This window comes from Candidatus Tisiphia endosymbiont of Ditula angustiorana (assembly GCF_964026425.1).
Taxonomy (GTDB): domain Bacteria; phylum Pseudomonadota; class Alphaproteobacteria; order Rickettsiales; family Rickettsiaceae; genus Tisiphia.
The window spans coordinates 115,343-173,013 of sequence record NZ_OZ032143.1 but is presented as its reverse complement, the minus strand read 5'-3'; the positions used below and the strand labels follow the sequence as shown (position 1 = coordinate 173,013).

At 32.2% G+C, this 57,671-nt stretch carries 52 protein-coding genes, 1 tRNA gene and 10 pseudogenes (2 of these 63 running past the window's edge); 36 read left to right on the top strand and 27 right to left on the bottom strand.

Annotated features, from left to right (window positions below; translation table 11 throughout):
* Positions 1-120: the 5' portion of a helix-turn-helix transcriptional regulator gene (locus tag AAGD29_RS00610; protein ID WP_341758120.1), read on the bottom strand. It extends 294 nt beyond the left edge of the window; 120 of the gene's 414 nt are visible here — the first part of the coding sequence; the start codon lies at positions 118-120; the stop codon falls past the left edge of the window.
* Positions 121-333: 213 nt separating this feature from the next.
* Between AAGD29_RS00610 and AAGD29_RS00605 the strand changes: the two genes are divergently transcribed.
* Positions 334-423: transfer RNA gene (locus AAGD29_RS00605), tRNA-Ser, on the top strand.
* 714 nt (positions 424-1,137) lie between these two features.
* On the opposite strand, the pseudogene AAGD29_RS10175 reads toward AAGD29_RS00605, so the two are convergent.
* Both AAGD29_RS10175 and AAGD29_RS00600 read right to left on the bottom strand, forming a co-directional pair.
* Positions 1,138-1,920, bottom strand: a pseudogene (locus tag AAGD29_RS10175) (recombinase family protein); the annotation flags it as partial.
* A 325-nt stretch (positions 1,921-2,245) separates the two neighbouring features.
* Positions 2,246-2,494 (bottom strand): hypothetical protein, encoded by a 249-nt coding sequence (locus AAGD29_RS00600; RefSeq protein ID WP_341758119.1) that lies wholly within the window; start codon positions 2,492-2,494, stop codon positions 2,246-2,248.
* Positions 2,495-2,855: 361 nt separating this feature from the next.
* Here AAGD29_RS00600 and AAGD29_RS00595 point away from each other — a divergent pair, with 361 nt between their 5' ends.
* The 6 genes from AAGD29_RS00595 (at position 2,856) to AAGD29_RS00570 (ending at position 5,457) form a co-directional block, all read left to right on the top strand.
* Positions 2,856-2,990, top strand: a complete 135-nt coding sequence (locus AAGD29_RS00595) for a hypothetical protein (protein WP_341758118.1) — start codon at positions 2,856-2,858, stop codon at positions 2,988-2,990.
* A gap of 489 nt (positions 2,991-3,479) precedes the next feature.
* A complete protein-coding gene (locus AAGD29_RS00590) occupies positions 3,480-3,713 on the top strand; it encodes a DUF1376 domain-containing protein (protein WP_341758117.1) in 234 nt (77 codons plus the stop codon).
* A 224-nt stretch (positions 3,714-3,937) separates the two neighbouring features.
* On the top strand, positions 3,938-4,198 hold the full coding sequence (locus tag AAGD29_RS00585) for a hypothetical protein (RefSeq protein ID WP_341758116.1): 261 nt from the start codon (positions 3,938-3,940) through the stop codon (positions 4,196-4,198).
* Positions 4,199-4,391: 193 nt separating this feature from the next.
* On the top strand, positions 4,392-4,634 hold the full coding sequence (locus AAGD29_RS00580; RefSeq protein WP_341758115.1) for a hypothetical protein: 243 nt from the start codon (positions 4,392-4,394) through the stop codon (positions 4,632-4,634).
* Between the two features lie 12 nt (positions 4,635-4,646).
* Entirely contained in the window at positions 4,647-5,207 is a 561-nt protein-coding gene (locus AAGD29_RS00575) for a hypothetical protein (protein ID WP_341758114.1), read from the top strand.
* Between the two features lie 16 nt (positions 5,208-5,223).
* Positions 5,224-5,457 (top strand): helix-turn-helix transcriptional regulator, encoded by a 234-nt coding sequence (locus AAGD29_RS00570; RefSeq protein WP_341757684.1) that lies wholly within the window; start codon positions 5,224-5,226, stop codon positions 5,455-5,457.
* Positions 5,458-5,507: 50 nt separating this feature from the next.
* Here the strand turns inward: AAGD29_RS00570 and AAGD29_RS00565 are convergent, their stop codons facing one another.
* Both AAGD29_RS00565 and AAGD29_RS00560 read right to left on the bottom strand, forming a co-directional pair.
* On the bottom strand, positions 5,508-5,765 hold the full coding sequence (locus AAGD29_RS00565) for a type II toxin-antitoxin system RelE/ParE family toxin (RefSeq protein ID WP_341758113.1): 258 nt from the start codon (positions 5,763-5,765) through the stop codon (positions 5,508-5,510).
* Positions 5,755-6,006: a ribbon-helix-helix domain-containing protein gene (locus AAGD29_RS00560; protein ID WP_341754024.1), complete on the bottom strand. Its 252-nt coding sequence runs from the start codon at positions 6,004-6,006 to the stop codon at positions 5,755-5,757. The genes AAGD29_RS00565 and AAGD29_RS00560 overlap by 11 nt, the downstream gene beginning before the upstream one ends.
* A 219-nt stretch (positions 6,007-6,225) precedes the next feature.
* Here AAGD29_RS00560 and AAGD29_RS00555 point away from each other — a divergent pair.
* The 3 pseudogenes from AAGD29_RS00555 to AAGD29_RS00540 all read left to right on the top strand — a co-directional run.
* A pseudogene (locus AAGD29_RS00555) lies at positions 6,226-6,537 on the top strand (DNA adenine methylase); the annotation flags it as partial.
* Between the two features lie 66 nt (positions 6,538-6,603).
* Positions 6,604-7,596, top strand: a pseudogene (locus AAGD29_RS10170) (IS5 family transposase).
* Positions 7,580-8,092: pseudogene (locus AAGD29_RS00540) on the top strand (DNA adenine methylase); the annotation flags it as partial. The pseudogenes AAGD29_RS10170 and AAGD29_RS00540, both read left to right, overlap by 17 nt.
* A 141-nt stretch (positions 8,093-8,233) precedes the next feature.
* Here the strand turns inward: AAGD29_RS00540 and AAGD29_RS00535 are convergent.
* The 3 genes from AAGD29_RS00535 to AAGD29_RS00525 all read right to left on the bottom strand — a co-directional run bounded on the left by AAGD29_RS00535 (position 8,234) and on the right by AAGD29_RS00525 (position 10,315).
* On the bottom strand, positions 8,234-8,368 hold the full coding sequence (locus tag AAGD29_RS00535; RefSeq protein ID WP_341758112.1) for a hypothetical protein: 135 nt from the start codon (positions 8,366-8,368) through the stop codon (positions 8,234-8,236).
* 51 nt (positions 8,369-8,419) lie between these two features.
* Positions 8,420-9,183 (bottom strand): IS5 family transposase gene (locus AAGD29_RS00530; protein ID WP_341757317.1). Its coding sequence is split into 2 segments (ribosomal slippage): positions 8,420-8,848 and positions 8,851-9,183, totalling 762 coding nucleotides; the frame shifts between segments, so codons are not numbered across the junction.
* Positions 9,184-9,673: 490 nt separating this feature from the next.
* Positions 9,674-10,315 carry a recombinase family protein gene (locus AAGD29_RS00525; RefSeq protein ID WP_341757363.1) on the bottom strand — a complete coding sequence of 214 codons (642 nt, stop codon included), beginning with the start codon at positions 10,313-10,315 and terminating at the stop codon, positions 9,674-9,676.
* 32 nt (positions 10,316-10,347) lie between these two features.
* Between AAGD29_RS00525 and AAGD29_RS00520 the strand changes: the two genes are divergently transcribed.
* Positions 10,348-13,662, top strand: a complete 3,315-nt coding sequence (locus tag AAGD29_RS00520) for a Tn3 family transposase (RefSeq protein ID WP_341757362.1) — start codon at positions 10,348-10,350, stop codon at positions 13,660-13,662.
* Positions 13,663-13,996: 334 nt separating this feature from the next.
* On the opposite strand, the gene AAGD29_RS00515 is transcribed toward AAGD29_RS00520, so the two are convergent.
* The 4 genes and pseudogenes from AAGD29_RS00515 to AAGD29_RS00500 form a co-directional block, all read right to left on the bottom strand.
* Entirely contained in the window at positions 13,997-14,632 is a 636-nt protein-coding gene (locus AAGD29_RS00515; RefSeq protein WP_341758111.1) for a hypothetical protein, read from the bottom strand.
* A gap of 192 nt (positions 14,633-14,824) precedes the next feature.
* Entirely contained in the window at positions 14,825-16,033 is a 1,209-nt protein-coding gene (locus AAGD29_RS00510; RefSeq protein WP_341757410.1) for an ISNCY family transposase, read from the bottom strand.
* Between the two features lie 609 nt (positions 16,034-16,642).
* Positions 16,643-17,149 (bottom strand): annotated as a pseudogene (locus AAGD29_RS00505) (integrase core domain-containing protein); the annotation flags it as partial.
* Between the two features lie 43 nt (positions 17,150-17,192).
* Positions 17,193-18,128, bottom strand: a complete 936-nt coding sequence (locus AAGD29_RS00500; RefSeq protein WP_341757706.1) for an IS110 family transposase — start codon at positions 18,126-18,128, stop codon at positions 17,193-17,195.
* A gap of 904 nt (positions 18,129-19,032) precedes the next feature.
* Here AAGD29_RS00500 and AAGD29_RS00495 point away from each other — a divergent pair.
* Entirely contained in the window at positions 19,033-21,348 is a 2,316-nt protein-coding gene (locus tag AAGD29_RS00495) for a hypothetical protein (protein ID WP_341758110.1), read from the top strand.
* A gap of 164 nt (positions 21,349-21,512) precedes the next feature.
* On the opposite strand, the gene cyoE is transcribed toward AAGD29_RS00495, so the two are convergent.
* The 4 genes from cyoE to lgt all read right to left on the bottom strand — a co-directional run bounded on the left by cyoE (position 21,513) and on the right by lgt (position 26,650).
* Positions 21,513-22,388, bottom strand: a complete 876-nt coding sequence (cyoE, locus tag AAGD29_RS00490) for a heme o synthase (protein ID WP_341758805.1) — start codon at positions 22,386-22,388, stop codon at positions 21,513-21,515.
* A 59-nt stretch (positions 22,389-22,447) separates the two neighbouring features.
* The gene (gene parC / locus AAGD29_RS00485) at positions 22,448-24,658 is read right to left on the bottom strand and encodes a DNA topoisomerase IV subunit A (RefSeq protein WP_341758804.1); all 2,211 of its coding nucleotides are present in this window, start codon (positions 24,656-24,658) and stop codon (positions 22,448-22,450) included.
* A 142-nt stretch (positions 24,659-24,800) separates the two neighbouring features.
* Positions 24,801-25,880, bottom strand: a complete 1,080-nt coding sequence (locus tag AAGD29_RS00480) for a class I SAM-dependent methyltransferase (protein ID WP_341758109.1) — start codon at positions 25,878-25,880, stop codon at positions 24,801-24,803.
* Positions 25,859-26,650: a prolipoprotein diacylglyceryl transferase gene (gene lgt / locus AAGD29_RS00475; protein WP_341758108.1), complete on the bottom strand. Its 792-nt coding sequence runs from the start codon at positions 26,648-26,650 to the stop codon at positions 25,859-25,861. The genes AAGD29_RS00480 and lgt overlap by 22 nt, the downstream gene beginning before the upstream one ends.
* A gap of 385 nt (positions 26,651-27,035) precedes the next feature.
* On the opposite strand from lgt, the gene AAGD29_RS00470 reads away from it, so the two are divergent.
* Positions 27,036-28,199: a mechanosensitive ion channel family protein gene (locus tag AAGD29_RS00470; protein WP_341758107.1), complete on the top strand. Its 1,164-nt coding sequence runs from the start codon at positions 27,036-27,038 to the stop codon at positions 28,197-28,199.
* Positions 28,200-28,207: 8 nt separating this feature from the next.
* Positions 28,208-28,927 (top strand): class II aldolase/adducin family protein, encoded by a 720-nt coding sequence (locus AAGD29_RS00465; protein WP_341758106.1) that lies wholly within the window; start codon positions 28,208-28,210, stop codon positions 28,925-28,927.
* A gap of 137 nt (positions 28,928-29,064) precedes the next feature.
* Here AAGD29_RS00465 and erpA read toward each other — a convergent pair whose 3' ends face one another.
* Positions 29,065-29,397, bottom strand: a complete 333-nt coding sequence (erpA, locus tag AAGD29_RS00460; RefSeq protein ID WP_341758105.1) for an iron-sulfur cluster insertion protein ErpA — start codon at positions 29,395-29,397, stop codon at positions 29,065-29,067.
* Positions 29,398-29,746: 349 nt separating this feature from the next.
* Between erpA and AAGD29_RS00455 the strand changes: the two genes are divergently transcribed.
* The 10 genes and pseudogenes from AAGD29_RS00455 to AAGD29_RS00410 all read left to right on the top strand — a co-directional run bounded on the left by AAGD29_RS00455 (position 29,747) and on the right by AAGD29_RS00410 (position 38,411).
* Positions 29,747-30,898 (top strand): deoxyguanosinetriphosphate triphosphohydrolase, encoded by a 1,152-nt coding sequence (locus AAGD29_RS00455; RefSeq protein WP_341758104.1) that lies wholly within the window; start codon positions 29,747-29,749, stop codon positions 30,896-30,898.
* 3 nt (positions 30,899-30,901) lie between these two features.
* The gene (gene argS / locus AAGD29_RS00450; protein ID WP_341758103.1) at positions 30,902-32,641 is read left to right on the top strand and encodes an arginine--tRNA ligase; all 1,740 of its coding nucleotides are present in this window, start codon (positions 30,902-30,904) and stop codon (positions 32,639-32,641) included.
* Positions 32,642-32,665: 24 nt separating this feature from the next.
* Positions 32,666-33,475: an SPOR domain-containing protein gene (locus AAGD29_RS00445; protein WP_341758102.1), complete on the top strand. Its 810-nt coding sequence runs from the start codon at positions 32,666-32,668 to the stop codon at positions 33,473-33,475.
* Positions 33,476-33,842: 367 nt separating this feature from the next.
* A complete protein-coding gene (locus tag AAGD29_RS00440) occupies positions 33,843-35,027 on the top strand; it encodes an IS256 family transposase (RefSeq protein WP_341758803.1) in 1,185 nt (394 codons plus the stop codon).
* A 288-nt stretch (positions 35,028-35,315) separates the two neighbouring features.
* Positions 35,316-36,206, top strand: a complete 891-nt coding sequence (locus AAGD29_RS00435; RefSeq protein WP_341757373.1) for an IS982 family transposase — start codon at positions 35,316-35,318, stop codon at positions 36,204-36,206.
* A gap of 6 nt (positions 36,207-36,212) precedes the next feature.
* A complete protein-coding gene (locus AAGD29_RS00430; RefSeq protein WP_341758101.1) occupies positions 36,213-36,731 on the top strand; it encodes an IS630 family transposase in 519 nt (172 codons plus the stop codon).
* A 23-nt stretch (positions 36,732-36,754) separates the two neighbouring features.
* A pseudogene (locus tag AAGD29_RS00425) lies at positions 36,755-37,261 on the top strand (IS982 family transposase); the annotation flags it as partial.
* A gap of 115 nt (positions 37,262-37,376) precedes the next feature.
* Positions 37,377-37,532, top strand: a pseudogene (locus AAGD29_RS00420) (transposase); the annotation flags it as partial.
* A gap of 81 nt (positions 37,533-37,613) precedes the next feature.
* Complete coding sequence (locus tag AAGD29_RS00415) at positions 37,614-37,910, top strand: DUF1778 domain-containing protein (protein ID WP_341758100.1); 297 nt, start codon at positions 37,614-37,616, stop codon at positions 37,908-37,910.
* Positions 37,911-37,913: 3 nt separating this feature from the next.
* The gene (locus AAGD29_RS00410; RefSeq protein WP_341758099.1) at positions 37,914-38,411 is read left to right on the top strand and encodes a GNAT family N-acetyltransferase; all 498 of its coding nucleotides are present in this window, start codon (positions 37,914-37,916) and stop codon (positions 38,409-38,411) included.
* 415 nt (positions 38,412-38,826) lie between these two features.
* Here AAGD29_RS00410 and AAGD29_RS00405 read toward each other — a convergent pair whose 3' ends face one another.
* The gene (locus AAGD29_RS00405; RefSeq protein ID WP_341757979.1) at positions 38,827-39,867 is read right to left on the bottom strand and encodes an IS630 family transposase; all 1,041 of its coding nucleotides are present in this window, start codon (positions 39,865-39,867) and stop codon (positions 38,827-38,829) included.
* Between the two features lie 43 nt (positions 39,868-39,910).
* Positions 39,911-40,093: a hypothetical protein gene (locus tag AAGD29_RS00400; RefSeq protein ID WP_341758098.1), complete on the bottom strand. Its 183-nt coding sequence runs from the start codon at positions 40,091-40,093 to the stop codon at positions 39,911-39,913.
* A gap of 138 nt (positions 40,094-40,231) precedes the next feature.
* Between AAGD29_RS00400 and AAGD29_RS00395 the strand changes: the two genes are divergently transcribed.
* The 5 genes from AAGD29_RS00395 (at position 40,232) to AAGD29_RS00375 (ending at position 41,784) form a co-directional block, all read left to right on the top strand.
* Entirely contained in the window at positions 40,232-40,462 is a 231-nt protein-coding gene (locus AAGD29_RS00395) for a transposase (RefSeq protein ID WP_341758097.1), read from the top strand.
* Positions 40,463-40,479: 17 nt separating this feature from the next.
* On the top strand, positions 40,480-40,809 hold the full coding sequence (locus tag AAGD29_RS00390; protein ID WP_341758096.1) for a helix-turn-helix domain-containing protein: 330 nt from the start codon (positions 40,480-40,482) through the stop codon (positions 40,807-40,809).
* Positions 40,810-40,813: 4 nt separating this feature from the next.
* Positions 40,814-41,332: an IS630 family transposase gene (locus AAGD29_RS00385; RefSeq protein WP_341757328.1), complete on the top strand. Its 519-nt coding sequence runs from the start codon at positions 40,814-40,816 to the stop codon at positions 41,330-41,332.
* 72 nt (positions 41,333-41,404) lie between these two features.
* Positions 41,405-41,536, top strand: coding sequence for a hypothetical protein (locus AAGD29_RS00380; RefSeq protein WP_341758095.1), 132 nt, complete (start codon positions 41,405-41,407; stop codon positions 41,534-41,536).
* Between the two features lie 20 nt (positions 41,537-41,556).
* A complete protein-coding gene (locus AAGD29_RS00375) occupies positions 41,557-41,784 on the top strand; it encodes a hypothetical protein (protein WP_341758094.1) in 228 nt (75 codons plus the stop codon).
* A gap of 845 nt (positions 41,785-42,629) precedes the next feature.
* Here AAGD29_RS00375 and AAGD29_RS00370 read toward each other — a convergent pair.
* The 5 genes and pseudogenes from AAGD29_RS00370 to AAGD29_RS00350 all read right to left on the bottom strand — a co-directional run bounded on the left by AAGD29_RS00370 (position 42,630) and on the right by AAGD29_RS00350 (position 46,548).
* A complete protein-coding gene (locus AAGD29_RS00370; RefSeq protein WP_341758093.1) occupies positions 42,630-42,995 on the bottom strand; it encodes an IS630 family transposase in 366 nt (121 codons plus the stop codon).
* A 165-nt stretch (positions 42,996-43,160) separates the two neighbouring features.
* A complete protein-coding gene (locus AAGD29_RS00365) occupies positions 43,161-43,775 on the bottom strand; it encodes a group II intron maturase-specific domain-containing protein (RefSeq protein ID WP_341757326.1) in 615 nt (204 codons plus the stop codon).
* A 231-nt stretch (positions 43,776-44,006) separates the two neighbouring features.
* Positions 44,007-45,005: pseudogene (locus AAGD29_RS00360) on the bottom strand (reverse transcriptase domain-containing protein); the annotation flags it as partial.
* Between the two features lie 570 nt (positions 45,006-45,575).
* Positions 45,576-45,800, bottom strand: a pseudogene (locus AAGD29_RS00355) (transposase); the annotation flags it as partial.
* Positions 45,794-46,548 (bottom strand): IS5 family transposase gene (locus AAGD29_RS00350; protein WP_341758802.1). Its coding sequence is split into 2 segments (ribosomal slippage): positions 45,794-46,222 and positions 46,225-46,548, totalling 753 coding nucleotides; the frame shifts between segments, so codons are not numbered across the junction. The gene AAGD29_RS00350 and the pseudogene AAGD29_RS00355, both read right to left, overlap by 7 nt.
* A gap of 63 nt (positions 46,549-46,611) precedes the next feature.
* Here AAGD29_RS00350 and AAGD29_RS00345 point away from each other — a divergent pair.
* Together AAGD29_RS00345 and AAGD29_RS00340 are read left to right on the top strand one after the other, a co-directional pair.
* Positions 46,612-46,989, top strand: coding sequence for a transposase (locus AAGD29_RS00345; protein WP_341758092.1), 378 nt, complete (start codon positions 46,612-46,614; stop codon positions 46,987-46,989).
* 12 nt (positions 46,990-47,001) lie between these two features.
* Positions 47,002-47,496 carry an IS982 family transposase gene (locus AAGD29_RS00340; protein WP_410521218.1) on the top strand — a complete coding sequence of 165 codons (495 nt, stop codon included), beginning with the start codon at positions 47,002-47,004 and terminating at the stop codon, positions 47,494-47,496.
* A gap of 114 nt (positions 47,497-47,610) precedes the next feature.
* On the opposite strand, the gene AAGD29_RS00335 is transcribed toward AAGD29_RS00340, so the two are convergent.
* Positions 47,611-48,276: an IS982 family transposase gene (locus AAGD29_RS00335; protein WP_341758090.1), complete on the bottom strand. Its 666-nt coding sequence runs from the start codon at positions 48,274-48,276 to the stop codon at positions 47,611-47,613.
* 192 nt (positions 48,277-48,468) lie between these two features.
* Here AAGD29_RS00335 and AAGD29_RS00330 point away from each other — a divergent pair, with 192 nt between their 5' ends.
* Positions 48,469-51,033, top strand: a complete 2,565-nt coding sequence (locus AAGD29_RS00330; protein ID WP_341758089.1) for a hypothetical protein — start codon at positions 48,469-48,471, stop codon at positions 51,031-51,033.
* Positions 51,034-51,276: 243 nt separating this feature from the next.
* Here the strand turns inward: AAGD29_RS00330 and AAGD29_RS00325 are convergent, their stop codons facing one another.
* Positions 51,277-53,094, bottom strand: coding sequence for an AAA family ATPase (locus AAGD29_RS00325; RefSeq protein ID WP_341758088.1), 1,818 nt, complete (start codon positions 53,092-53,094; stop codon positions 51,277-51,279).
* A 104-nt stretch (positions 53,095-53,198) separates the two neighbouring features.
* Here AAGD29_RS00325 and AAGD29_RS00320 point away from each other — a divergent pair, with 104 nt between their 5' ends.
* The 4 genes and pseudogenes from AAGD29_RS00320 (at position 53,199) to AAGD29_RS00305 (ending at position 56,666) form a co-directional block, all read left to right on the top strand.
* Positions 53,199-53,672: a group II intron maturase-specific domain-containing protein gene (locus AAGD29_RS00320; RefSeq protein ID WP_375332391.1), complete on the top strand. Its 474-nt coding sequence runs from the start codon at positions 53,199-53,201 to the stop codon at positions 53,670-53,672.
* 109 nt (positions 53,673-53,781) lie between these two features.
* Positions 53,782-54,141 (top strand): transposase, encoded by a 360-nt coding sequence (locus AAGD29_RS00315; protein ID WP_341758086.1) that lies wholly within the window; start codon positions 53,782-53,784, stop codon positions 54,139-54,141.
* Between the two features lie 60 nt (positions 54,142-54,201).
* Positions 54,202-54,447, top strand: a pseudogene (locus tag AAGD29_RS00310) (helix-turn-helix domain-containing protein); the annotation flags it as partial.
* A gap of 278 nt (positions 54,448-54,725) precedes the next feature.
* Positions 54,726-56,666 (top strand): hypothetical protein, encoded by a 1,941-nt coding sequence (locus tag AAGD29_RS00305; RefSeq protein WP_341758085.1) that lies wholly within the window; start codon positions 54,726-54,728, stop codon positions 56,664-56,666.
* On the opposite strand, the gene AAGD29_RS00300 is transcribed toward AAGD29_RS00305, so the two are convergent.
* On the bottom strand, positions 56,663-57,671 hold the 3' portion of the coding sequence (locus AAGD29_RS00300) for an IS4 family transposase (RefSeq protein ID WP_341757405.1). Its footprint extends 92 nt past the window's final position; 1,009 of the gene's 1,101 nt are visible here — the last part of the coding sequence; its start codon lies off the right edge, out of view; its stop codon occupies positions 56,663-56,665. The two genes, AAGD29_RS00305 and AAGD29_RS00300, sit on opposite strands and share 4 nt — an antisense overlap.

The following is a 57,671-nucleotide window of genomic DNA, read 5'->3' as shown; positions in this document are numbered from 1 at the left end:
ACTACCATACAAAATGCTATAAACAGTATTTCTACTTAATCCAGTTTTTTTCTCTATCTCTACAGCATTTATATTTTTTTGCATCATTAATGAGCTAAGTTTGGTTTGTAAATTTGCCATAGATAAGATTTTATATGTAAAATTAATATTTCTAAATAATAAGGTATAACTATCAAAAAGTAAATAACTAATAATTAATTATAATTAATTGATTTGGATTACGGGAGTTTGTAACACTAATTTTTAATGATCTAATAAAAAGTTTAAATTACCATACCCTCTCACAAACATTTATACTTGAATTTTTTCAATCTATCTGATATGTATTATCTTGGATAGGTGTCCGAGTGGTTTAAGGATCTAGTCTTGAAAACTAGCGTGCGGGTAACCGTACCGTGGGTTCGAATCCCACCCTATCCGCCATTCGGTACAAGTTGTCGTTTTTTCAAAAATATCGAACGGGAAACGTAGAGAGGTCTCAAGTTTTTTGCCCCTTAGTTTGAGGTTCTGAAATACGAAATTTATCATTTTGCGTTTTTGGGGCATTTCAGAACCTTTAAAAGTTTCATAGGCTTCAGATGCTAGAGTTATTAGCGTTGTAGCGGTATCAGTAAATTTATCGTCTGCTTCCTCATAAACTTTAATTAAACGAGCAATTTCATATTGGCGATCTTTTAATTGTTGTTTTTTTCTTTGAAATTCTTCTGTACTAAGTTCTCCATTGAGTCGCAAATCTATTAATGAATTTAATCTATTCTCATTTTCGGTATGTTCTTTCTTTAAAGCAGCTGTTGCTTGCCCATGCTCATCTTTCTTTAGCTCATTTGTGTTTTTTAAATAGGCTAGAGTCTCTTTTAGCATTTCTGGGTCTCTTATACCTATTCTTTTAAAAACCTCTTCTACCTGCTTTAAAACCTCATCTTCTCTTACATAAATCTTCTTGTTTGGATTCTTTGGATCCCATGTACCTAAATAAGTCCATTCATCCACTTTGCCATCTGAATATGTTTTGCTGTGAGTTTCAGCTGTTACAACTTTACCAGTTACTGCACAGGTGATTAATCCTCTAAAAAGAAAATCCTTACCACCATATTTAAAAGGCTTCTTCTTCCACCCTAAACGTACATCTTTACATGCCATAAAAGTCTCTTTTGTTATAATTGCTTGGTAACCATGTGACCACATCTCTCCTTTTACTCTCATTTCACCGTAATAAAATGGTTGTTGGATCATGCGATGCACTACTGTTTTATTGACGTAGCAATTGTTTTTGCTTCTAAGACCAAGCTCCTTAGCTTTTTCAGTCAAATAATTAAGAGTATACATTCCTGTTGCATATTCTTCAAAGAGTTTTTTTATGATAGAACCTCTTACAGGATCGAGAATTACTATACTGTTTCCTCTTTCATCTCGACTATTTAGGTAACCAAGAGGGGCTGGTCCTATCCACTCTCCTTTACGCAATTTATGATCTAGGCTTCTTTTAACGTTATCACTTAAACTATCAACGTAAGATTGTGCCATCAATACGTTCATTCCCCACATTAGCTTTGCATGAGACTGAGAATCTTTATCTATTATGTAACCTTCTGTTCTAAAATGTAATTCTATCTTACCAGCTTTTATTGGTTCTTCTAGTAATGAAATTTCTGAGATTCTTCTTTGTACTCGATCTACTTTATCAGCAACTATAGCAATTGTTTCTCTATGGCTTTTAGCAAATTTGATCATCTCTTTAAATTGTTTGCGATCACCTCTGCTGGAAGATTCGATAATTTCAAAAGTTTCGATAACTTCAAGATTTTTACGTTGGCAATATTCTACTAATCTATATTTTTGAGCTTCAATTGAATACCCTTCTTCTTGCTCCCTTGTTGAAACACGAACTAAAATTATTGATTTTGTTGCTTTGTCTGTCATATTTTTTCCTTTGATAATAGTAATAATAAATTAGAGTTTAAATTAATAAGTATTATGCATTCAGAGATAGAGCAAATACTGGACAAGTCAAGTTGAGTTTGCATTAAATTATCCAAGTAACCCCAGTATTAGAGCCAAGTGTAACATTTTTTCAGCATTAATAATTTTTGGTTATTGTAAAAATAATTGTTTTAACTCGTAGCAGGAGTAACTTTATCAAGTGCTTTATCATAGATACCCCTAATTTAGCTATTTTAAGGCTATTACACGGCTTTTTAGTATCATTATGGTTAGAGCCTAGTTTTTGAATTATTACGCTCTAAGTCTAAATATGGGCTTCTTTAAAATCACATTTCATCTTACTTTGCTCAGTCCTTTGCTTTTTCATCTTATAATCGATAATCTCCTGACAAAAACCTATTAAGTTTCTAGCTGCTGCGTGAAGTTCTTGGTCTGTAAGTTTACCTTTAGACATAATTGTTAGTTTGCTAACAATTGCTGTGTAAATTTCTTCAGACGAACGTTTATCTCTGTCTATTTCTTTTATCATCTGCTGTATATAAGCATTTTGCATAATATTCCCCTGTTGTTAAGCTTTTAGTCCTACTGTTTTTATATTACTGTTAACTATTTTTTTTTGATTTACAATAGCCATTTCATAACGTGAAAAGATCTATAACTGATAAACTCCTGCCTTATTTGGTTTAATATGTAAAAAAATTTCATGATATGAAATTTCTTTTAAATTCTTTGTATTTAGACAACTAATAGTGTTTTGTTAGTAAGGATTAAATCTTAATACTAATCGTTATGAAATTACTCACATGGTTAGAACTGTCTAAAGTGTCGGTACGAGAATTTGCTGAAATGATAGGCAAGAATCAAAGTTTAGTAATAAATATGTCTACGAAGAAACAATACCTGGGCGTAAGGCTATGATCAAAATTTACACGGTTACTAAGGGAGCAGTTGATGCCAACATTTTTTTTAAGCTTTCTGACCAAATATTTGAAGAAGAATTAAAAAATAAAAAGAACCCTCCCAAACCTGAAATAGATTTTAGCTATTGATACTTTCAGTTCGTTATAAATCTCTTTTATCGACCAATTACTTAAGCTAGTTAAGTGGTAGAGAATAATCTTATACTTAAATAGCTTATCTATAACATTTACTTTTAGGTTGTTATTTTTATTACATATAATCATTTGAGTTGATTATATGTTTTTATAGCTAACCGAAATAGCAAGGTTATTATTAGTTGTAAATATCAATAAAATTTTCTTAATTTTAGGTACTAAGTGGTAAAAGTTATCCACAAAATCCGTGCATTAATCTATGGATGAATATGTGTATAATATGTGGATATCACGTGGATAAGTTTTTTTACCCTGTGGATAAGAGGTGAAATTTGGATTTTTTTATAACTTTTTTGGGATTTTTTTTGCATTTTTTTAGGTTTTTTTTTGATTTATACGCTCGTATAGTTTTTTTTTGCCATTTTTTGAGAGTTTTTTTATGAGTTTTTACAGCTAAATTATCTAAAATTATAGGAGATTATTATGTTAAAATCTAAGAGCAAACCCTTTTCTCTATCATCTTTTCTTCATGGCACTAATTTACTTAGACATGATGAATTAGGAATTTACATTAGACTACTTGAACATATGTGGATAAGTAGTGGAAAATTGCCAAATAATGACCAAAAATTAGCACATTTTTTAAATATTTCGCTAAAAAAATTTTGCAAAATTTTTTCATTTTTTCTGATAAAATTTTTACACATTTGGAGTTGAAAAACGAATGCCAAAAACTCATAAAAGTATCACGACAAAATTCCTTGAATATAGCAAAGAGATGGGAGAAACATCGTAGTCAACTGATCGAATCTGCAGGGGAAAAAGATACCCCCTCTAATGATACGACCGTATATACGACCGTAATACGATCGTATTACCTACGCGCACGCGCGTCTAAAGATAATTATATTGATATAAGATTAGAGGATGATGATAGGCTTGTGGATAAGTCACCAGTGATTGCCAAATTAGCAAAAACCGAAATAGCAGAACTAACTCAAAAGCTACAAGGGTTGTTCAATAAGCACGATATGGTTTTACCAGCAGATGCGTCGTTGCTTATAGAATGGCTAGAAAGCGGTATTAGCAAAGATTTTATCTACCAAAAAATCGAGCAAGTAGTAGCTCGCATTTGCCTGCATCAACTTCAACACCCAAGATCATTTGCTTATTTCACCCCAGAGATAAAACGTTACTGTTAGGCAGGGTAGTAGTAAGTGGAAGTTAAAGGTGCATTTGATAAAATAAATTTCACAATATGAAATAATTTAAATTATTTTTTTGCTTTAGTCTTTCTTTTTTATACAAAAGACCATTTCATGCAATGAAAAGCCTATTGTTTTATAAAAAAACCTTGTCATACTGTGATTAATAAAGGCAATTAGAGTAAAAATTATGAACAAAACTACCTTAGAAAAATCTCAACCTCAGCTTGCTTCAATGAAGCCAGTTAATGGACTTCTTGTAGAATTTGCTTCTGTGCAAGGATTTGACGGAGACTCAGAACCTCAATCCGCAGCGTACTCAAATTCTGTTACGGATTTGAGTCTAGACTCATTGTCTAAATCACCAGCAGAAGTAGTATTATGCGAGAAGTCTAATGAAATTTACAAAAATAGTGAGAGTAAGCATGAATAAAATGGTAAAAAAATGATTAAATATCCAATGAGTGAGCGGCTAATGAACCAGTGTTTAATCAATGAAGTTGTGTTTACTGGTTTAGTAAAAAATGTACTACAAGCAAAACTGATTGACCAATTAACTGGTACGTTTAACTTACAGATTCAAGAATTTGGCTATCGTCAATTTTTAAGCAATGGCACAACTATGGGTTTCTGTACCCGGAATTTTTGCACCAAAAATATTGACAATAGCCAAAACAAAAATCTTAGCTACCAATCTCTAATACAATTCTACAGTCAGCAAGCATGTAACAGTTTTGTCATTTACCAAAGAACCAAAGATAAAATTGAAGGGTTTTATTTTTTGCCATCAACTAATAGTCCGGAAATTATTAGCTATTACCTTAGCCACTTTGAATCTTTTGAACAGTTTATTAGTCTTGTAAGTCTTTACGTTAGCCTAGTTCTAGGTAGTATAAGATGCAGTAATTCATACTGCCAAAACTTACACAACAATGGCTTATACGTAAAAATTTTTAGCCCCAATAGCTTGGCAGAATTATTTCCTGAAGGGGTTTTAAACAATTAACTAAAATAACCCTATTATGCAAACAACTAAAATTAACGTAAAATATTTAGGCAAGTCTTTCATTCTTACTCAAAGATCTATGGAATGTCTTACACTTGCAGCTCTTGGCTTTCCTAAAAAGCACATAGCAGCTAGACTAGGCATATCGTACAGAACTGCAGAAAAACATATAACAAATGCTAAAAATAAAATTGGCATCTATCACCACCGACAATTATTAGATTTTTTATTTTCTTACCAACTGTTATAAGTAGCCTACTACCTCTTACTGATAATACAAATCAATATAAAAATTCTACACTAATAAATATTACTTCTATGTCCTATTTTATTTATAATGAGCAAATTATTTTCTAAATCAATTTCATAAAGTATTCTGTAGTCACCGTATCTATATCGATAAAGACCTTTGTATTTACCAATTAACGGCTTTCCTAATTTTTGTGGCATCGATGTTAAATAGTTTTCCACTTTATTATATATTTTTAAAGCGATATCAGGAGAAATATTTGATAAATCTGCATCTGCTTTATCCTCCCATTTAGTTTTATAAACCATGCTCTGCACGATATCTTTCTTCTAATCTTTGTTTCATTTCTTCAGAAGTATAAAATTTTCTGTTTGGACTTTTTATTCGTACTAAAGCATCTTCTGCATCCTCTATATCTTCTAGTTGTTCTTTAATGTAGCTTTCAATTGCTTTATGAACAATATAGCTTTTTGATCTTTCCATTGATTTAGCTATCAAAGATAAAGAGTTATTTAAATCATCTGGAATACGTGTAGTAATTGTGGTCATAATAATGTCAATGTATTGTTGAATACATTGTATTCTAATATATTCATTATGTAGTTGTCAAGACTACCAAACAACAAAATAAATGGGTAAAAATGTCAACTATTCGTTTTTAGTTAATCTTCTATGCTTTACTAGAGAATAATTGAAGGATAAATTTAAATGACCCAGCAGCAAATTACTAGAAATGAAAGCACCAACACGGCTACTAAAATAACTGCTATTCGTACTACAGTTAATCCCATTATTAGTCCATTTTTTCAATGGGTAGGAGGGAAAAGAAAATTTATTGATAAATTGCTTGAACGCATTCCATTAGATTTAAATAATTATTATGAACCTTTTCTTGGCGGTGGAGCACTGTTTTTCCAAGTAAAAGATAAATTCAATAAGTGTTTTTTATCTGACATTAATCTTGAACTTACAACAAGCTACAATGCTGTCAAAAAGAATCCAACAAAAATTATTGCATTATGTGAATTATATAAACTAAAACATAGTAAAGAGTATTATTATCAAGTCAGAGACAATAATAGGCTTCTTTCGAAACTAGACAATGATGTAGAATGGTGTTATAAATATCTGATTTGAAGTAATAATATGAAATTCGATCAGATTAAAGAGTTAGAGGATGAAAAATTTCGTCGATTAACAGGAGTAAAGAAGGGAACATTCTCAAAGATGGTGGATATTTTGAGGCAAGCTGATGGTCTTAAGAAATCAAAAGGTGGGCGTAAAAATAAGCTCAATTTGGAGGAACAGTTGCTGATGGTCTTAGAATACCTTAGAGAATACCGTACTTATTTCCATATAGGTCAGAACTATGGGATTAGTGAAAGTTCAGCATATAAAGCTGTTAAATGGGTAGAAGACACCCTAGTTAAACACCCAAACTTTGCTCTTCCAGGTCGTAAAGCTCTAATGAAGAGTGATATGAATTATGAAGTAGTCTTGATTGATGCTACTGAGAGTCCTATAGAAAGACCCAAAAAAAACAAAAATTCTATTATTCAGGAAAGAAGAAAAGGCATACACTAAAAACTCAAATAGTGGTAGACAAGAAAACACACCAAGTAATATGTACAGATTTTTCTAACGGTAAAAAACATGACTTTAGATTATTTAAGGAATCCAAAATTCTTATCCATCCTAAGGTTAAAGCGATTACTGATACAGGATATCAAGGTATACTGCTCGTAAATGAAGAGTTGGTAGACGAAGATCAAAATCAACAAGTGCTAGGAGTGTCCAAGCCGAGGAGCACAGCGTACATTAGTACGTGAGCACCGCAGGTCTTGGACAACAACAACGCAATTGTTGATTTTCATCGAGTATATACAAAAAATTCACAATAATTCTGAATTACCAAAGAAAAAAAGCAAGAAAAATCCTTTAACTAAAAATGATAAAAAGAATAATCGTAGGTTAGCAGGAGAAAGAGTTCTAAATGAAAACGTTATTGGTATGCTAAAACGGTTCAAAATTATTGCTGACAAATATCGAAATAGACGTAAAAGATTTGGTCTTAGATTTAATTTGATCTCTGGCATTTATAATTTTGAACTACGTCAACCAGTTTCGAATGAGGTCTAATATTAATAGCAACGATCCTCTAGAAATTACCGCAAGATTCTTGTATTTAAACCGATATTCTTTTAGAGGAGTATATCGAGTAAATAAATATAACCAAGTACAAATGTCTTATTCTATAAGGAAATATTGTCAATCTAATAATTTTGCTACCATACTTAACCAATGCAGCAATCTTTTGCAAAATACTCTAATTTACGCAAGTGATTTCTCGTTTATTGAACCTAAGGCTAATGATTTTGTTTATTTTGATCCACCTTATCATAAATCAGGTGAAACTTTTTATACTAGGTTACCATTTGGTGAAAATGACCAAGTAAGACTTAGTAATTTTGCCAAAGAATTAAGTAATAAAGGTGTGAAACTTATGCTCTCTAACAGTGATACAAGCTTTATTAGAGATTTATATAAAGGTTTTAATATTAGCACTATTACCGTTAAATATTCTATGTCAAATTATAGAAAAATATCTAATGAATTATTAATAACAAATTATTGAACCAAAAATCATTATATAAATATTTCTAAATAATAATTTTAGTTAGAGTAGACGTAAAGGATACCTTTTCCGTCTACTCTACTAAATCCTACTTTGTTATCTTAATATCACAGATTAAAAAAATAAAGATAAGTAATTTTACTAAAATTTACCAGCTAAAGCATCGATAATCACTTTATTATTAATAATTATGGCATCTAAATATTTTATGACTTGCTGTAAATACCATATAATGGTTGTAGAGCTATCACCGGAATATTCGTATATTTTTTTCATTAACTTATCATTAGAACAAGCTGTTTTTAAAACCCTTTCTAGGGTGTGTCATCAATTGAGCCAAATTACCATGGAAGCCATATAAACAGCACCCAAAAAGTTCTGAGATGTTTTGTCATATCGTGTTGCAATAGCTCTATATTGCTTCAATTTTGCAAAAAAGTTCTCAATCAAATGCCTAGCTTTATATAGGTCCTTATCATACTTAGCTGGATTCACACGATTCTTCTTTGGGGGAATCACAGCTATACATCCCTTATCTTTCAGCTTATCTCGCATACGTACATCGGCATCATAAGCCTTATCAGCAAGTACAGCATCCGCTTTCGTCAATTCATTCATCAAAACATCAGATCCTTGCAAATCATGAGCTTGACCCGGGGTAAGATGGAATCCCGTTGGATTCCCTAGAGCATCACATGTGGCATGGATTTTAGTACTCAGCCCCCCTTTACCTCGTCCAATTGCTTGGTCATCATCTAACTCTTTTTTTTAGCACCGGCACTATGTTGATGAGCCCTAACAATGGTTGAATCAATCATGGCATACTCGTTATCAGCATCTTCAGCCAGCATCTCAAAAACCTTTTTCCACACACCTGTCTTGCTCCACCTTGAATGACGTAGGTGAATCACTCGAAAATCTCCAAAACGTTCAGGTAGGTCTCTCCAAGGTATACCAGCCCTATATCGATACAAGACTGCTTCTACAAATAGGCGATTATCCTTGGCTGTTACACCAACAGACTCTTCCCTTCCAGGTAGCTTATCTTTAATCCGATCCCATTGATCGTCACGTAGAGCATATCGACGCATAGAGAAAATTTATCCTTAATTTTTTCTCTATTACACAACAAATAAACGCTCCTGTCAACTTAATTGATGACACACCCTAATATTAGTCGTGCTTCCACTAATTGTGGTTGAAGTTCGTACAAATTAGTAATTTCTTTAACTTCTTGTTGATTTTCATCATTATTGGACATATGATTTTCCTACTGTTTTTTGAGGTTATAAAAAACGGTGTACAACAAGGTTAGATAAGTAAAATTGGCGTTTTAACTCTAACCTTGTGGTACTTACTTTGATGTTACTTGCAACTACAACGCAACATCAGATCCACATTTATCTGATATAATCCAAGAGTACAGTGAGATCGTAGAATAAATATGATTATTTCTTGAAAATATGAAGAACAGCTGCAAAGATGGGGTTCGAAGCACAAATCCCCGCCGATAAACCAGCATGAACTAAGCCTTTTATAATATAGGTTTTAGAGTGTTTTTTGTGTTATTAATTAAACCATTTAAAAACTCGTATTTTTGTCTCCATTTAAACTATCTTTCAATTTTCTTTTTTGAATATAAGTATTAAGCGATATATGGTTATTATAACCAAAGAATTTGGATATTTTTCTTACCGACAGACCTAGTTTTAGTAATTCTTTAATTTTACTAACGTCTTTATCAAACTTGCTTTTTTGTATACTACCAATTGGTTTACCTAATATTTGTCCTTGAGCTTTTTTAAGTGCAAGGGCATCTTTAGTACGAACACTGATTAGATCACGTTCAAGATCTGAAAATAATGCAAACAAGGTAATTGTGACTTTGGAATTCATATCCTGCTTGCTAATGTCAAGGTTTTGTTTAAGTATTACCACTCTGATATTTTTTTTTACTAATTCATTGACCAGATCTATGACTTCAGGAGTACTCCTGCCAAGCCTACTCAGCTCTGTTACAATCAACATATCAGTACTACAGAGTTTTCCTAAAACGTCTTCTATCCTTCGCTGTTTAGAAGTTTTTCTAGAAGAAACTTGAATTTCAATAAACTCAGATATTTTTAGATTATTTCTCTGGGCATACTCTAATATTGCAAGTTTTTGATTATTTAATTCCTGTTTATCGGTTGAGGTACGAATATAAGCTATAATTTTGGTCATTCTCTAGCCTGTTAAGTTTTAACTGTATTTTTATGAAAAAACTATACATATTGTATTATTTATATAACATATATAGCACTTACAAAATAGCAGTATCTTATCGACCGTTTTATCATATACAAAAAGCTATGATTTATGGTTTTATGGTTACAGGTTATAAACGCATCAAAATTTTAAGCGAGGCTGAAGTCAATGATCTTTATTCTTTGCCAAAGTTCACATTAGAAGAAAGGATTGTTTTCTTTTCTTTAAATAAGAAGGAGAGGCAGCTCATTGAAAAAATTCCCGATATTTCTTCTAAAGTTCATGCAATATTACAACTTGGCTATTTTAAAGCTAAAGGTCGGTTATTTTCTTTTGACTACAAAGATGTTCTGCTAGACTTGGATTATGTGTTAACTCAGTATTTTGCCATACAAGATAAGCGTAAAAGTATATTGCTTAAGGCAAAAAAAGAAGAAAGCAATAAGAAAATTTTGGCTTTACTGAATTTTAGAGACTTCAATGATAAAGCACGTAAAGAGCTTGTAGAACAAGCTTTGCTTTTAGTGCGTATTCATGCAAATCATCTAGATATTTTTAGGGAAATACTATCTCAGATTCAGATAAAACAAATTGTATTACCAAGTTACACTATATTACACGATATAATCAGCCTATCAATCAGTATCGAATTTAAACGTATAGAAAATATACTTCGAGATAATATACCTCCAGCACTTGATAATTTTTTGTTAGGTATGACTCAATCAGGCTCTACAATGAATTTATCAACACTCAAGCGAGAACCAAAGAATTTTAAATACTCAGAACTCAAAGAAGAATGTGCTAAGTCTCGTATATATTCAGAATATTATAAACTATCCAAACAGCTAATAGATAAACTTGAAATATCACCTAAATGTATTAGGTACTACGCCAGTATTGCAGATGAGTATAATATTTACAGATTAGAGCAATTTAGCAAACCACTTAGAAACCTGTATTTGCTATGCTACATTAATCAGAGATACAAAGAGATCATCAATAATTTAGTTACTAGTTTTATCTATTGTAATAACAACTTCATTCAAGAGTCCAATGAATATGCTCATCAGCAACTCGTACTCCATACAGTTCATTATAATGATAATTTACCAAAAGTAAGTAGCTTATTAAGATTTATGGGAGAGGCGGAACAAATAGAGCATACAAATTTTTGGAAATCTGCGTACAATATTCTCCCTAAAACTCAGTATCTACCAACAGCTGACTATATTGAGGGACAATCCTTTGACTTTGAGTCTGCTAAATGGGAATTCTATGTTAATAAAGCCAAGCGTATTAAGGGTAATCTCCGTATGCTATTTAGATCAATAGAGTTTTGTAGCAGTAAAAAGGATGATGATTTAATGCAAGCAATATCCTTTCTACAGGATGTTTTTGATAAAGAAGTGCCGCTAAGTAAGATCGCTAACGATAAATTTCCTGACACATTTATTCCAAAAAGTATCAGAAAATATCTATATATTTTTAAAGGCAATGAAACTAACACCAAACCCTCTGATGCAGCACAAACGTCACCTACGTCCAACCAAAGTCAAATCTTGGCTGGAACTGCCGTAACCACAACTCCTACGGCTGTTACTACAGCAACTAAACCAACCTCAAGCACGGCTACAACCTCCAATGCTTATCATCTAGATAAATATGAGTTTTATCTATACCAATCTATTGTAAAGGAAATTGATAAGGGGAATATTTTTTGTAATGAAAGTACTAAGTATAAAAGCCTAAGCACGGATCTTGTTTCTGATAAGGTATGGCAAAATAAAGACGAACTCATACAAAAACTGAACTACCCTAATATTGCTGTTGATATAGAACAAAGACTTGATGAATTAGAAACAAAACTTCATGCAAAAACTTTAGAAGTGAATAGAAAAATTGCTAGTAAAGAAAATAGCCACATTAAAATAAAAGAGAGTAAGACTAAAGCTGGCAAAGAGGATAAAGATGGTAACAAGAACTACAAATGGCACTTAATCAATCCTACTGTAGATAAGAGAGATGATAATTTCTTCGCTGGAATACCAAATATTAATATTAGTGAGTTGTTATATTGTATCAATGAGCAAACCAACTTCTGTGAAGCTTTTGATCATATCAAACCACGTTACTCTAAGCAAAAAGCTGATTATGAAGGAATCATTGCCTGCATTGTAGCCAATGGGTTTAGTTTTGGTACTTATCGCATGGCACGAAGTTGTGATATAAGCTATAGCACTCTGAGTAATATAGAAAAAAACTTTTTGAGCCTAGAAAATTTACGAGAGGCTAATGATATTATCAGTAACAAAATAGCTAGTCTTAAGGTATTTAACTCGTGGAACATTTTGACGGATAAATTACTAGCTGCAGTAGATGGCCAAAAGTTTGAAACAAGGTTAGATACTATGCAAGCAAGATACTCTCCCAAATATTTTGGCTTATATAAAGGCATTGTTCCGTTTAGTATGGTACTTAACCATGTGCCGATCAATTGCAAGATGATTGGTGCGAATGAGCATGAGAGCCATTATACCTACGACATTATATATAATAATACCTCTGACATTGATCCAAACGCCATATCAGGAGATATGCATTCAATTAACAGGGTTAACTTTGCTGTGCTTGATTCCATAAGCAAATTATTTATGCCAAATTTTAGCGACCCAAAAGAACAAGTCAAAAGCCTTAGAAGTATGAAGCCTTTGACCTTATACAAAGACTGCTTTATCAAACCAACTAAACTCGCCAATAGAAAACTCATCACAGAAGAATGGGATAATATTCAAAGAATATTTATATCGCTCGCGACGATGGAATCAACCCAAGCTACTATTATAGGTAAGTTGTCATCTCATAAGAGGTACAGCAGAATTAAAACAGCTCTTTGGGAATATGATTCAATACTGAAAAGTCTCTATTTATTAGATTTCATCGATGATGACATTTTACGGAGTCAAATTCGTAAAGCTTTAAACAGGGTTGAAGCTTACCACCAGCTACGTAGAGCTATAGCAAAAGTACATAGTGGGAAGTTTAGAGGACAGACCATTTTAGAGAATGAGATATGGAATCAATGTTCTAGATTACTGGCGAATTCTATAATATTATACAATGCAATTATACTAGACAAACTGCTTGCAGAGCTTACCACACAAGGAAATATAGAGGGAATAAACTATTTAAACAGCGTGTCTCCAGTAAGGTGGGAACATATTAACTTTATCGGCAAATATGAGTTTATGCAAGTAAAAGAGACAATAAAAATAGAGGATATAGTTGCACAGTTACAAAAAAATCTAAAAACAACCTTGTAAACCTAGAGATATAAGGTACATAGAGCATCCTAGTTTATCGGCGGGGATTTGTGCTTTGGATACCAAGATGAGACATCAGTAAATAATTGCTATAATTAAATCAAATTTCACTTATTACAGTTATTATTGTAGTTATGGTAAATAAGCTAGATAAGTAATTAGCCATTGTGGCTAATTGCAACATTATTGACATTTTTGGGGGCATTTATTATTGATGTAACTGTTTAAAATTTAAAAATTTTAAACAGTTGTTAAATGTTATTCAGTTAGTCTTTATAAAAGTAAAAATATAAGATTAACTAAAAAGGAGGAGGAGTGGCGGAAACCCTATATCTCAGTTATAGTTATCCACCAGTTTTTTATTATTTTCCTCTAGCACTTTAATTAGTAGCTCTAACACTTCATAACTAATATCATTGTTTTCAAGATCTATATAATCCATTATTATTTCGCTACTAATTTTATTAGTATTTAAACTTTTTACCAATTCCATTACCCCCTTATCACTAATATTATTATAACTAAGCTTTACTTGCCTTATAGTCCTATTAATTTCTAAGGCCTTGAAAAGTTGTACAAACCCCTCATCATTAATATTATTGACATTGAGATTTATTCGCTTGATGGTTTTATTATTTGTTAGGAATTGTGCCAGTATGATTGCTCCTTGATCTCCAATATTGTTGTATTCAAGGTCTATATCAGTTAAAGCAATATTATTCTCTAATGCTTTAACAAGATGCTTTATCCCCTGATAACCTATATTAGTTTCGGTAAGATTTATATAGGTGGTAATTTTATTATTTTCAAGAAACTTGGCAAGTAACTCAGCTCCTTCTGTTCCAAGTCTAATTTTTTCAAGATTTAGTTTAGTTCTATTGTTGCTTTGAAAAATTTTGCAAAACAGTCGTATAGAGACTTTAGTGAAATTATTTATTTCTTCATTTGTTAAATAGTTTTGTTGTGTCAATAACATTCTAAAATGTCCGGGTTTTGTAACAAGGTAATTGTCCGTTTTATTGTGAATCTTTTTTTTAAATTCTTAAAAAATATTTTTTAAAATTTAGATGGTTGTGGTTGTGGAATTGTGGGAAACTTCGTTAGAAGTTATCCATAATTCCACAACCAGTTAAAGTTAGTGATTCACAATAACTAGCTCACTTTAGGCTGCAATATTGACGCTATCAGCCTTTTTGCTTAACTTCACAATTACCTTGCCACTTGCATCATATTTTGCTACTCTCCTAGCACCATGGAAAATAGCCAGTTCTCCATTGGTGTATTCATGTATCATTACTCTACATTTTACATAATGATACCTCTGGTCATTACTTGGGATTTGCAAGAGTTTTTTGTTATAGGAAACAGTATTATCTTTTGCTACTACTCTTTCCTCTTGAATCGATAATATATCTTGTAAATCCCTTCCAGTATAGGGGATAAACGCACTCTCCTTAAGCTCTGGGGTCACGCAAAACTGCTCATTATATTCTGGAACAAAAACTTCCTTAAGATAACAATTTGCCTCTCTAATCGTTCTAATACCAGCTACTCTGAATTCTTGTGGTAACCGCTTCTGAAGAGAGCCAAACATCCTCTCTGACCTACCTCTCGCCTCTGGGGAATAGGCATGGATAAGCTGAATGCCAAGTTGCTTGCACGCTCTTCCTACTTGTGTCGGGTTATTCTTATCTACCTTACCACCGGCTATTGCCGTGTAAGCATAATGGCTACCTCTATCCACATACAGAGAACTAAATAACCCTTTAGCTTCTATGACTTCTGTCAGGGCTATAAAACAACTTGCTGTTCCTTCTTCTTCTATTAAAAATGCTGAATATATTTCATTGCTAGCATCGTCCATTGTCACTATCAAATCCGGATGATACCCTAGTCCATAAATCCACTCATGTGTAGAACCATCCTGATGCAGCATCATGCCAACCATGGGCTTCCTAGGTCTTTTAAGACGATGGTGAGGTTTCTTATTAGTAAGTTTAGTTACTAATCCACATCCTTGCAGCGATATCCTAACAAAATTATAACTATGCTTAAATTTATGTTTCTTTACTAGCTGTTCATGAAAATGCTTAGATGTAAAATCATAGTATGTTTCTTCGTATAATTTTAGCATTTGCTCTACTTCATCTACTGCTACTTTGTTAGGTGGCATATGACCTATCCTTCTATCTAACAGACCAAAAAATCCACTTTCTTCATACCTCACTTTCTTTCGTCTAAATGTTCTCTCACTACATCCTAATAAATCTGCTGCAACTTCGTTGCTAATTTCTCCTCTATCGTATCTGTCGTATATTTCTTCAAATCGCATTTTTATAACCTCTTGTAATATGTTTGTCTTACTTGGCATAACCTCTCTCTTCTAATTGAGAGAGACTTATACTCTATTTACGGACAATTACCTTGTTACCAAATACGGTCATACACCTTGTTATCGACAGTTAAATAGTTTTGTTGTTGATCTTTAATATCGCTCACCATATAATTAACCCCTATTTTTGTCTATAAAAAATGGACACTGAGGTTAGATTTAAAAATCATCCTATTTCTTGTCTAACCTCGGTATTTGACACCACACTGCGTAGTATCCACACCACATTTAATCCCACTAATTGACAGAGTCTAGAGAAAATTTTTGCCTAGGATATTTTTTTGCGAAATTTAATAGATCAGCGGTAGAATAGAGACACTAGGAAAAATATTATCTTAAAAAATACTACAACATCAAACACCAACACTTGGCAGCTGAAGACTATTGTTTTCTAACTGTGTAGTCTTCAAAAATATGGGTGATAATGACACCTATTTATTTTTAATAGAATCACGTAGTTTATCATCTTAAGTTTAGTTATGCCTCTACAGCGGGGAAAGTAACAAGAAAAAACACTAGCAGATAATTAACAAAAGAGGAAGATTATGGTGGATTCAAAGAAAATACCAACCACAAGTAAGGAAATAACTAGGTGTTTAGTCCCAGGGTGTGGTGGTTAGGATTAATAATAAATTTATTTGGATCAGATGTCCATGTTTTTATGATAAATTCATAAGGAGTTAAACCTTTAAGAGCTTTAAGTCTTTTTGCGAAATTGTAGGCATTGATAAAATCATATAAATGTTGTTTAAGTTGCTGATGATTATCATAATAAAAACGTTTGACAGTTGCCTCTTTAATAGTACGATTCATACGTTCTACCTGTCCATTAGTCCATGGATGATTAACTTTTGTTAGCCTGTGTTCAATATTGTATTCATAGCAAATACGATCAAAAATATGCATCCAAGCATGCTTATCTACTGTTCTGTTAGTAAATTGAATACCATTATCTGTCAAAATAGTATGAATTTTATAAGGTATAGCTTTAATTAAATTACAAAAAAATTGTGCTGTTTCTGTCTTTGTACATCTTGGTAAAAGTTCTACATACACAAACTTTGAAGTGCGATCAATAGCAACAAATAGACAGAGATGGGAATCTACCGTCTTGCTAGTCAAGAAAAAAAGTAGATTATTATTCATAAATTTTATTATTTTTTACCATAGAATTTAAACAAATAATTATTTTACGCATAACGGTTACTAAAGCGACCTTTGCTTTTTTACCAGCATTAGTCATACGTTCATATAATGCCTTCATTTTGTCATTATGACGCATCGCTACTAAAGCAGCCATATACAAGCTTTTTCGAACAAAAAACCTGCCCCCTCTAATATGAGCCCCATTAGTTTTTTGACCGCTTTGGCTTGTTTTTGGGGCGAGTCCAACTAAGCTTGCAATTTCCTTATTGCTCAGCACACCAAGCTCTGGCAGTTCTATTAGCAAAACACTAGCTGTTTTTTCACCTATACCTTTATAGCTTATGAGTAAATCATTTTTTGCCTTTAAACTCTTATCTTCCTTTATAGCAGCCTTTATATCTTTTCTAATTTCCTCAAGCTGTTTTTTGCCACACTTTATCATTTTTTCGAGATATTTCTTAGCCTTCTCGGATGCAACTTTTGTTCTGCATTGATTAGCATGTATATCTTCTTCTATATTACGTTCTATGCTCCTTAGAGATTGTAATTCTTCTTGTATAACAGAAATTATTTGGTCTCCTTTCTCATCATTAGCAATAAAAGCTGCATATTTCTCAAGTAATAACGCATCCAATTTATCAGTTTTAGCAAAATGGTTACAGACCTTAGCAAAAGCGTGAACTCTATTAGGATGAGCTCTATGCACAGCAAGCCCGGCTTGTTGCAACATCCTCATAACCAAACGTTCATAACCGCCAGTAGATTCCAAAACAGTAAGCACAATATTTCGAGAAGCTATTTCTGATTTTATAAAATCAGAAATAGCTTTATCTGTATTTTTAATCTTACAATGAATATTGTTCATAGATATATCAAGCGTATTTTTTGAAACATCTATTCCCATAAATATCTTGCTTTTTTCAGTCATTTGCTTTACCTATAATTAGTGGTTGTTTTGCAAAGTTTTGATACATGATTGTAAATTCGATCTCTAAAGGATCATCCTACCGTTCGTATTATACTTTGCGATTCAAGGAAGGAGTGCACCAAGATTCCCTCGGTCTTTAAAGACCAATCTAAATTAAACGGCGTCACTCCTTCCGACCATATTAACTCCATATTGAGCTAATATTCAAGATACAATCTAAAAAAATAGCCTAAAAGACTATTAAACATTATTAGATCCTAGTTTTCGCTGGGATGACATAGTTTTGACATTAGTATTACAACTGTAGTGCTAAATAGCGTAGTTAATAATGGGAAATGGTATTACATCAAATTGAGGTTATTACTATGGTTAAAACCTTCTCGAGTTCGCTATACTGAAAAACTTGAAGTATTTGCAAAGATACCATACGTTACAAAAAAGTTACTATTTATTATGGTTATTAATATAATTTTCGTGATGTTATATGATATTACTTGATTACTGGCTATAAACCTGTCTTAATTTATTGAAGACGTCTTGTATCGCTAAATTATGAAAGAGGAAGTTTTGGGAAAAAATTAAGCAAGGAGCATAAATGGATCAAAATATGTATCATTCCTTGCTTAATTTTGACAACAAGATTGCCTTACAATGATGAAGTTATGCAAGAGCCTATTTCTACATACTATAAGTTGTAGTACTGGAGTACCAGTAGTACAACTGCTGTCATTCTCAGCAATGGCGGGAATCTTATCTAATAGCCTTTGCAGGTTATTTTTTGGATCCTCGCCGTAGCTCGGATGACAGCTTTGAGTACTACACAACTAAAGTTTAGCAGCAGGTTTAGATAATATAAAATCTAACTGCTACTAATTAAATAATAAAACAATAAGTAGAGGATATTATGTTTAAAGTGTTTCATAAGAAATCTAGTCCAGATAAGAGTTCTACTAGTATAGGCAATAGTGCTACTCTAGGTAGAAATTCTAGCCTAAGGAGTACTGGTAATGATACTAGTACTGATCCTATTTTAGATGCCAAATTAAAGATTAAATTTCAATCTTTCCAAGATATGCTTGAAACTTTAGAAAAACATGGTGATATAGTACTCCTGAAAGAATATAAAGATTTATATGAAGATATACAAAAATCTGAACTTTCAGCTACGAACAAAAATTTGTTACTCTTTAAGATATGCGAGGATAAAGCTGGTATAGCTTGGCAAAAAGGAAAATTTTCAACACATGAAAAGTCCTTAAAAAAGATGTTCAGTATTGATGTACCATCCGCTATTATAGCATTAGAACACTGGTATGTTGAGTATGTTAAGTATGAAAAAAATATAAATAAAGAGGCAAACAATATAAATAAAAAAGCAAAAGACTGTATAAAGAATATTAGAGAACTATACACAGAATCGATAAGTACGATAAAAACAGAAGTAAACTCATTACTTCAGGACAAAAAATATGGTGAAGCTGTTAAAAAGCTAGAATATTTGACTGCACATAGCAATAGTTTCCATATATCTGCCATACACGCTCAAATTTTTATAAAACAAGGTGATGACTTGGTAGCTAATGGAAAAACATCAGAGGCTAAAGAATGTTACGAGAAAGCTTATCAGGATTGTAAGTCAAAATTATCTATAGACAAAGATGTACCATACTATGTTATTCATGATACCTTTAAAGTATTAGAAGGCAAGCTTACCGTAGTTGGTAATACAAAACTTGCTGCCGAAGCTGCTACCTATGCTTCAAAGTACAAACCGAATCTAGTTAAGATTCTTATAGAACAAGGTGATGACTTGGCAGCTGCTGGAAAAACATCAGAGGCTAAAAAATGTTACGAGAAAGCTTATCAGGATTGTAAGTCAAAATTATCTAAAGACAAAGATGTACCATACGATGTTATTCATGATACCTTTAAAGTATTAGAAGACAAGTTGTCCATAGTTGGTGATACAAAACTTGCTGCCGAAGCCGCTAGCTATGCTTCAAAGTACAACCCGAATGCATCTGCAGTTCCACCTGTGAACCCTAAGATAAAGCAACTTGAAAAAACACTCGTAAAAGTTGTTACTCAAATAGAGACGGTTAGAACTCTTGATGAACAGAATAGAGAGTTAGAGAAACTTGAAGCTCAACACAAAGCTGCATTAGAGGAAGTTAAAGCTCAACACAAAGCTGCATTAGAGGCACTTAGAACTAAAGCTTCACCTACAAAAGATACTAAAGTGGATGGAGTCGGTGACTCTTCTATTCCTTCAGCTCCACCATCGTATGACTATATAGCTGGTCTAGCTGGTAATAAATATTTGCAACTTGCTAAAAATGCCCCCACAGCTTCCATAGCTGAGGTCGTTACTCCTCTTGCCTCAGAGGTTTTAGCTGAGGTCGTTCCTCCTCTTGCCCCAGAGGTTTTAGCTGAGTTAACTGAGTTAGCTAAGTTGATTTCGTCGCTTGATTACCGGAATTCAAACTATGGCCCTACTAAAGATAAGGCTAAAAAACTTTTGAATGAAGTTGTTAAAGAGAATCCTGATGTATATAAAACTATAGATGATCCTAAAATTTTGGTGCTTCTTGCTGACGTTCTTTTTTCTTTAAATGACGTGAAGGTAGCAAGAATAGTTTGTGAGAAGGCTCTTAAATCTGATTCAGATATATGGAAAGCTACCAATGATCAGATAGTTTTGCTAAATTTAGCTGGAGTTCTTTTATCTTCTTCAAATGAATCTAAAGCTAAAGAAGTTTATAGTAAAGCTATTAGTATTCGTATTTATTCTAAAGATGAACGTGGTAGTTATATAATTGATAGTAAGGGAACTACTATAGTATCCAAGACTGTTGCTCAAGATCAATATACTGATGCAGAAAGGGAGTGCTTAGTTAAGGTCTGTTTATCTGCCTCTAAACTATTTCAGAAAGTACAAGCTCTAGATTGTTACCCACATACATATGTCACTAAAAGACACGATATAGCTGTGCAATTAAAACAGTCAGCTAAGCAAGTATCGGAGCTAAATTGTGGGCTGAAAGCCTATGCGTTATATTTAAAGGCTTATTCTGTTCTAAAAGACGATCAAGAATTATTGAAGGATATAACAGCATTACACAACACTCATCACTTAGAGATAGATCCAAAATATCCTAATCCCCCTACTGAAGCATCTACAGACCTCATGGGTGTGTGGTGTGCTAATAGCGATTATTAAGGGTACTCATAAGTAGTGAATAAAGCCCCATAAATTATTCCTCCTACTTCAAAGCCATTAACAGCTTTTGAGGTAGGAAGGATAGTTGCTCATGTGGTAATTTAACCTCATTCGATGTAAGACATCGTTTTTGATCCACACAACAATACCCCCTCCGCAAGCGGCTAATTTCGAGAGAAGTCCAATGTTAAAAAAATACTAAAAAGATAAAATATTGAATAGGCAAATAGTTTTTTAGCTTGTTTATGATCTTTATCATTAAACAGAGAGACAGCATAGTATAAAAAAATTATACCTAGTATAAATGCAGTTACTAAATATACAAGATTACTTATTCCTAAAAAAAAGGGCGTAAATGAAGTAATAAACATAATTATACTATAGGCAAGAATTTGCTTCTTGGTATAATATTCTCCCTTTACCACCGGCATCATCGGAACACCACAATTTTTGTAGTCTTCTGAGCGAAAAATTGCTAATGCCCACGAGTGTGGCGGTGTCCAAGTTAGAATAATCATGAATAAAGAAAAGGAGACAAGTGAAATCTCATTAGTTACTGTTGCCCAGCCAATCATAGGAGGCAATGCACCTGCAACCCCTCCAATAACTATATTTTGCATTGTTGAACGTTTTAGCCACATGGTATAAATGAAGACATAATACAATATGGTTATTAGTAATAATAAAGCAGATAGTAGATTAACACAAAGTCCCATCAAAAAAACTGAGAAGAACCCCACAACTACACCAAAAGCTAAAGCATCCTGTGGTTCTATAACCCCAATAACTAGAGGCCTGTTTTGTGTACGTTTCATTATCGCATCAATATCCCTATCATACCACATGTTAATAGCTGCACTACTACCAGCTCCAAGTGTAATACAGAGCATAGCGATGCAAGCTATAAATGGATGAATGGGGTATGGAGCAAGCCATAGACCAGAAAAGCTGGTAAATACAACAAGTGCCATAACTCTTGGTTTCATGAGTAGGATATAGTCCATAACTGAGCTATTAGACCTTTTTTGAGTAGTATTCATCTCTAGTTTTGCAAGAGGTCTATTAATATAATTAGAGGAATTATTCATATATCTTTATCTTAAGAAAATTTATTATTTTTAGGGAATCCACTAGGAGGGATTTTACCAACCGAACCTCGTCGTCCAAGAAATGGTAAAAGATCTTTCTCTACCCTAGTCTTGTCTCCTACTTTCCAGCTTAGTCCTAAACTACTATCAAATATCTTGACATCCATAAGTTTAGCATTTTTGAACTTTTGTAAAATTACCCCTTGTCCTCGTTTCATTATTGGTATTTCGTCTAGTTTAAATACTAGTAATTTCCGGTTCTCACCTATACAAGCCATACAATCACCTTCTACAGGCACACAAGCAATACAGGAATGATTTGCAGGAATTTGCATAATTTGCTTACCGAGTTTAGTTTGTGCTACTACTTCATCTGCATCAATAATAAACCCTTTGCCAATACTACTTGCCAATAAAAGTTTTTGGGTAGGTCTATAAACCAACATGCTTACTATTTCTTCATTGCCTATATCTATTATCAGCTTTATAGATTCTCCATTGCCTTTGCCTCTAAATATATTATCGGCTAGGATAGTGAAAAAACGCCCCGCTGCACTCAATATAAGAATCTTGTCAGTAGTATAGCATTCTAGAATAAAATTTTCTGCGTCTCCTTCCTTATATTTAACAGTTGATAAATCGTTATTATGACCTTTTAAAGAGCGAATCCACCCCATCTTGGAACATATTATGGTAAGAGGTTCTTTGGCTATAAAGGCTGAAATATCAACAATTTGAGCGACAATATTAGCCTCTTCAAAACTAGTTCGGCGTAACCCCAATTTAGTGCTAAAACCAAACTTTGTTTGTACCATTTTAACTTCTTTCTTAACTATCTTTCTTAATTCACTCGGATCTTGTAGAATTTTCTGTAAATTTGCATGCTCTTTTTCGAGTAGATTATGCTCGTTAATAATTTCTTGTTCTTCCAATTTTCTTAAAGATCGCAATCTTGTATTAAGAATTGCTTCAACTTGCACATCAGTTAAAGCAAACTTAGCTATCATTACTTGTTTAGCCTCATCTTCTTCACGAATAATTTTAATTATTTCATCCAAATTTAAGTAAGCTATCCTTAGACCTTTGAGAACTTCCAACCTATGTTCAATTTTGCCAATAAGAAATTTAGATCTGCGAGTAATAATATTTTGTCGGTGTAATAAAAACTCCTGCAATATTTCCAGTATATTAGCTACTTTAGGAATATTATTTGAACCTATAACATTCATATTAAGCTGAATTCTATTCTCTAAAACTGTCAGTTTGAATAATGACTCCATAATTACATTAGGATCACAATTACGATCCCTAGGTTCAATAATTAATCTTATATCTTCTGTAGATTCATCTCTAATATTGCTTATTAAAGGAATTTTTTTGTCTTTTAACAGTACAGCTATTTGTTCGATAAGTTTAGATTTTTGTACTTGATAAGGTATTTCAGTAATTACTATCTGATATAAACCATAACTTAAATCTTCCTTTGCCCATCTTGCTCTTACTCTAAAGCTACCACGCCCCACGCTATAGGCTAGGCGGATTGAATCTATTCTATCAATAATTATTCCACCGGTTGGAAAGTCAGGGCCTTTGACAAATTGCAAAATATCGTTAACATTTGATTGAGGATGGTCAATTAAATATATTAGTGCATCACATAATTCATGTAAATTATGTGGTGGTATACTGGTTGCCATTCCAACTGCTATACCTTCTGAACCATTAGCCAGTAAATTAGGAAACATAGCTGGCATAACTACCGGTTCGGTATCGGAATCATCATATGTAGCACGAAAATCGACAGTATCTTGATCTATATCTGACATTAATAAGGTGCAAATTTCTGTCATTCTTGATTCTGTATAACGCATAGCTGCTGCGTTATCTCCATCAATAGAACCAAAATTTCCTTGTCCATCAATTAGTGGATATCTGAGAGAAAAATTTTGTGCAAGACGTACTAATGTATCATACAGTGCAACGTCACTATGTGGGTGATATTTACCCATTACATCACCGACAACTCTTGCACATTTCTTATGGGCGGAGGTTGGTTCTAACCTTAGTTGGAGCATGCCGTACAATAATCTGCGATGCACTGGTTTTAACCCATCACGAACGTCGGGCAAGGATCTTGACATAATTGTTGATAGAGCATAAGAGAGGTAACGCTCTGATAATGCATTACCAAAGTCTATATTTTCTATTTTAGCATCATCTATCATACAAAACTTTTTCTTATATTTATTACGTGTTTAGTATAATATCCTAAATATATGCTAGCACTAATAGCAAAATGGTATTAAATAATAAAAATTATACTTTTTCTTTCATCAATACTCGAGGTTATTAAGGAATTATACCTTACTCCTGTACAAGGCACAATACTTTAAACAATAGTCCCATTTTATTGGGAGCTATTAGCCTATCAACTTGTTTTGCTATTATATTTGCCTCTATAGTAGGTAATTTATTTTGCAATAGTTTACTTCGTAATAATATACCATTAGCAATTAGAAAATCACGTTGTGTTATTGATCCATAAACATTTATTCCTATATTTTTACCTATTGTTTTTAAGGCATAGAAGTCAACATGTGCTGACAAGTCAGCTTCTCCTAAAGTTTCAAGCAGTGGGCAATATTTATGATTTTTTATCGCTTGTAAAGTAGGGTCGTATTGGTTACGCATTCTTTTTATTGGATCTATATCATAACCGTAATCAATAACTAAGCTAGCCCCACCAAATTTCATTATATGTTTGCTAATAAATTTTATGATTTCTAATGATTTAGGTGATTCTTCTATTACTGCTCCGTCATATGCGTTTGAGTGTTCTTGCAGTAAGTAGTGTTGCAATTCTTTACCAAGCTCTATCTTATCGAACTTAATTTTACCATCAGTTGGGTCAATAATAAGTATTGACTCGTACCAAAGTTCTTTGCTTTTAATATATTGCTTAATTGGCATAGCGTCAAAAAATTCATTCGCTATTATAATAGAAGGAATTTTAGATATATATTGTATTGCTGTATGGTGTTTAATAGGTAAACCAGTTAATTTGAGGTTTGTTTTCTGTTTCTTGATAAAATGAGGATTAATTTCAATCAATTCTATTGAAAGGGATTGGTAGAATTCTGGAACTAATTTAGCAATATTGAGAAAATCCCGCATTAATACTCCTTGTCCAGGACCTAACTCAACTAAATTAGTCTTCCGGGGACACCCCATTTTATGCCATTGATCAATAGCCCATAAAGCTATCATTTCACCAAAAAGCTGAGAAATTTCTGGAGCTGTGGTAAAATCTCCTAGGCAACCTAACTTATCTTGTTTTTGGTAGTAAGAAGAAGAATTTACCGATATTACTTGGAGCATCATTTCATCAAGCTTAATACTACCATTTTGTTCAATAAGTTTTCTTACTTTAGAGTCGATTGGCATCTAATTCGTATTATTAAATAAATTCCTAGTATTAGCATAGGTAATGATAAAATTTGTCCCATAGTTAAGTTATTAAAAATAAAGCCTATGTGGTAATCTGGCTCACGAAACATTTCTATAATAATTCGAAACATAGAATAGAATATTAGAAATATAGCAAAATTCAAACCATGAATCTTTATACTTTTATACTTAAAAGTGGTATAAGCTAAAATTAAGAATAATATAGCTCCTTCAGAAAAGGCCTCATAGAGTTGGCTGGGGTGTCTTATTTGTAGATCACTATTTGGAAAAACCATCCCCCACGGCATTTTAGTTACTCTGCCATATAATTCACCATTAATAAAATTGGCTATTCTACCTAGAAATAAACCGATGGGAGAAACTGTAGCTAATATATCGCTTAAAAGTAAGGGGTTAATTTTATACTTGCGGCAGAAAAAATAACTAGACACGATTAAACCAATCATACCCCCATGAAATGACATACCTCCTTCATAGCTCTTTAAAATGAGAATAGGATCAGAAAAATATTTAATTGGATTATATAGTAACACATAGCCTAATCTACCACCTATTACGATGCCAAGAATAGCCCAAGTAACAAAATTTTCTAAAGTTGTCGCGGTAACACCAATGTCGAATTTTTTTATAATTTTATAAGCATAGAACCACCCAACTATTATACCCAAAACATAAGCCATGGAGTACCAATAAACGGTAAATGGTCCAATAGAAAAAATAACAGGATCGATATTTGGGAAGAGCATACGGTAATTAACTTCAATTCGATGTAAAACATCGGTTTTATAGCCTAGGGTGTCCCTGTCTCTCCTTTTATGTCACCCCTGCGTAGGCAGGGGTCTAAAAAAGTCTAATAGTTTTCTTGGCTATTTTTTTAGATCCCGCACCGAAGCAGGGATGACATAATGGTGAGTAGGGGTGACATAATGGCAGCAAGGGTAACATCACCCCTACTGGTGATGATTACTTGAGCCTACTATTAATTTATTACATCGATAGTTGAGGTTAATTATATACACCAACTTGATAGATTGCAAGTGTTGGAAAAAATATTAACTAAATCATCAAATTAATTAGACTAATAGTTGGCTAATTAATATCATACAATGAACAAATATCAAAAAGGTTTATATGACACAGTATTTATGGAATCTTTATCACAAATACGATAAAGAAACTTTAATGTTAATAATTATGATAGTTTCAATCATTCCACTGATTATCGTTATTAAGACAGTAATATTTTCAATGATAAAAAACTATATTAATAAACGGCATCATGATTATGAAAAAATATTTAAAAAATATTCTATATACACCTATTTATTACATACATTGCTAAGTTTATACCTTATATTTTGGGGCAATATCTTACAGGCATTTCCTACTCCACATTGGATAATTAGTATTAAGAATATTGTAATAACACTCTATACAGGTAGCTTCGTTACACTGCTAACCCTATCTCTTATAGAGGTCTTTGCCAATATTTATCGAAACAAAATGGCAACTTCTGTACAAGCCTATTTAAGTTTATACACACAAATATCAAAAATACTTATTGTCTCTGTTGCTACCATTATAATTATTTCCAGTATTTTGAATATTTCCCTTGGTGCATTTTTTACTAGTTTAGGAGCAGCGGCAGCGTTGTTAACCTTCCTATTTAAAGATACTGTTACAGGTTTGTTGGCAAGCTTACAACTTGTTTCTCAGGATATAATACGAATTGGTGATTTTATTACTGTTCATCAGTATAATGTTGAAGGTACTGTAGAAAAAATTACTATTACAGTAGTTAAGATTAAAAATGCCGATCAAACTATTTCAACAATACCGACATCTAGTCTTTTAACAACTAATGTAGTAAATTGGCGTGGCATAACTGAATCAGTGGCAAGAAAGATTCAGAGAGCAATCTGTATTGATATAAACAGTATTGTACTTGTCCCAACTGTATTTATACAGGAATTAAAAAAATCGCCATATCTTGCAAAGGAAGTAATGAATAAAGTGGATTTGGAATCTATAGATGGTGATATAACAAACATAAAAATATTTAGATTATATGTAAAAGAATATCTTAAAAATCACCCTGCGATATATAAACAAAATTTTACATTTTTGGTACGTCAGTTAGCTCCAACCCCTAATGGTTTACCAATAGAATTATACGTCTTTACTAATGAAACAAGAAGGGATATATATGAAGATATTCAAACCGATATTTTTGATCATTTATTTGCAGTGATTCCTGAATTCAAATTAAAAGTATTTCAAAATAGTAATGTATAAAGATAACAATGACTTTAGAAGAGATCAAATTTAACTTGGCTTCTGCATATCAAATTCTTGCGATTTTGGCCTTAGATGACCATACTTATACACATCTATCTGCAAGACCTGAAGGGGCGGATTTTTACTATATTTATCCTTTTGGTTTAAGGTTTGAAGAAGTAACTAGCGATAATCTACTGCGGGTTGGTTTCGATGGAACAGTCCTAGAGGGTAGCGAAGATAGTTACAATGAAACCGGCTACGTCACTCACGGTAATATATACAAAAACAGATCAGACATTTTATCTATCTTTCATCTACATACTCCAGCAACTGTTGCTGTATCATCCATGCGAGTTGGATTGATGCCCATAAGTCAATGGGCGTTGCATTTTTATGAAAAACTATCTTATCATGATTATAACTCTCTTCTACTTACATCTAATCAAAGTAATAAAATGCTTGATGATCTTGGACAAAATTATGTTATGTTTCTACGTAATCATGGAATGTTAGCTTGTGGGAAAACAATCCATGAGGCCATGTTCTATACTTATCATCTAGAGCAAGCATGTAAGACCCAATGTTTAGCATGTTCAACAAATCAGGAGTTAATCTTGCCATCTCAAGAAATTTGTAAAAAATCTGTGCAAGATCTATTGTCATTTGAAGAAGATTTAGGCAAACGTGACTGGATTGCTTGGCTTAACTTACTTAACTCAATTCGATGTAAAACATCGGTTTAATAGTCTAGGGTGTCTTTGCCCCTTCCGATGTCACCCCTGATGGCGATGATTACTTGAGCCTACTATTAATTTATTACATCGATACTTGAGGTTACTTAAGAGAGTTAGTTCTGCAAAGCAGAAGAGTATATACAGTATTATACAGAGAATGAATTACCACACCCACACTTAGTTTTTGCATTGGGATTTCTAATTTCAAAATAGGAACTACCTAATTCTTCGATAAAATCTATTATACAATCAACCATAAACTGCTGAGATATTTCATCGATAACTACTTTAATATTATCTTTTTCTATAATACAGTCATCTTTTGTTATGTCATTGCTTGGAACGAGAGCGTAATTATAAACAAATCCAGAACAGCCTCCACCATCAACAACTACTCTAAGAACCAAACTTGGATTACTTTCTAATTTTATTAGCTCATCTACTCTTTTAAAAGCATTATCAGTAACTTTTATTGACATGATCTTATATTATTAAAGACCTTTAAAATAATCCTAAAAACCTAATTTTGCAAGAGTTTCATTTAAAAACCTTGAAAAGCTTGGTAGGTGATTCTATACTACCCTAATTCGCAGTAAATATAGCTAATCTGACTAACATTACTCCGTCTATTAGCGAGCAGTAGCGAAACATGACGAAGCAATCCAGTTTTGTGTCATCCCTGCGAATGCAGGGATCTAGATTCCCGCCGTTGCTAAGAATGACAACTTACAATTGCTTCGTCGTACTCACGCACTCCTCGCTAATAGACGGAAAAGCTATCTAAAACATTAACGGGTGGCTATATGGTTAATATATAGGAGTTAATATATGCTTGCTTCATATGCAGTAGATCCAGCTAAGAGTAGGGGGAGATTGTTTAATGAATATCCTACATCTTATAGAAATGAATTTGAACGAGATCGGGATCGTATAATTCATTCAAAGGCTTTCAGACGTTTACAATATAAAACCCAGGTTTTTATTAATCATGAAGGGGATCATTATCGAAATCGCCTTACTCATTCGATTGAAGTTTCTACGGTTGCCCGTTCTATTGCTAAAACCCTTAATTTATCAAGTGATTTAGCTGAAACTGTAGGTCTTGCTCATGATCTTGGGCATACTCCTTTTGGTCATGCAGGGGAGATAGCACTAAATAAATGTATGGAAGATTATGGTGGATTTTCCCATAATGCTCACTCATTAAAGATTCTTACTAAAGTAGAGAAAAGATACGCGGCTTATAATGGATTAAATTTGACATGGGAAGTACTAGAAGGCATTGTTAAACATAATGGTCCTTTAATAAATAACATACCTAAATATATAGTAGAGTATGATTTACAGCATGATCTTGACTTATCTCACTATTCCTCAGCTGAAGCTCAAATTGCTTCATTAGCTGATGATATTAGTTATATTTCTCATGATTTGGAAGATAGTGTTGGTGCTAAGATTATTGATTTTAATCATCTAGCAGAAATTAAATTTATTGATCAATATGCTTTTGAAATTAAGTCCAAGTTTAAGGATATAACAACTTCTCGTCTTATTTATGAAATTGTACGTAAATTGATGAGTGATTTAATTACCGATCTATTGCTACAAACAAATGATAACTTACAAAAACAGAAAATAACTACAACAGCTGATATACGACATCTTGATTATCAGATTGTTGATTTTACTGACGAGACAAAAGAACATATAACGGCAATTAGACAATTCTTGTATAATAAAGTATATAAACATAATAAACTGACCTCTATAACTTTAAAGTGTCAAAACATTATACAAGGGTTATTTAGAGTATATATGGATAATGTTGATTTGTTACCATTTAGTTGGAAAGAATTAATTATACCAGGGGATATAAAATCCAAAGCTGATATAGTAGCAGATTATATCGCTGGCATGACTGACCGCTTTGCTATTCAAGAATATCAAGATCTTTATTCCTTCAATTTTAATAATATTTGATTTATGAATATATTTAATAAATTACGTGAAGATATCATTAGTGCAGCTAGACAAATATGCGATAATGAAGATGTGTTACAATTGGCGGCTATAGAAATTCCTAAAGATAATCTCAATGGTGATCTTTCAAGTAATATAGCTATGATTATTGCTGCAAAACAAAATATTAAACCCAAGGAACTAGCTATTAGATTTAAGGAAATATTAACGCCTCTTCCGTATATTGCGTCTATAGAAGTTGCTGGTCCAGGATTTATTAACTTTACTATCAAAGCAGATATGTGGCATAACTCTATCAATGACATATTGCTGGATAAGGAGGATTTTTTTAAGATTAATTTTGGTAATAATCAAAAGGTTAATATTGAATATGTATCTGCAAATCCAACTGGTCCTATGCATATTGGTCATGCTAGAGGTGCTGTTTATGGTGATGCTTTAGCCAAAGTTCTAGATAGTACTGGCTATATTGTGACCAAAGAATATTACCTTAATGATGCCGGCTCTCAAGTGGATGACTTAGCTAGTTCAGTTATTCTACGCTATAAACAAGCGTTAACAAAAGAAGAGATCGTAATACCAGAAGGGCTTTATCCTGGAGAATATTTGGTAGATGTTGGACAAAAGTTGGTGGAAAAATTTGGTGATAAATTATTAACAATGACCGATAGACAACGTCATGAACTTGTTAAGGATTTTGCAGTAGAAGAAATGTTAGCTATAATTAAACAGGATTTAAAGGAGCTAGATATTGAACACGAGGTATTCTTCTCAGAAAAGTCACTGCATGATAGTGGTAAGATTGATGAAGCTGTACAAATGCTTACTAAAATGGGACTAATATATGAGGGGCAGTTGCCCCCTCCTAAAGGTAAAATAGATGAATCTTGGGATTCAAGAACTCAGAAATTGTTTAAATCTACGGCTTTTGGTGATAATCAAGATAGACCAATAGAAAAATCTGACGGTAGTTGGTCATATTTTGCCTCTGATTTAGCTTACGCTAAGGATAAAATAGATCGTGGTTTTAATCATCTAGTTTATATTCTAGGTGCAGATCATTGTGGTTACGTAAAAAGAATTGAGGCAATAGTTAAAGCTCTTGGTGGAAAAAAAGTTAAAGTTGATGTTAAGATTTGCCAGTTAGTAAATTTTGTTGAAAACGGTATCGCTATAAAAATGTCAAAACGTAGCGGTAATTTTACTAGTGTACGAGATGTAACAAATGAGGTAGGTAAAGATATAATAAGATTTATAATGCTAACCCGTAAAAATGATATTACTCTTGACTTCGACCTAGTAAAAGTAAAAGAACAATCAAAAGATAATCCTGTATTTTACGTACAATATGCTCATGTTAGGACAATGTCTATACTGGAAAAAGCTAAAGAATCCATGCCAAAAGCATATAGTAAATTCCTAGAGAATGAGAATGAGTATGACTTGTCGTTACTTTCCAGCGAAGAGGAAATAGAAATAATTAAACTTCTTGCTTCATGGTCAAAAGTTTTAGAGATTTCGGCGAAATATTTTGAACCCCACAGAGTAACTTTTTATCTGATTAATTTGGCTTCAAAATTCCATGCTTTATGGAATTTTGGCAAAGAAAATAATGATTATCGGTTTCTAATTGAAGATAATATAGAGTTAACCACTGCTCGGCTTGCTTTAGCAAAGTCTATTCAAAAGATTATAAAAGTTGGTTTTGGTGTTATAGGGGTAACGCCTATGAATAAAATGTAATGAAGTATTGTAATTTATAAGTTGATGACTAACCGCACTTTACTCTTACTAATTATTCTCTCAATAATTAGTGGTATTACATATTTAGTTTATACTAATTACAGCCGAAATAGTGGTCAAGTAGTAACAATTTACCCTGATCTATCACCTACAAAAATTAAACCACAAGATAGCGGTGGGATAGTAATACCAAATGCGAATAATATAATTTATGAGAGTTTACAACAAAAAAAGACCAACAAACCTGTAATATTACAACCTGAACCGGAAAAGCCATTAAATATCGCTAAACAAAAACTAGCAGAAAGTAATGAAGAACTTGACTCGATAGACACGATTTTATTTAGTATAGTAGAAACTGATCAAGCTAAGTATGAAAAACACAAACTAAGTAAAGATGAAGAAGAAACGGAAACAATTTTACCTAATATAATAAAAAATGACTTGGTGCAAAAAGAGAATTTAATAGAACAAAAATCTGTTCCAATAGTTCAACAATCTAATAATAAAGCTGGTTTAAATGTAATAAAAGTTACTGAATCACATCGCAAAATTGATGAAATACAGTTAAATAAGTTAAATCAAGGCGGTTATAAAATTCAACTAGCCTCGGTAAAATCTGAATCAGAAGCTAATCAAGAAGGAGAAAGAATCAAAAAAAAATATGCAAAAATCCTTAATAATACGGTAGTAAATATTAAGAAGATACAATCTAGTACAGGAAGTTTTTTCTATTTAGTATTAGTAGGTAACTACCAAAGTATAAGCCAAGCTAAAGCGATCTGTAAGAAACTATCTGACAATCAGCAAGGTTGTATAATCACTAACCGTTGATGTATTCTTAACTCATGTATGGAGCTCCTGTAAAATGCAAGAAAAAAAATAACGTCAATAGCAAAAAAGCAAATGCATACATGTATCCGACTTATAACAAAGTAAATTTTATTAATATTTTTTAATAATACAGATAAAACTCACTGGGAATGTTCGTCTAACTGTGTCAAATAGAAAAAGATAATCTTTTAAATATATAAAATAAAGATTATTGATGTTGTAAATAGCGAAGAATGTGGATAAGTTACTATCAACTTATCCACATGTTCTTCGCGTAAAATAATAGGAAATTTGACATGAGTAAAGCAATGAAATGAAACCAATTCAACTAGATAAAGTATCACAAATACTTAATCAAGATAAATGTATGGAGATCATACAAGGACTATACCAAGGCAAGCCATTACTTGGTCCAAGTGGACTGCTAACGTCTTTAGTGAAAGATTTTACGGAACTTGCCCTAGAAGGTGAAATGGATTCTCACTTACTAGAAAATAGTTTGGAACAAGGTAGTAACCGTAGAAACGGCATTAATACTAAGACTATGAAGACGGCTACAGGTTCCTTCGAACTTGAAACACCAAGAGACCGTAATGGTAGTTTTGAACCACAATTGATTAAAAAAAGACAAACTATTTTAAATGAGGAGCTGGATAATAAAATATTAGCTCTTTATGCTCTTGGGACATCTTACGAAGGGATTGCTGGACACCTACAAGAGATATACGGTGTAGAGGTATCAGCTGCTACAATTTCATCTGTTACCGACAAGCTGATGCCGCAATTAAATGAATGGCGAAGTAGACCACTTGAAGCGATGTATGCGATAGTTTTTCTTGATGCTATGTTTTTTAAGGTTAGACAAGATAACAAAGTAACAACTAAAGTTGTTTATAATATTATGGGGATTGACCAAAATGGTCATAAGGATATTCTAGGATTTTATGCTTGTGAATCAGAAGGATCACATTTTTGGTTAGGTGTTCTTAACGATTTAAAAACACGTGGTATGAGAGATATATTAATAACCTGTATTGACGGGCTAGAAGGTTTTCCGGAAGCCATTAATACAGTATTTCCAAAAACTGAAATACAACTTTGTATAGTACATCAAATTCGTAATTCTTTAAAGCATGTAGCTAGCAAAGATCAGAAATCATTTATGGTAGATTTAAAGATGATTTACCAAGCGGAAAGTAGAGATGTGGCAGAATATAACCTGCTACGACTTGAGGAAAAATGGGGTAAAAAATATCCGATGGTTATTAAATCTTGGCAACAAAATTGGGATAATCTAGCAACTTATTTTAAGTATTCAGGCGAGGTTAGAAAGCTGATTTATACCACCAATCCGATTGAGGGTTTTCACCGTCAAGTCAGGAAATATACTAAAACAAAAGGAGCTTTTACTAGTGAAAATGCTTTGTTTAAACTGGTATTTTGTGCTATAAAACAGATTACAGCTAAATGGAATATGCCAATACCAAATTGGGCAGTGACCGTTTCGCAGCTAGATATTTTCTTCCCTGATAGGTTGAATTTTAAAGTATGATATTCTATACTGACACAGTTCAACGAATGTTCTCGATTTAGCCCCTTCATCTCCTATGTTGTTATTTCCCAAATTTATTTTCTCAACATTTTTTTCTACTTGTAGTTTTTTGATAACTTTAATAAATTTCATATATTTACCTCATCAAAAGAAAAAAGAGTGGATAACAAAGTCCCATATTACGTCAGTTTGGGATAAGATATAGATGAAATAGTAATAGATAAAAGGATTGTCAAAAAGGAGTGCCTGCAGTATTTATATTTTTAAACAAAAAAACAAACTACAGGCATGAAAAAAGATATCACAGAATTATATAGTTTTATAGATGATTTTTGTAAAATTTATTTGGAGTATGAACAGAGAAAGTTATTACCATCAAATAAGCAGAGAAATCGCTGTTGTAGCATGAGTTTAAGTGAAATGTTAACAATAATAATTATGTTTCATACATCCTATGCTAAGAATTTTAAATTTTTCTATAAAAGTTATATAGAGTGCATGCATAAGGATGATTTCCCTAAAGCCTTGAGTTATAATAGATTTGTTGAATTAATGGCACGATTATTCATACCGCTAAATATGTTGATTCATTTGTTGTTTGGTGAGGAAACAGGTATTTATTTTATTGACTCTACAACGATTAAAGCTTGTCACAATAAAAGGCGTTATAGCAATAAAGTTTTTAAAGGATTAGCCAAACATAGTAAATCCTCTATGGGGTATTTTTATGGTTTTAAATTACATGTAATAATCAATAATAAAGGGGAGTTTATGGCATTAAAAGTGACCAAAGGCAATGTAGATGATAGGATTCCAGTACCGGAGTTAACAAAAAGATTAACTGGAATTATAGCAGCTGATAAAGGTTATATTAAGCAAAATTTGTTCTTAAATTTATATGAAAGAGGCTTAAAAATGATTCATGGAATTAAGAAGAATATGGAAAATAAATTAATGGATTTGAAAGAAAAAATCTTACTTCGAAAGCGTAACTTAATTGAAACAGTTTTTGATTATCTAAAAAATAAAATGAACCTTGAACATACTAGACATAGATCACCAATAAATGCCTTTGTCCATATATTATCTACTCTTGTTGCTTATTCATTAAAGAAAAATAAACCTTCAACAAAATTTGATTTTAATCTACATGTTCTCAATATCCTTATCCCGAATTGACGTTATTTGGAAGCAAGTGCAGAGAAACGATCTGAATATTTAGAAAAGGTCAGTAAATATGACAAAGAGCAAATGGTATATCTTGATGAAAGTGGTATAGATAGGACTATTTGCCAAGATAGAGGTTGGGGTAAGATAGGAGAATTGTTGCTAGGACAAAAAAGTGGTAAACAGTATCAAAGAACTAATATCATAGCTGGTTTGGTAAATAATAAGCCGATAGCCCCTTTTGTGTTTAATGGAACTTGTAATACAGAACTATTTAATAATTGGGTTGAGAAGTTTTTAATTAAAGAATTAAAAGCAGGACAGGTTGTAGTACTGGATAATGCTAGTTTCCATAAATCAAAGAAGACGAAAGAATTAATAGAATCAGTAGGTTGTAAGGTTATTTTTTTACCCCCATATTCACCAGACTTAAATCCAATAGAAAAATTTTGGGCTAATATGAAAAAATGGATTAAAAATAAGATAACAGAAACTAGTAAATTATTCGAAGCTATTTCTATGTTCTTTGTCACCTAATTCAATGTATTTTACTATATAGTAATAAAATATTTAAGGGGCTAGCAAAACATAGCAAATCATCGATGGGTTATTTTTATGGGTTCAAGTTACACTTAATTATTAATGAAAAAGGACAATTTATAGCATTAAAAGTGACCAAAGGCAATGTAGATGATAGGATTCCAGTACCTGAGTTAACAGATGGTTTAACTGGAGTTATGTATGCAGATAAAGGATATATTAAGCAAAACTTATTCGTCAGTTTATATGAAAGAGGATTAAAAATGGTACATGGGATTAAGAAAAATATGCCAAATAAATTAATGGATTTAAAGGAGAAGATTATGCTAAGAAAACGTAATTTAATTGAAACAGTTTTTGATTATTTAAAGAACAAAATGAACCTTGAGCATACTAGACACAGATCACCTATAAATGCTTTTGTTCATATACTTTCTACACTAGTTGCCTATTCTCTTAAGAAAAATAAACCTTCTATAAATTGCAATCTCGACTTCCCTCTAAATTATAACCTTATCCCGAATTGACGTATATTAGAATAACTTTGCAATATTCTATTAGTAATTTTAGAAGATACTAGACTAAAGTCAATGAAAGTTTTTTATTGACTTTGGTTATAATTATGTGTTTTTAATTAAATAGTTGAAAGCAGGACAGGTTGTAGTTATGGATAATGCTAGTTTCCACAAGTCCTAAAAGACAAAGGAGTTGATAGAATCAGTTGATTGTACCATTATTTTCTTACCACCGTATTCACTAGATTTAAATCCTTACTTTTACCCTGTAATTATTTTTTAATGTTATTGACAAATTAAAAAATAACTCTTGACTAATACGGCGTTTTGCCGTACCATCTAATTATCATATTGATAGGGCTATATGGCAAAAAATAATTCTAAAATTGTTAAGCAAGAATATGTAAGATTAGAAGCAAGAATTGCCCCTGAGCTAAAACAATTATTTATTAAGGCAGCAGAAATTCAAGGGACAAATTTAACTAATTTCATTGTCTCTAGTAGCAAAAAAGAAGCGGAATCTATCATCAAAGAGCATGTTCTGATTAATCTAACTTTAAAAGATATGACGTTATTTGCCCAAGCAGTTATCAACAATATTGAACCAAATGATAAGCTAAAAACTGCAGCAGGAAAGTTTAAATTATCTTATACTAGCTAGTACATGAAAAATCAGTTTTATGTTACCTCTTTTGATAGATCATACACTCTACTCAACTTTGATTGTGGGGTAGAGTATTTAACTAATTATGCTGCCCAAGATATCAAAAGACATTTAGCTTCAGTATTTATATGTGTGTTTAATGATGATAACAATAAAAAAGTAATTGGTTATTATACATTATCTTCAAGCTACATTGATATCACTAAGTTAGACAAAGATTATACAAAAAAGCTACCACATTATCCATATCTTCCAGCAGTACTTATTGGAAGATTTGCTATAGATAGAAATTATCAAGGTAAAAAAATAGGTGAATATTTATTAATGGATAGTCTTTATAGAGTATTCAAATCAGAAATAGCGACTTTTGCCGTTATAGTTGATGCTAAAGATTCCAAAGCAGCAAGTTTTTACAAAAATTATGGATTCATTCAGTTTATAGATACTCCTAATAAATTGTTTTTACCAATGACTGTTATAACAAAGATTTTTAGTTGAGGTAATACGGGTATTTATAGTTGTAGCTACTTATCTTCGAGATGGATAGGATCAAAATTGTGCCATAAAACAGGCTTAGTATGCGGTGTATGGGATAGAAAATTAAATTTCTTTAATGGCTACATTGTGTCACTTTAATGGTAATGAAATTGAAGAAATACTGATGAGAGTGTGTTTTAATGACAAGAGTTTTTATTTAAAACAAGTACAACATACATGCAAAATATTCTATCGACCAATTTTCAGTATATCAAGTAAAAAAGCGATATTTACATGGCTACAAATTTTACAATAAAATCCCTACAAACCTCATTATTTAGACGTTGCAAGCACTTTTTTATCTAGAAGATAAGTAGCTATGTTCAAGAAAATATCTCATAATACTTTAGACCATACGTCTAATATATATACTCAATTAACCTGAAGAGTTGCAGAAATGGTTAACGGTAATAGTTTGGAAATTATCGTTTATTAAGGTACGTAACCTATCTTTATAATCACCGATGTTGCTAAAAAATTTGTTTATTGCTTCCGAAAATTGTTCAAAATTATGATAAAATTTATTATTAGTTGTAATACGGTGCATAAACTTCCATAATCTCTCAATTGGGTTCAGATTTGGACTATATGATGGCAAAAATACTAGCTCTATTTTCGTATTTACTAGGTATTCCTTGACTTTCTTGGATTTGTGGTAACTAGCATTGTCACAGATTAAATATATTCTCTCCTTGTCACTATTCTCCTCTTCTAACTTTTGTAAAAAATTAACTATCTGCTCCCCATTTATTTTGGGGTTCTCTGTACTTACTAACTGCAAATCGGCTAGGTTAATAGCACCAATCATGTGCTTTCTTTTCCAGCCACTGAATGTTGGTAAGGTTTTATCTTGGTTCTTTCTTATCCAACCACACCTTGCCCTTGCTTGATACTGAGGATGAACACCATCCATAAAATATATAGCTTCCTTATCTCTGAGATTCCCTTTTAGCAAACTGTAGTTTAACTTAAATAATTCTTGCTTGTCAAAATCCAGCTTAGCCGGTACTATTTTCGGCTTCTTGTAAACAAATCCCAGTTTGTATAGTAATTTTGTTACTCCCGTTATCGTATATGTCACACCATATTTGTTCTCAATGTGATGCATAATATCTTTCGCATAAACATAATTATTTGCTTCTAGGTGAGTCACTAATTCTGTCTTCTCACCATCACTTAATTTGCTTGCACTACCCCCATTGTCGGTATTAAGCTTATTGGCTTTTTGATAATCAACAATATGTTTTCTTATCGCTTCGTGGCTCAAGAGTAGTACCTTAGCAATCTCTACATTACTATACCCATCGTCATACATCAAAACTGCCTTAATACGATCACGTATGCGTCCGTCTCGTTCTGTCTTATGACGTTCCTTCAACTTTTCTCTTTGTTCTTCTGTCAATACATTCTTACTCATAATGTCCTAAACTTTATAATATCTCTCCTATCTTTGCAACTCTTCATTTATGAGTAGTATAGCTTTTAGGATATTCGTTATCCTCCACATCTTCTACTGGATATACTTCTTGTAATTCATCTATAGGAATTCGACCTTTGTACGGATCATTTATAAAGTTTGAAATAATATCTTCCAGTTTATCGACTTTATTTACCGTAACCTCAGCATCCGTAATGGAAGTCAATAAAAAAATAATAACTTAACATAAATTTTCATTCCAAGAAGAATTATTTTTTACAATAGAGTGCACAAAAGCTAGGTTAACAAAGGTATAGAAAAGAAAGTAAGAATAGGATAGAATGGTCTTAAAAAGGAGAGATATATGGATCAACGATTATATCCTATTAAGGCTGATTTTTTCCGTAAAGAAATAGAGCCAATTATAGAGAAGAACTATATTTGGAAGGGTCGACCTGTTCAAATAAGTCATTACAGAGTATTTTGTGCAATAATGTATGTGCTGAGAACTGGCGTACCATGGAGAGATTTACCAAAATGTTATGGTTGCTGGCATACTATAGTGAAACACATTGAATTAGATGAGTTTATATGATATAAATAAGAGAAAAAATGTCAACAAGCCCATATAGTCAAGATTTAAGAGAAAAAGTAATAAATTATATAGAAAAAGGTAATAGTCAAAGATCTGCTGCTAAGATATTTGATATACACGAGAATACAATTAGTCGTTGGAAGGTAAGGAAGAAAAAAGAAGGAACAATATTAGCAAAAGTAAGATTAGGATTTAAAAGTAAAGTTGACAAGCAACAATTAGAAGATTTTGTCAAAAATAATTCAAATATTACGCTAAAAGATATTGGTAAGAAATTTGGGATTACAGGCACTCAAGTTGGAAGAATATTAAAGAAGTTAGGCTATAGTTATAAAAAAAACCTTTAGCTATTTGGAAGCAAGTGCAGAGAAACGATCTGAATATTTAGAAAAGGTCAGTAAATATGACAAAGAGCAAATAGTATATCTTGATGAAAGTGGTATAGATAGGACTATTTGCCAAGATAGAGGTTGGGGTAAGATAGGAGAATTGTTGCTAGGACAAAAAAGTGGTAAACAGTATCAAAGAACTAATATCATAGCTGGTTTGGTAAATAATAAGCCGATAGCCCCTTTTGTGTTTAATGGAACTTGTAATACAGAACTATTTAATAATTGGGTTGAGAAGTTTTTAATTAAAGAATTAAAAGCAGGACAGGTTGTAGTACTGGATAATGCTAGTTTCCATAAATCAAAGAAGACGAAAGAATTAATAGAATCAGTAGGTTGTAAGGTTATTTTTTTACCCCCATATTCACCAGACTTAAATCCAATAGAAAAATTTTGGGCTAATATGAAAAAATGGATTAAAAATAAGATAACAGAAACTAGTAAATTATTCGAAGCTATTTCTATGTTCTTTGTCACCTAATTCAATGTATTTTACTATATCTATCAACGTTTTAAACGAGGTAGTGAAAGAGGAATATGGTGGAAGATATTAATGCTTCTACAGTGTAGCAAGAAGATAACGATTAATATAGTTATCTCAGATAGCAGTATATTCAAGCTGCACCGACATGGCGGCGGCTTAAAAGGGGGAGTCAAACCAAGGGGAAGAGCAAGGGAGGAATGAGTACGAAGCTGCACCTTACGATGACAGTACAAGGGCATATAGTAGAAGGATTTCTGACAGGAGGGAATAGCAATGATATTGCTATGGCAGAAGAGTTAAGTGCAGGAATTGTAGGGTGCTGTGTTATTCAAGATCGTGGATATGATAGTAATAAAAATCGTCAGAATTTTGTTTCACAAAATAATATACCGGTAATTCCCGGAAGAAAGAATAGGAAGATAGAGATTATATATAGTGAAACCTATTGAATTAGGTGATACAAATTTTGTGTCATACCTGCGAAAGCAGGTATCTAGATTCCTGCCTACGCGGGAATGACAATTTACAATTGTTATGTTCTTTGTCACCTAATCCTATGGGCTTAACTATATGACAAGGAAAAATATAAGTTAAGAGGAGCAATAGAAAGATTTTTTGGTAAGATTAAAGAAAACAGGCGTCTTGGACTTCATTATGAAAAAGATGATCTTTCCTTCCTGTCTTTTATTGCTTTTGCTGCTATTAAAATAAATCTTCGAAACCTTTGTTAACAGTATCTAGAGAAGTGTACCAAGATGACCTCGATCTTATGACCAATCCTGAAAACGGTATCACTTCTCTTCTTCTACCTTGACTCTTTTTAACTATATATTCAAGATACAATCCTAAATTTATTTCAGTATCTAGAAAATCAAGTAGTTAGCGTAAATTATCGTAAGTAAGATTGACAAATCGGTCTTATGACAATTTGAAGCCCGGAGAATCCCGGTTCGAGCGTTCGCACCTAAAACTCTCACTTGTCCGGGATAATGCCGCCGACTTAAACCGGATACCAGTGGAAATAAATTCAGGATGACGTTCCACGAGTCCAAAGATGTGGGTAATAGTAAGCTCTGAAGTAGCAGCAATACTGTTAGACTTTGATATGATTGAAGAAGAGTACAAGATTCTATAGAGCCTTTTATTAGCTCTATTATCTCTTTCTATAGTGAGCAATCATTTCTTTCTGCTCTGTTAAAAAACATACAAAACATAAAGGTTTCTCTTTTGGAGATAGAGCTTGTATAGCACTTGGTATCAAACTGAATGTTTCTATATAGTAAAATACATTGGATTAGGTGACAAAGAACATAGAAATAGCTTCAAATAATTTACTAGTTTCTATTATTTTATTTTTAATCCATTTTTTCATATTAGCCCAAAATTTTTCTATTGGATTTAAGTCTGGTGAATATGGGGGTAAAAAAATAACCTTACAACCTACTGATTCTATTAATTCTTTCGTCTTCTTTGATTTATGGAAACTAGCATTATCCAGTACTACAATCTGTCCTGCTTTTAATTCTTTAATTAAAAACTTCTCAACCCAATTATTAAATAGTTCTGTATTACAAGTTCCATTAAACACAAAAGGGGCTATCGGCTTATTATTTACCAAACCAGCTATGATATTAGTTCTTTGATACTGTTTACACGTCAATTCGGGATAAGGATATTGAGAACATGTAGATTAAAATCAAATTTTGTTGAAGGTTTATTTTTCTTTAATGAGTCGGGTAATGAAAGAAAGTTACCTTTCTCCCATCCCCTAAGAACCGTACAGGATACTTTCGCATCATACGGCTCAAGCCTCTTAAAGCCCAATTTATTTAGAACCAGCTTCAACATTGAATCTCCGATTATGGATCTGTTTATGGCAATTGATGTGTAGCATCATCAAATTTGAGCTCCTATTATCACCACCTTTTGATTTTGGGATAACATGATGTATATCCCAATCTGTTTCTAATGTGATGATTTGCGTGCAATTCGGACACTTACCTTTTTGCTTATTCCATAGACTTAATAATTTTCTGTTATCTGATAAAGATTCATACATTTTATGTTTTAATCTTTTTTCAAAATAATCATCCCATTGCTTATCATATGGATTAGCTTCGGACAAAATCTTTACATGTCGCTTAATAGGTAGTTTAGCTGGGTCAATAAGCTTATAAATAATTGGTTCTTCCCCTAATTTTGGCTTGTCAGCTATACAAGCAAATCTCCAAGCATCACCTCTTATAAACTTAAAATACTTATTCTTAACCCAGTTACTACTCTTATTTGGATGCCGACGTTTAGACCATCGCCATACAATCTTAAATATCTCGTGCCTTAATTTACTGAAACTCTCTTTAGCAACTATATGTCTATGATATAAAGTCCAACCCCTGATAATAGGGTTGAGCATAGTTATCAATAAAACTTGTTTGATCATCTTATTATCTTAGCAATTTTCCTTATCTTTCTTATGACGTTTTGTAAGTTGTTTTTAGATGGCTTGATAAGAAACTTGCCATTATATACTGCTCGTAAATGAAGAGTTGGTAGACGAAGATCAAAATCAACAAGTGCTAGGAGTGTCCAAGCCGAGGAGCACAGCGTACATTAGTACGTGAGCACCGCAGGTCTTGGACAACAACAACGCAATTGTTGATTTTCATCGAGTATATTTCCGTACATTCTGTCCTAAGAAATCAAAACCTTGATCAATATGAGTAATTTTGGTTTTAGTACTAGATAGCTTCAATCCTCGCTCTTGTAAAAATTGCTCTACAATAGGTAAAACAAGATTCTCTAATTGTTCCTTGGATCGACCTGTGATAATAAAATCATCAGCATAGATAATATAGTTGATCTTATGAGCCGGTTTTCTTGAGGATATTTTCATCGGAAACTTTTCAGCTAGTAACTTACCCAATCCACTTAGAGTCATATTCGCAAGTAATGCTGAAGCGATGCCACCTTGCGGAGTGCCAGATTCAGTAGGGTAGATATTACCAGCTTCCATATATCCAGCTTTTAGCCATTTTCTTAATATGGTTTTATCCATTGGAATATTATCTAGAAGCCATTGATGACTAATGTTATCATAACATCCTTCAATATCAGCTTCCAGTATCCATTGAGCAGCGCATTTCCTAGAAAGGACTATATAACACTGTTCTATGGCATCTGCAGCTGATCTTTCTGCTCTAAACCCATACGAATGTCTATCTGCTGTTGTTTCTGCAACTGGTTCTAATGCTAGCTTATAAAGAGCTTGCATAGCTCTATCTTTCATAGTAGGTATACCAAGTGGTCTCTTACCATTCACCTTTGGTATATAAATCCTTCTAAGAGGGGATGGATTATAACCATGTTGCCTCAAGTTTATTATTGCCTGAGATTTAAGATCAGGTGTATGCCAAATTTCTTGATCTACACCCGCAGTTCTTTTTCCTCGATTCTCAGTCACTCTTCTAACTGCAAGAGCTTTGCCGCTAAAAGAATGGGTTAATAGTCGTTGTAAAGCTTTAACTTTACCCCATCTACCTTCCTGTATTGCTTTTACGATACGCATCTGATGACTTCTAATAACTCTGTTACATCGACTCCAGTTAATACTGTGCCAACTCACATTGCTGTCAGTAGATGCACTAGCTACAATTTGATTTGTAACCACCATTTGCTTTTCTCCTTTAAAAGTTTCATCAAATTCTCTCGTAATAAGAGACCATAACGGAAGTCTGCCCGCTTTCGCGTAGGATAATGTTACAACCCTTATCTGCCTCATTACAAAACAGCCTTCGCTTTCTCCGTCTCTCCTCTACCTGCATCCCTATCAGTTTACCTTACGGCTTACTTTCCCAGTCCGGGAAGAAATACAGGCTTACTGTGTTCTATATATATGACATAGATAGGTTAGGTTCTACCTTTCTGCCGGTGATCATAAAGTCTACGTATCGTGAGCCTATAGCACAATAACCAGATCACTTATCCTTTTGGACAGAGCTTATCAGCATCTTTAGCTCCTTACGACTGTAACGACATTTATCAGTAGTTCACATATGTTAACCATACCATCTAAGCCTAGCCTCTAACCACATGATGCTTGCAGTTTAATCTTTACCTCACAGCTTAGATTCTCTTTAAAAGCCGAGTACATTGTCCTGGTAGCTTCAAACAAAGAATTACTTCAATGCATGTACCAGTAGGCTACTGTTGGTAGAACAACAGGTTTAATCAATTTTCATAGTTAAACAATCATATATATAACCTCACATCGCCCATAAGCAACAAGAGTAGATAATATATGGACAAAGGCATTTATTGGTGATCTATGTCTAGTATGTTCAAGGTTCATTTTATTTTTTAGATAATCAAAAACTGTTTCAATTAAGTTACGCTTTCGAAGTAAGATTTTTTCTTTCAAATCCATTAATTTATTTTCCATATTCTTCTTAGGGTGTGTCATCAATTGAGCCAAATTACCATGGAAGCCATATAAACAGCACCCAAAAAGTTCTGAGATGTTTTGTCATATCGTGTTGCAATAGCTCTATATTGCTTCAATTTTGCAAAAAAGTTCTCAATCAAATGCCTAGCTTTATAGAGATCCTTATCATAATTAGCTGGATTCACACGATTCTTCTTTGGGGGAATCACAGCTATACATCCCTTATCTTTCAGCTTATCTCGCATACGTGCATCGGCATCATAAGCCTTATCAACAAGTACAGCATTCGCTTTCGTCAATTCATTCATCAAAACATCAGATCCTTGCAAATCATGAGCTTGATCCGGGGTAAGAGGGAATCCCGTTGGATTCCCTAGAGCGTCACATGTGGCATGGATTTTAGTACTCAGCCCCCCTTTACCTCGTCCAATTGCTTGGTCATCATCTAACTCTTTTTTTTAGCACCAGCACTATGTTGATGAGTCCTAACAATGGTTGAATCAATCATGGCATACTCGTTATCAGCATCTTCAGCCAGCATCTCAAAAACCTTTTTCCACACACCTGTCTTGCTCCACCTTGAATGACGTAGGTGAATCACTCGAAAATCTCCAAAACGTTCAGGTAGGTCTCTCCAAGGTATACCAGCCCTATATCGATACAAGACTGCTTCTACAAATAGGCGATTATCCTTGGCTGTTACACCAACAGACTCTTTCCTTCCAGGTAACGTCAATTCGGGATAAGGGATAAGAAAGAATAGTGTAGATATAAGAGTTGCAAGGAGTTAATGCCTGTGATAAATGTTTTTTTGGAAAAAGAAATAAACACAGGCATGAAAAAAGATATCACAGAATTATATAGTTTTATAGACGATTTTTGTAAAATTTACTATGAATACGAAAAAAAGAAATTATTACCAACAGCAAAACAAAGGAATCGCCGTTGTGATATGAGTTTAAGCGAGATTATGACAATCATGGTAATGTATCATACTTCTTATGCTAAAAACTTTAAATATTTTTATAAGACTTGTATAGAATATATCCACAAAGGTGATTTCCCAAAAGCATTGAGCTATAACCGTTTTGTCGAGTTAATGCCTAGATTGTTTGTCCCACTTAATATTCTTATGCCTTTGTTATTTGGCGAGGAAACAGGTAGTTATTTTATTGATGCAACGACGATCAAGGCTTGCCATAATAAAAGGTGATATAGTAATAAAATATTTAAGGGGCTAGCAAAACATAGCAAATCATCGATGGGTTATTTTTATGGGTTCAAGTTACACTTAATTATTAATGAAAAAGGACAATTTATAGCATTAAAAATGGCTAAAGGAAACGTTAGGATTCCAGTACCTGAGTTAACAGATGGTTTAACTGGAGTTATGTATGCAGATAAAGGATATATTAAGCAAAACTTATTCGTCAGTTTATATGAAAGAGGATTAAAAATGGTGCATGGAATTAAGAAAAATATGCCAAATAAATTAATGGATTTAAAGGAGAAGATTATGCTAAGAAAACGTAATTTAATTGAAACAGTTTTTGATTATTTAAAGAACAAAATGAACCTTGAGCATACTAGACACAGATCACCTATAAATGCTTTTGTTCATATACTTTCTACACTAGTTGCCTATTCTCTTAAGAAAAATAAACCTTCTATAAATTGCAATCTCGACTTCCCTCTAAATTATAACCTTATCCCGAATTGACGTAGGTAGGTTATCTTTAATCCGATTCCATTGATCGTCACGTAGAGCATATCGACGCATAGAGAAAATTTATTCTTAATTTTTTCTCTATTACATAACAAATAAACCCTCCTGTCAACTTAATTGATGACACACCCTAATTCCATGAATCATTTTTAAGCCTCTTTCATATAAATTTAAGAACAAATTTTGCTTAATATAACCTTTATCAGCTGCTATAATTCCAGTTAATCTTTTTGTTAACTCCGGTACTGGAATCCTATCATCTACATTGCCTTTGGTCACTTTTAATGCCATAAACTCCCCTTTATTATTGATTGTTACATGTAATTTAAAACCATAAAAATACCCCATAGAGGATTTACTATGTTTGGCTAATCCTTTAAAAACTTTATTGCTATAACGCCTTTTATTGTGACAAGCTTTAATCGTTGTAGAGTCAATAAAATAAATACCTGTTTCCTCACCAAACAACAAATGAATCAACATATTTAGCGGTATGAATAATCGTGCCATTAATTCAACAAATCTATTATAACTCAAGGCTTTAGGGAAATCATCCTTATGCATGCACTCTATATAACTTTTATAGAAAAATTTAAAATTCTTAGTATAGGATGTATGAAACATAATTATTATTGTTAACATTTCACTTAAACTCATGCTACAACAACGATTTCTCTGCTTATTTGATGGTAATAACTTTCTCTGTTCATACTCCAAATAAATTTTACAAAAATCATCTATAAAACTATATAATTCTGTGATATCTTTTTTCATGCCTGTAGTTTGTTTTTTTGTTTAAAAATATAAATACTGCAGGCACTCCTTTTTGACAATCCTTTTATCTATTACTATTTCATCTATATCTTATCCCAAACTGACGTAGTACACCGTATTGTATATTCCCTTGATGCAACTAATATAACTAATAGAGAAAAAATAAAATATATAAAGATTATCGAGCAATTTTTGTCAAAGTTTGTTCAAGAAACAAATGAGGTTGTAATAAAAAAATTAGAATGGCATGAACAATTATATAATCTTGTATTAATTCGTGATCATTTAAATATAAAGAAAGATGAGGAAAGTATTATCAAATATTTATTGAATAGTAAAGTTTTTGCTAAGGATTTTTTTGATCCGAATAAATTAAACAACGATAACTTAACATTATTAGATTTGCTACAATCTTTAAATGATGTATTAAGAACTAAACTAGAAACAAATAACAACAAAAAGTTAATTAAATGGTTAAAAGATGAAAAAGATGCTAAGAACTCTTCAGAAATACTACAAGACAAATTTAATAAAGAGAATTACGATAAAAATATAGAGAAATTTAAGCAAGGCTTAGAATATTGTTTATCACAGCAGCAATGCGAGGGAATAAAACGTATATTTGAGAATGAGAAGCCAAAAGAATTTTTAGAATGTCTTGATCTGATCTTAAATAACAAAAGAGAGGAGATTTTGCAACATATGAAATTATTCTTTTGCAAATATACTACAAAATGTGTTGAGGTGTATGTGGTGGATAAGCTTCTAAGGGAATATTACCAAGATATAGATCGTAATAAATATATAGAAATAATACGTTCTATTATAGAAAAGATACCATTGGAATCATCAAAGATGATTCACTATGAAGAGTTAATAACACTATATTTTGATAAAATAAAGCAAAAGACATTTTTAACAAAAGAAGAGGAAAAATTATTAGATTGTTATACTAGTAAACTGATTGCATGCAGCATTGATAATAATAAATCCGACAATATAAAACACTGTGTTTATCATCTGCGCTTTAATTATTGTAAGTATATAGAAAAGGTAAACAACAAGATTTTACCAGAAACAATTAAAGTATTATTAAAATTAATAAAATATGCTAATACTGAAATACAGAAAGATTTATATCGTTTATTAATAGCTTTACACAATATAGAAAATAGTGACTTTAAAACGTCAACCCTTGATCAGTTAGCTAATGATTTTAAGTTATCTGGTGCAGTTAAAGAGAAATTTATCAAGTTATTTTCATATCATAGTTTTGATAAAGCATTTGTTAAGACAATACAGGAAGATATAGAAATAATTAAGCAAGCTCTTTTATCAGAAAAAAACAAGCCGGAAATCAATACGACTATTATAAAATACTTACAGGCATTCATCATGCAAACAGGAGAGTGTAGTGTTAGCACTATAAAGGAGGTAATTGATAACCTTGATACTGATGATACTGAGTGTGTTTTGAGGATTTTAACTTGTTTACAATATTGGTCTAAAGATGATATACCACAAGTAAATTATAAAAAAGTTTTAGGTGCACTTTCAGAAAACAATCTAAAAGAAGATCCTATAGTTAATATAAAAGTAGCGGAATTTTATTTAGCTATAGAAAACTTAGAGCAAGTTAAATATTGTTTAGATCGGGCAGAAAATCTGTTACAACCTCATAAATCCTCTGCAATAATTGAAAGACATATTAACAAAGCTAAATTAAGTTTAATGCTCAATGCATTTGCAGATAATAATAAAGAATTTTTAAATAAAAATTGGGGGTATATTAAAAAAATATACAGCATGTGTAGTGCCAAAAAAAAAGAGTTTTTAGAGGAGTTTCACAGTATAATTGATATATGTCAATATCATATATTAACCAAAGATCCTGAAACAAGCTCAAACTCACAAGATCAAATTAACAAAATTGTTGATAAAATCATTGAAGATTCTGAACTTACTTTTTCCTTAGAAATTATAAATCAAACTACTAGTGAAAAAACACAGCCTAAGACTCAAACTCATGCAGATGATAATATTGCTGCATCTAGTCGTGATACAGAAGAATATAGCTCTGAAGAAAAGTCTGACACTGAGATAAGTGATACTGCTATTGAAAAAGCCTCTTACAAAGACAGTTTTATTACAAAATTTTTAAATTACGGAACAATTATCCATCAATATTATCAAAATATTAAAAAAGCCGCTCGATTTTCTCTTGATAAAAAGTCTGATAATCATCAAGAAACTTATCAAACTTGGAACATTTCTAACGAACTATCATATACAACAAAGAATGAAGATGTTGTTATACACATTAGTAAACACAAGAATATTTATGCTATTATTGATCCTAAACTGTCATTAGGGACATCTGAACGAGAAAAATTTACCAATGCTTTAAAGAAAGGTATAGTAATAAATCCTCATCATAATGGGGTTAAAATATTAAAAAAATATTTCCTAGAACTTAAAGCAGATGGAGATGATCGGTTATATCCAAGCACCATTTATGAAAATGATGATGGTGGTATTTTAGTAATTTTTAATAATAAAGGTAATCATAAATTGATAAAAAGAAAATTGATATCTGAGAATACTAATGTTAAAAAAGTTTCTGGGGGTGTAGAGTATAGTATACAAGGAGAAGATTATCCTTTAAAGTACGATGTTTTTCTAGAAGATTATCTCAAATATGATGAAGGAGTAAGCTGCACGGGAGATGTTGATCCTACAAACCCTGTAAATGATTGATCAGAGGTATAGTGGACAATGCTTCTTTTTTGCTCAAATTAATAGCATCTTCAGCTATTTTTTGATAAATTTCGTATTTCAGAACCTCAAACTAAGGGGCAAAAAACTTGAGACCTCCCTACGTTTCCCGTTCGATATTTTTGAAAAAACGACAACTTGTACCGAATGGCGGGGCGTAGTGGACAATTTCAGAACCACAACAGACATAAAATTACTGGTTATTCAAGCCATTACACTCTATTATTAGGGTTCATTAACTTGGTATTGTAATTCCACATTCTTACCGCAAAAAGCTATAGAAAGTTTAATGATTTTTTTGACATGAGAATATTCTTTTATCTTAGTGTCATATTGCTTATCTATAATCTGTTTTAATCCCATTTGGGCTACCAAGGCTAAATCTTCTGTATTTTTGGCGATCTTGTACTCAATAATAATAGCCTTATCTTCTTTACCAACCTTGGGGATCATGATAATATCAGCTCGTCCACTGCCTGACTCTTGTTCACTGGTTATGATGTAGGCAGAAGATAACATGTTAACAAGTCCTAGCATAAAACCACTATAAAATAACTCAGCTTTTTTATTTCCTGTTTGGTGAAAACTAGTAGCGTTTAATAACAATTCCTGAAGCCGTTTCTTAAATTCTTCTAACCGACAAGCAGGTAATAGAGTAGCAAAAGGATAATATAGTGAACTATCAATCTGTAACTTATTACTAACCCATTGTAATAATCTCGCATTATAGATATGTTTTACCTCTCTATTAGGGGCGGATAGTTCATAAACATTCTCTTCTAACTCGATGCCCATTGGATTCAAGTAACCACTAAATAGTAATAGACTAAATAGTCCTGAGCGTGAATTAATATCATTGAAACTTATTTGTTTAGTAATCTGCGATATAATACTCTTACCACTAGCAAGTAGTTGTAAATCTTGTTGCATTTCATCTGACAATAATGCCTTATCAACTAGCCCCGTTCCTCCACTATCTAGCCAATAATGATCAAGCTTACCTTTGTGTGCTAAACATTGCATTAGTGACCACGGATTGTAAATTACCTCTCCACCAAATGTATAACCATTATACCAATCCTTAATTTGTTCAGTATTAGTGTTGAGCGGTACTTTTGTAAGCAAATCATCTACCTCTGCTTGAGTGAAACCATAGAACTTAGAAAAATCATCATCAAGTAATGTATATTCAGTAACATTATTCAAATCTGAAAACAAATTAGCCTTAGCTATCCGTAATATTCCAGTAATTACGCCTTTTTCCACATAAGGGTTACTCTTTAAACTACTACCAAATATCCCGCGAAATATCTTTAGTACATCCTCAAACTCTTTTGGTTTATCCCCAAATTCAATGTATGAACTATTAATAGGCGTATCATATTCGTCAATCAATATATAGGCTTTTTGATTAAAGTGCTTAAACAGTAGTTTACTTAAGAAAGATAAACTAATTTTCAACTGTGCTAATTCTAGCTTATCTGTACCTGTTAAATAATATTGAAAATTCTTTTTTTCTTCTACACTAAGTTTATCACTACTTTCTAGATATTTATGATGGTCATAAGCATTTGTAATATTTATCCTTATCCCACTCTCAATTTCTTGGTAACTACTACCTTTAACATCCTTAAAATTTATGTATATTACTGGAAATTGGCCTTGGTAGTCAGAGATAATGTCTGAATACTGTGTTATCTGAAGTGGTTTAAGTAGTCTTTTTTTACCACTAGCTAGTCCTAAATCAATTTCACCACCGATAAATAATTTGTGATTTACTCTATCCTCTTCAGGTAAAGGCTTACCTCTCTCATCTACTTCAATTTCAAAGAACCTCCTAATCATATCCATATTAAGGCTTTTACCCCAACGTCTTGGTCGAGTGATTAGGATAACCTTACCGCTATCTTCTAATAATTCTTTGATCATTAGACTTTTATCAACGAATATATCGCTATTAATTAGCAGATCATAGAAGTCATCACTACCTACTAACATCTTTGGTTGATAATTAATATTATTTTTACTCTTTTTTTCTGTCATTGTTTTTATGATTTTCTACTAACTATAATACCATTATACACCTGTTTTATTATCCACTAATAGATTATTAGTAAAATTTTTGCTAATAATACTATTTTTTATCAATTCGTACCAATAAATCAATGGCTCAAGAGGAATTGATAAAAATCCTCAACCCTAAACTAACTGGTTGGGCAAACTATCACAATGCAGTATCATCGGCAAGTACCTTCAAAAAGGTATCACATTACATTTGGCAAGCACTATGGCAATGGTGTAAAAGGAGACATCCAAAGAAAAACTTACGATGGATTAAAAGTAAATACTTTCATATCATCCAAGGACAAGATTGGACGTTTGCGTGTAAAACAGTTGATAAAGAAGGAAAAGTGAAAATGCTTAAACTATATATGCCAAGAGACATAAAAATCAAAAGGCATACAAAAATCCGGGCATCTTCTAATCTTTTTGACGCAAAGTGGGAGGAATATTTTAAATGCAGGACAAACTTAAAGTCCAGCAAACCAAAGATATACTCTAGCACACTTTCCCAACCACCATGTTTACTTGAAAAATCAGGTTCAGTCGGCTCTACATAAAGGGCTTACAAAGGCTTGAGCCGGTGCAGTGAAAGTTGCCAGTCCGGTTCTTAGAGGGGTGGTTCTCTGTAAAGAGAACCACCCCTCTAAGAACATCCATATGCGGGATATGATAAAATTATGGGAGCAGTTTTTAGAAAAGTTTAAGTTAGAGATATTAGTTGATAAAGAGAATGGTTATATTTACTTAAGATCGTTTTTATGGTATACTGATGCCAAGTTGCCTGAAGACAGGCAATCGGAATTAGAACAACTACTAACTAAGTATTTATCTGAAGAAGAAAAAGGTAGCATTATGAGAACTGTTGCACAAAAATATATAGAAGAGGGTACACAGTACGGGATTCAAATTGGTAAAGCTGAAGCGATGAAAGCGGTAGCAAAAACTATGCTAATTAAAAATAAACCGTTAGATGAAATTATTGAATTTACTGGCTTAACTAAAATACAAATTAATAAATTGAAATAGTATTAAGTAGTTATATTACAATTGACTAATTGAGCGTATAGGAAATAGCAAAAGACTACTCAGCAACTTGCAAAATTAATAGAGGTAACACATCAACAATTACAAAAATATGAGATTGGTTTCAATAGAATTCCGATAGGTAGATTAATTCTTACTGCTAAAGCATTAGAGAAAAATATTGAGCCTGTCCAAACTCAGCATCAACGTATGTGTATAGAAGTGTCGAGGAATTTTATGAAAATTCGTAACCCAGCACACCAACAAGCTATTAATGCATTGATACACTCAATGACTAAAGAGCAGTGAAGTAAAAGAAAATGTTATTGTCTCTATAACAAAAAGAATTGCCTAACCTGGATATTGTATGAATGTACCAAGATTTACCTATGAATCCTTGTAATATAATGGGTTTGGAAGAATTGCACAAAAATACAAATTTGCCATACTTTGCGGTACTGACGACCAAAAATGGACTATGCCTATTCCAAATTGGAATGCTGCTATGGCTCATTTTTTGATAAAATTTGAGGAGAGGATTTAAGTGCCTATTTTAGAATTTACACACTTAAAAAGGCAGAGCCGTTTTGGATGGTCTTGTTATTTATATGAAAAAAAAACATAAACACTCTCCAAAAAAATCTTCAACTAATAGCATACCAGTTAGCAGCTCAGTAAATAATACTAGCATTGAGCAAAAACACTCTGAGCAATTAGAAAGAGTTTTACTTACACATTTAGAGGATGATAATAAATCTACTATGGGAGATTTTATACTCAAACGTATTTTATCTTCCGTCAGTGCAACTGATATAACTAATGGACAAAAAATAAAATATATAAAACTTATAGAGAAATTCTTGTTAAATTTTGTTCAGAAAATAGATGATACTGTAATAGAAAGCTCACAATTTAGGACAATATTATTTAACCTTATATTCATTCGTGAGCATTTAAAGATAAAGAAAGATGAGGAAGATGTTCTCAAATATTTGTTGAATAGTGAAGTTTTGAGTAATTTATTTGATCCTAATATGTTAGACAAGGATAACTTAACATTATTAGATTTGGTAGAATCTTTACAGAATATATTAAGCATTCAATCAGACATACGGCAAAACAAAAAATTAATTCAATGGTTAAAAGAGAAAAAAGGGGCTAAAAACGCTTCAGAAATACTAAAACAAGATTTTAATAAAGAAGATTATGATCAAAATGTAGAGAAATTAAAGAAAGAATTAGAAGGATATTCGATTACATCCACTCAAAAATTAGGAGGATGTTTACTTGTATCCAAGAAAGAGCCGTGGTCAGCAGAAAGTTTAGGAACGTCAGCAGAGCTTTTACAATGTTTCGATGTTATATTAAATAACAAAACAGATGAGATTGCTCGACACATGAAGTTGTTTTTCCGGACACAGAATAATAATGAATCTTATTATATAGTTCAGGTTTGTGTTGTGGGTAAACTTTTAAGGGAATGTTATAAAAATATAGATATTGATAATTATATAAAAATAATAAGTTCTATTATAAAAGATGTGCCATTAAATTCATTAAAGATGGCTTACTATGAGGAGTTAATAGAGCGATATGTTACAAAAATAGGGTCATTAACAAAAATAGATGAAAAATTACTAGATGATTATACTCGCGAATTAGTTAAATTAACCGTTGATAATAATGGTGTAACCGATAGTAGTAAACACCATGCTTATAGACTACGTCTTTATTACTGCAAGCATAAGACAAATTTAAAAGAAATAATTGAAGTATCATTAGAATTGATGAAATATGCTAATGGTAGTGAGATAGAGCAAGATTTTTATGGTTTATTAATAGCTTTATATAATATAGAAAGTGGTTCATTTAAAAATGGTATTCTTGCTCATTTAGTTAGTAAATTTAATTTATCTGGTGAAGCTCAAAGAATATTCATAGATTTGTTTTCATATCATAATTTTGATCGAGCATTTGTTAAAAAGATACAGGAAGAGCTAGAAATAATTAAGCAAGCTTTTTCAACACAAAGCCAAGAAATCTATACAACTATTGTAAAATTTTCATATGCATTCATCATGCAAACAGGGGAGTGTAGTGTTAGCACTATAAAGGAGATAGTTGATGACCCGAGCTTTGAAAGTGACACAGCTGAAAGTACCTTGAGGATTCTAAGTTGTTTAAAATATTGGTCTAAAAATGAGATAGAACAAATAAATTATCAAAAAGTTTTAGATAAGCTCCTAAACAAGGATTGTTTAGGGAGAGATCTTATAACTGTTATAAAAGTAGCAGACTTATATTTAACTATTGAAGACTTAGTGCAAACTAAACATTATTTAGATTTGGCAGAAAATTTGTTAAAATTTCATAAATCATTTCAATATGAAATAGAACCTAAAATTTACCTTAATGAGGTTAAATTAGGCTTAGTGTTAAATGCATTTTCAGATAATAATAAAGAATTTCTAAAAGAAAATTTGAGTTATATTAAACAAATATACCTCAGTACAGGACAAAGAGATTAACAAGGTGATAATCGGAGTAAAGATGGTATTATTGGCTTAATAAATTTTGTTATAACTTCCATCCATTTTTCCATCATTTCTGCAATATTCAAAAATATTCTCTGCAAGTAATCTAAGCCATACCTGAATAAGGATATAGACTTTCTACCATGTTTTTTAAGCTTTATAGGTTTGATAGAATTTTGCCATTGACCCACAACATAAGCAAAAGTAAATGCTATAGCAAGTAAACCAAGCAATTTACTAATTCTATCTAAATGTATTATATGGGTATTTTCAAAATTGAAGCCCCGCGTCTTAAGGCAAGCAAAAAGGTTTTCTATTTCCCATCTTTTTTTATATATATTTAGTGCTATATTAGGGTTATCATTGGTAGCTATGATTACTAATTCTCCTTGAGCATTACGCAATGCTGCTACAGATACTTTAGGTCCTTTATAATTCTTACCCAAATATCTTTTTCCTTTAAACAACATATATTCACCATTCTGTAACTTCTTAATTAAATGATTAGCAGTAACTAACTCATCTTCTGCTCTACCAATGGTAAGATTGGCTTTGATTCTAATATAAAATGGTATCATTTTATCGGCTAAAAACTTTAGCCATAAATCACCTATAAACTCCCGATCCCCAAGCAATGCTGACATCTTCTCTATGCCAAATATAGTAATAAACCTTTCCATTAATTGCTGACGTTCAACGTTATTAGAAGTTCCTGCTTTTGGCAACATATCCCACATAATTGGTATAGCAATGCCTTTATGGCAAATAGATAATACTAAAATATTGATGTCAAGCTTACCAAATTTCCAATTTGTCCGATCCAGCACTAGTAACCATTGTTCAGCATCAATTCCAGCCAACCTAACCAGTAACTTGGCTAAGGACGTATATGATAATTCACATTTGGCAAAAAATCTCTGTAATTTCTTATAGCGTGATTCTTGCTTATCTCCTTTTATCGTTAAGGCAAGCTGTGTAAGATTTACATCTCTCACTTGC

What these genes read in the sequence shown, in the direction of transcription:
- AAGD29_RS00600 (WP_341758119.1), bottom strand. Translation starts at nt 2,494, where the DNA reads ATGCAAAATGCTTATATACAGCAGATGATAAAAGAAATAGACAGAGAT.
- AAGD29_RS00595 (WP_341758118.1), top strand. Translation starts at nt 2,856, where the DNA reads ATGATCAAAATTTACACGGTTACTAAGGGAGCAGTTGATGCCAACATT.
- AAGD29_RS00590 (WP_341758117.1), top strand. Translation starts at nt 3,480, where the DNA reads ATGTTAAAATCTAAGAGCAAACCCTTTTCTCTATCATCTTTTCTTCAT.
- AAGD29_RS00580 (WP_341758115.1), top strand. Translation starts at nt 4,392, where the DNA reads ATGAACAAAACTACCTTAGAAAAATCTCAACCTCAGCTTGCTTCAATG.
- AAGD29_RS00575 (WP_341758114.1), top strand. Translation starts at nt 4,647, where the DNA reads ATGATTAAATATCCAATGAGTGAGCGGCTAATGAACCAGTGTTTAATC.
- AAGD29_RS00570 (WP_341757684.1), top strand. Translation starts at nt 5,224, where the DNA reads ATGCAAACAACTAAAATTAACGTAAAATATTTAGGCAAGTCTTTCATT.
- AAGD29_RS00565 (WP_341758113.1), bottom strand. Translation starts at nt 5,765, where the DNA reads ATGGTTTATAAAACTAAATGGGAGGATAAAGCAGATGCAGATTTATCA.
- AAGD29_RS00560 (WP_341754024.1), bottom strand. Translation starts at nt 6,006, where the DNA reads ATGACCACAATTACTACACGTATTCCAGATGATTTAAATAACTCTTTA.
- AAGD29_RS00535 (WP_341758112.1), bottom strand. Translation starts at nt 8,368, where the DNA reads ATGAAAAAAATATACGAATATTCCGGTGATAGCTCTACAACCATTATA.
- AAGD29_RS00525 (WP_341757363.1), bottom strand. Translation starts at nt 10,315, where the DNA reads ATGACCAAAATTATAGCTTATATTCGTACCTCAACCGATAAACAGGAA.
- AAGD29_RS00520 (WP_341757362.1), top strand. Translation starts at nt 10,348, where the DNA reads ATGAAAAAACTATACATATTGTATTATTTATATAACATATATAGCACT.
- AAGD29_RS00510 (WP_341757410.1), bottom strand. Translation starts at nt 16,033, where the DNA reads ATGCCAAGTAAGACAAACATATTACAAGAGGTTATAAAAATGCGATTT.
- AAGD29_RS00500 (WP_341757706.1), bottom strand. Translation starts at nt 18,128, where the DNA reads ATGACTGAAAAAAGCAAGATATTTATGGGAATAGATGTTTCAAAAAAT.
- AAGD29_RS00495 (WP_341758110.1), top strand. Translation starts at nt 19,033, where the DNA reads ATGTTTAAAGTGTTTCATAAGAAATCTAGTCCAGATAAGAGTTCTACT.
- cyoE (WP_341758805.1), bottom strand. Translation starts at nt 22,388, where the DNA reads ATGAATACTACTCAAAAAAGGTCTAATAGCTCAGTTATGGACTATATC.
- AAGD29_RS00480 (WP_341758109.1), bottom strand. Translation starts at nt 25,880, where the DNA reads ATGCCAATCGACTCTAAAGTAAGAAAACTTATTGAACAAAATGGTAGT.
- lgt (WP_341758108.1), bottom strand. Translation starts at nt 26,650, where the DNA reads ATGCTCTTCCCAAATATCGATCCTGTTATTTTTTCTATTGGACCATTT.
- AAGD29_RS00470 (WP_341758107.1), top strand. Translation starts at nt 27,036, where the DNA reads ATGACACAGTATTTATGGAATCTTTATCACAAATACGATAAAGAAACT.
- AAGD29_RS00465 (WP_341758106.1), top strand. Translation starts at nt 28,208, where the DNA reads ATGACTTTAGAAGAGATCAAATTTAACTTGGCTTCTGCATATCAAATT.
- erpA (WP_341758105.1), bottom strand. Translation starts at nt 29,397, where the DNA reads ATGTCAATAAAAGTTACTGATAATGCTTTTAAAAGAGTAGATGAGCTA.
- AAGD29_RS00455 (WP_341758104.1), top strand. Translation starts at nt 29,747, where the DNA reads ATGCTTGCTTCATATGCAGTAGATCCAGCTAAGAGTAGGGGGAGATTG.
- argS (WP_341758103.1), top strand. Translation starts at nt 30,902, where the DNA reads ATGAATATATTTAATAAATTACGTGAAGATATCATTAGTGCAGCTAGA.
- AAGD29_RS00445 (WP_341758102.1), top strand. Translation starts at nt 32,666, where the DNA reads ATGACTAACCGCACTTTACTCTTACTAATTATTCTCTCAATAATTAGT.
- AAGD29_RS00440 (WP_341758803.1), top strand. Translation starts at nt 33,843, where the DNA reads ATGGAGATCATACAAGGACTATACCAAGGCAAGCCATTACTTGGTCCA.
- AAGD29_RS00435 (WP_341757373.1), top strand. Translation starts at nt 35,316, where the DNA reads ATGAAAAAAGATATCACAGAATTATATAGTTTTATAGATGATTTTTGT.
- AAGD29_RS00415 (WP_341758100.1), top strand. Translation starts at nt 37,614, where the DNA reads ATGGCAAAAAATAATTCTAAAATTGTTAAGCAAGAATATGTAAGATTA.
- AAGD29_RS00410 (WP_341758099.1), top strand. Translation starts at nt 37,914, where the DNA reads ATGAAAAATCAGTTTTATGTTACCTCTTTTGATAGATCATACACTCTA.
- AAGD29_RS00405 (WP_341757979.1), bottom strand. Translation starts at nt 39,867, where the DNA reads ATGAGTAAGAATGTATTGACAGAAGAACAAAGAGAAAAGTTGAAGGAA.
- AAGD29_RS00395 (WP_341758097.1), top strand. Translation starts at nt 40,232, where the DNA reads ATGGATCAACGATTATATCCTATTAAGGCTGATTTTTTCCGTAAAGAA.
- AAGD29_RS00390 (WP_341758096.1), top strand. Translation starts at nt 40,480, where the DNA reads ATGTCAACAAGCCCATATAGTCAAGATTTAAGAGAAAAAGTAATAAAT.
- AAGD29_RS00380 (WP_341758095.1), top strand. Translation starts at nt 41,405, where the DNA reads ATGCTTCTACAGTGTAGCAAGAAGATAACGATTAATATAGTTATCTCA.
- AAGD29_RS00375 (WP_341758094.1), top strand. Translation starts at nt 41,557, where the DNA reads ATGACAGTACAAGGGCATATAGTAGAAGGATTTCTGACAGGAGGGAAT.
- AAGD29_RS00365 (WP_341757326.1), bottom strand. Translation starts at nt 43,775, where the DNA reads ATGATCAAACAAGTTTTATTGATAACTATGCTCAACCCTATTATCAGG.
- AAGD29_RS00345 (WP_341758092.1), top strand. Translation starts at nt 46,612, where the DNA reads ATGAAAAAAGATATCACAGAATTATATAGTTTTATAGACGATTTTTGT.
- AAGD29_RS00335 (WP_341758090.1), bottom strand. Translation starts at nt 48,276, where the DNA reads ATGAAAAAAGATATCACAGAATTATATAGTTTTATAGATGATTTTTGT.
- AAGD29_RS00325 (WP_341758088.1), bottom strand. Translation starts at nt 53,094, where the DNA reads ATGACAGAAAAAAAGAGTAAAAATAATATTAATTATCAACCAAAGATG.
- AAGD29_RS00315 (WP_341758086.1), top strand. Translation starts at nt 53,782, where the DNA reads ATGATAAAATTATGGGAGCAGTTTTTAGAAAAGTTTAAGTTAGAGATA.